The 57,671-nt window shown below is 45.2% G+C and carries 47 protein-coding genes and 1 other RNA gene (1 of these 48 running past the window's edge); 9 read left to right on the forward strand and 39 right to left on the reverse strand.

The window, feature by feature from the left end:
- Positions 1-105: 105 nt before the first annotated feature.
- The 21 genes from carB to rsmI all read right to left on the reverse strand — a co-directional run bounded on the left by carB (position 106) and on the right by rsmI (position 28,177).
- Entirely contained in the window at positions 106-3,336 is a 3,231-nt protein-coding gene (gene carB, locus NX845_RS16555; RefSeq protein WP_260257007.1) for a carbamoyl-phosphate synthase large subunit, read from the reverse strand.
- A 16-nt stretch (positions 3,337-3,352) separates the two neighbouring features.
- Positions 3,353-4,525 carry a glutamine-hydrolyzing carbamoyl-phosphate synthase small subunit gene (carA, locus tag NX845_RS16560; protein WP_017077691.1) on the reverse strand — a complete coding sequence of 391 codons (1,173 nt, stop codon included), beginning with the start codon at positions 4,523-4,525 and terminating at the stop codon, positions 3,353-3,355.
- A 503-nt stretch (positions 4,526-5,028) separates the two neighbouring features.
- Positions 5,029-5,853, reverse strand: a complete 825-nt coding sequence (gene dapB, locus NX845_RS16565) for a 4-hydroxy-tetrahydrodipicolinate reductase (RefSeq protein WP_004734972.1) — start codon at positions 5,851-5,853, stop codon at positions 5,029-5,031.
- A 92-nt stretch (positions 5,854-5,945) separates the two neighbouring features.
- The gene (gene mutT, locus NX845_RS16570; RefSeq protein ID WP_102510835.1) at positions 5,946-6,344 is read right to left on the reverse strand and encodes an 8-oxo-dGTP diphosphatase MutT; all 399 of its coding nucleotides are present in this window, start codon (positions 6,342-6,344) and stop codon (positions 5,946-5,948) included.
- Between the two features lie 358 nt (positions 6,345-6,702).
- Entirely contained in the window at positions 6,703-9,429 is a 2,727-nt protein-coding gene (secA, locus tag NX845_RS16575; protein WP_017077687.1) for a preprotein translocase subunit SecA, read from the reverse strand.
- Positions 9,430-9,817: 388 nt separating this feature from the next.
- Entirely contained in the window at positions 9,818-10,735 is a 918-nt protein-coding gene (lpxC, locus tag NX845_RS16580; protein WP_017080243.1) for a UDP-3-O-acyl-N-acetylglucosamine deacetylase, read from the reverse strand.
- Positions 10,736-10,831: 96 nt separating this feature from the next.
- The gene (ftsZ, locus tag NX845_RS16585; protein ID WP_017084771.1) at positions 10,832-12,061 is read right to left on the reverse strand and encodes a cell division protein FtsZ; all 1,230 of its coding nucleotides are present in this window, start codon (positions 12,059-12,061) and stop codon (positions 10,832-10,834) included.
- Between the two features lie 31 nt (positions 12,062-12,092).
- Positions 12,093-13,361 (reverse strand): cell division protein FtsA, encoded by a 1,269-nt coding sequence (gene ftsA, locus NX845_RS16590; RefSeq protein WP_004729844.1) that lies wholly within the window; start codon positions 13,359-13,361, stop codon positions 12,093-12,095.
- Entirely contained in the window at positions 13,354-14,046 is a 693-nt protein-coding gene (locus NX845_RS16595) for a cell division protein FtsQ/DivIB (protein ID WP_004729846.1), read from the reverse strand. The genes ftsA and NX845_RS16595 overlap by 8 nt, the downstream gene beginning before the upstream one ends.
- Before the next feature lie 278 nt (positions 14,047-14,324).
- A complete protein-coding gene (murC, locus tag NX845_RS16600; protein ID WP_017084769.1) occupies positions 14,325-15,785 on the reverse strand; it encodes a UDP-N-acetylmuramate--L-alanine ligase in 1,461 nt (486 codons plus the stop codon).
- Positions 15,786-15,798: 13 nt separating this feature from the next.
- Positions 15,799-16,860 (reverse strand): undecaprenyldiphospho-muramoylpentapeptide beta-N-acetylglucosaminyltransferase, encoded by a 1,062-nt coding sequence (murG, locus tag NX845_RS16605; protein WP_260257008.1) that lies wholly within the window; start codon positions 16,858-16,860, stop codon positions 15,799-15,801.
- 12 nt (positions 16,861-16,872) lie between these two features.
- Positions 16,873-18,069, reverse strand: a complete 1,197-nt coding sequence (ftsW, locus tag NX845_RS16610; protein WP_017091317.1) for a cell division protein FtsW — start codon at positions 18,067-18,069, stop codon at positions 16,873-16,875.
- Positions 18,070-18,091: 22 nt separating this feature from the next.
- The gene (gene murD, locus NX845_RS16615) at positions 18,092-19,408 is read right to left on the reverse strand and encodes a UDP-N-acetylmuramoyl-L-alanine--D-glutamate ligase (protein WP_017084767.1); all 1,317 of its coding nucleotides are present in this window, start codon (positions 19,406-19,408) and stop codon (positions 18,092-18,094) included.
- A gap of 57 nt (positions 19,409-19,465) precedes the next feature.
- On the reverse strand, positions 19,466-20,548 hold the full coding sequence (gene mraY, locus NX845_RS16620) for a phospho-N-acetylmuramoyl-pentapeptide-transferase (RefSeq protein WP_004735991.1): 1,083 nt from the start codon (positions 20,546-20,548) through the stop codon (positions 19,466-19,468).
- Positions 20,545-21,918, reverse strand: coding sequence for a UDP-N-acetylmuramoyl-tripeptide--D-alanyl-D-alanine ligase (gene murF / locus NX845_RS16625; protein ID WP_260257009.1), 1,374 nt, complete (start codon positions 21,916-21,918; stop codon positions 20,545-20,547). Before murF ends, mraY begins: the two co-directional genes overlap by 4 nt.
- Positions 21,918-23,402, reverse strand: a complete 1,485-nt coding sequence (murE, locus tag NX845_RS16630; protein ID WP_260257010.1) for a UDP-N-acetylmuramoyl-L-alanyl-D-glutamate--2,6-diaminopimelate ligase — start codon at positions 23,400-23,402, stop codon at positions 21,918-21,920. Before murE ends, murF begins: the two co-directional genes overlap by 1 nt.
- Positions 23,403-23,420: 18 nt before the next feature.
- The gene (locus tag NX845_RS16635) at positions 23,421-25,178 is read right to left on the reverse strand and encodes a peptidoglycan glycosyltransferase FtsI (RefSeq protein ID WP_004735994.1); all 1,758 of its coding nucleotides are present in this window, start codon (positions 25,176-25,178) and stop codon (positions 23,421-23,423) included.
- Positions 25,175-25,492, reverse strand: a complete 318-nt coding sequence (gene ftsL / locus NX845_RS16640; protein WP_004735995.1) for a cell division protein FtsL — start codon at positions 25,490-25,492, stop codon at positions 25,175-25,177. The genes NX845_RS16635 and ftsL overlap by 4 nt, the downstream gene beginning before the upstream one ends.
- Before the next feature lie 3 nt (positions 25,493-25,495).
- A complete protein-coding gene (rsmH, locus tag NX845_RS16645) occupies positions 25,496-26,446 on the reverse strand; it encodes a 16S rRNA (cytosine(1402)-N(4))-methyltransferase RsmH (protein WP_004735996.1) in 951 nt (316 codons plus the stop codon).
- 228 nt (positions 26,447-26,674) lie between these two features.
- An RNA gene (gene rnpB, locus NX845_RS16650) (RNase P RNA component class A) lies at positions 26,675-27,114 on the reverse strand.
- Between the two features lie 196 nt (positions 27,115-27,310).
- On the reverse strand, positions 27,311-28,177 hold the full coding sequence (rsmI, locus tag NX845_RS16655) for a 16S rRNA (cytidine(1402)-2'-O)-methyltransferase (protein ID WP_061024510.1): 867 nt from the start codon (positions 28,175-28,177) through the stop codon (positions 27,311-27,313).
- 61 nt (positions 28,178-28,238) lie between these two features.
- On the opposite strand from rsmI, the gene NX845_RS16660 reads away from it, so the two are divergent.
- Genes NX845_RS16660 through NX845_RS16675 form a run of 4 tightly spaced genes read left to right on the forward strand, consistent with a single transcriptional unit; the run spans position 28,239 to position 31,656 of the window.
- Complete coding sequence (locus NX845_RS16660; protein ID WP_260257011.1) at positions 28,239-30,056, forward strand: penicillin-binding protein activator; 1,818 nt, start codon at positions 28,239-28,241, stop codon at positions 30,054-30,056.
- Complete coding sequence (locus NX845_RS16665; protein WP_017084761.1) at positions 30,043-30,441, forward strand: YraN family protein; 399 nt, start codon at positions 30,043-30,045, stop codon at positions 30,439-30,441. Before NX845_RS16660 ends, NX845_RS16665 begins: the two co-directional genes overlap by 14 nt.
- 2 nt (positions 30,442-30,443) lie before the next feature.
- Positions 30,444-31,034: a phosphoheptose isomerase gene (locus tag NX845_RS16670; RefSeq protein ID WP_004729817.1), complete on the forward strand. Its 591-nt coding sequence runs from the start codon at positions 30,444-30,446 to the stop codon at positions 31,032-31,034.
- A 16-nt stretch (positions 31,035-31,050) separates the two neighbouring features.
- Positions 31,051-31,656: a BON domain-containing protein gene (locus tag NX845_RS16675; RefSeq protein ID WP_004729818.1), complete on the forward strand. Its 606-nt coding sequence runs from the start codon at positions 31,051-31,053 to the stop codon at positions 31,654-31,656.
- 91 nt (positions 31,657-31,747) lie between these two features.
- On the opposite strand, the gene sspB is transcribed toward NX845_RS16675, so the two are convergent.
- The 8 genes from sspB to zapE form a co-directional block, all read right to left on the reverse strand.
- A complete protein-coding gene (gene sspB, locus NX845_RS16680) occupies positions 31,748-32,242 on the reverse strand; it encodes a ClpXP protease specificity-enhancing factor (protein WP_017077675.1) in 495 nt (164 codons plus the stop codon).
- 6 nt (positions 32,243-32,248) lie between these two features.
- Positions 32,249-32,884 carry a stringent starvation protein SspA gene (sspA, locus tag NX845_RS16685; RefSeq protein WP_010434700.1) on the reverse strand — a complete coding sequence of 212 codons (636 nt, stop codon included), beginning with the start codon at positions 32,882-32,884 and terminating at the stop codon, positions 32,249-32,251.
- A 97-nt stretch (positions 32,885-32,981) separates the two neighbouring features.
- A complete protein-coding gene (locus NX845_RS16690) occupies positions 32,982-33,719 on the reverse strand; it encodes a cytochrome c1 (RefSeq protein WP_004729828.1) in 738 nt (245 codons plus the stop codon).
- Entirely contained in the window at positions 33,716-34,981 is a 1,266-nt protein-coding gene (locus NX845_RS16695) for a cytochrome bc complex cytochrome b subunit (RefSeq protein ID WP_004729830.1), read from the reverse strand. The genes NX845_RS16690 and NX845_RS16695 overlap by 4 nt, the downstream gene beginning before the upstream one ends.
- Entirely contained in the window at positions 34,981-35,571 is a 591-nt protein-coding gene (gene petA, locus NX845_RS16700) for a ubiquinol-cytochrome c reductase iron-sulfur subunit (RefSeq protein WP_017072804.1), read from the reverse strand. Before petA ends, NX845_RS16695 begins: the two co-directional genes overlap by 1 nt.
- A gap of 331 nt (positions 35,572-35,902) precedes the next feature.
- Complete coding sequence (rpsI, locus tag NX845_RS16705; protein ID WP_004740758.1) at positions 35,903-36,295, reverse strand: 30S ribosomal protein S9; 393 nt, start codon at positions 36,293-36,295, stop codon at positions 35,903-35,905.
- 15 nt (positions 36,296-36,310) lie between these two features.
- The gene (gene rplM, locus NX845_RS16710; RefSeq protein WP_010434689.1) at positions 36,311-36,739 is read right to left on the reverse strand and encodes a 50S ribosomal protein L13; all 429 of its coding nucleotides are present in this window, start codon (positions 36,737-36,739) and stop codon (positions 36,311-36,313) included.
- A 246-nt stretch (positions 36,740-36,985) separates the two neighbouring features.
- Entirely contained in the window at positions 36,986-38,089 is a 1,104-nt protein-coding gene (gene zapE, locus NX845_RS16715) for a cell division protein ZapE (RefSeq protein WP_017077674.1), read from the reverse strand.
- Between the two features lie 219 nt (positions 38,090-38,308).
- Between zapE and zapG the strand changes: the two genes are divergently transcribed.
- The 3 genes from zapG to degS all read left to right on the forward strand — a co-directional run bounded on the left by zapG (position 38,309) and on the right by degS (position 41,469).
- Positions 38,309-38,764, forward strand: a complete 456-nt coding sequence (gene zapG / locus NX845_RS16720; protein ID WP_004736002.1) for a Z-ring associated protein ZapG — start codon at positions 38,309-38,311, stop codon at positions 38,762-38,764.
- 126 nt (positions 38,765-38,890) lie between these two features.
- Positions 38,891-40,246, forward strand: coding sequence for a Do family serine endopeptidase (locus tag NX845_RS16725; RefSeq protein ID WP_004736003.1), 1,356 nt, complete (start codon positions 38,891-38,893; stop codon positions 40,244-40,246).
- 158 nt (positions 40,247-40,404) lie between these two features.
- Positions 40,405-41,469 carry an outer membrane-stress sensor serine endopeptidase DegS gene (gene degS / locus NX845_RS16730; protein ID WP_004736004.1) on the forward strand — a complete coding sequence of 355 codons (1,065 nt, stop codon included), beginning with the start codon at positions 40,405-40,407 and terminating at the stop codon, positions 41,467-41,469.
- 194 nt (positions 41,470-41,663) lie between these two features.
- Here the strand turns inward: degS and parC are convergent, their stop codons facing one another.
- The 6 genes from parC to nudF all read right to left on the reverse strand — a co-directional run bounded on the left by parC (position 41,664) and on the right by nudF (position 48,612).
- Positions 41,664-43,922: a DNA topoisomerase IV subunit A gene (gene parC, locus NX845_RS16735; protein ID WP_004736005.1), complete on the reverse strand. Its 2,259-nt coding sequence runs from the start codon at positions 43,920-43,922 to the stop codon at positions 41,664-41,666.
- 3 nt (positions 43,923-43,925) lie between these two features.
- The gene (parE, locus tag NX845_RS16740; RefSeq protein WP_108161698.1) at positions 43,926-45,806 is read right to left on the reverse strand and encodes a DNA topoisomerase IV subunit B; all 1,881 of its coding nucleotides are present in this window, start codon (positions 45,804-45,806) and stop codon (positions 43,926-43,928) included.
- A 239-nt stretch (positions 45,807-46,045) separates the two neighbouring features.
- On the reverse strand, positions 46,046-46,651 hold the full coding sequence (yqiA, locus tag NX845_RS16745; protein ID WP_102575664.1) for an esterase YqiA: 606 nt from the start codon (positions 46,649-46,651) through the stop codon (positions 46,046-46,048).
- A gap of 1 nt (position 46,652) precedes the next feature.
- Complete coding sequence (cpdA, locus tag NX845_RS16750; protein WP_017096021.1) at positions 46,653-47,477, reverse strand: 3',5'-cyclic-AMP phosphodiesterase; 825 nt, start codon at positions 47,475-47,477, stop codon at positions 46,653-46,655.
- Positions 47,478-47,537: 60 nt separating this feature from the next.
- Positions 47,538-47,978, reverse strand: coding sequence for a DUF1249 family protein (locus NX845_RS16755; protein ID WP_008222561.1), 441 nt, complete (start codon positions 47,976-47,978; stop codon positions 47,538-47,540).
- Positions 47,979-47,982: 4 nt separating this feature from the next.
- Positions 47,983-48,612, reverse strand: a complete 630-nt coding sequence (gene nudF, locus NX845_RS16760; RefSeq protein WP_017061425.1) for an ADP-ribose diphosphatase — start codon at positions 48,610-48,612, stop codon at positions 47,983-47,985.
- A 227-nt stretch (positions 48,613-48,839) separates the two neighbouring features.
- On the opposite strand from nudF, the gene tolC reads away from it, so the two are divergent.
- Positions 48,840-50,150: an outer membrane channel protein TolC gene (gene tolC, locus NX845_RS16765; protein ID WP_017067235.1), complete on the forward strand. Its 1,311-nt coding sequence runs from the start codon at positions 48,840-48,842 to the stop codon at positions 50,148-50,150.
- A gap of 129 nt (positions 50,151-50,279) precedes the next feature.
- Here tolC and hldE read toward each other — a convergent pair whose 3' ends face one another.
- From hldE to NX845_RS16780, 3 genes are all read right to left on the reverse strand, one after another.
- Positions 50,280-51,710, reverse strand: a complete 1,431-nt coding sequence (gene hldE / locus NX845_RS16770; protein WP_017087492.1) for a bifunctional D-glycero-beta-D-manno-heptose-7-phosphate kinase/D-glycero-beta-D-manno-heptose 1-phosphate adenylyltransferase HldE — start codon at positions 51,708-51,710, stop codon at positions 50,280-50,282.
- A gap of 121 nt (positions 51,711-51,831) precedes the next feature.
- Positions 51,832-54,681 (reverse strand): bifunctional [glutamate--ammonia ligase]-adenylyl-L-tyrosine phosphorylase/[glutamate--ammonia-ligase] adenylyltransferase, encoded by a 2,850-nt coding sequence (glnE, locus tag NX845_RS16775; RefSeq protein ID WP_102462716.1) that lies wholly within the window; start codon positions 54,679-54,681, stop codon positions 51,832-51,834.
- A 253-nt stretch (positions 54,682-54,934) separates the two neighbouring features.
- Complete coding sequence (locus NX845_RS16780; protein ID WP_102455863.1) at positions 54,935-56,191, reverse strand: methyl-accepting chemotaxis protein; 1,257 nt, start codon at positions 56,189-56,191, stop codon at positions 54,935-54,937.
- Between the two features lie 97 nt (positions 56,192-56,288).
- On the opposite strand from NX845_RS16780, the gene NX845_RS16785 reads away from it, so the two are divergent.
- The gene (locus NX845_RS16785; RefSeq protein WP_004735958.1) at positions 56,289-57,038 is read left to right on the forward strand and encodes a potassium channel family protein; all 750 of its coding nucleotides are present in this window, start codon (positions 56,289-56,291) and stop codon (positions 57,036-57,038) included.
- Between the two features lie 51 nt (positions 57,039-57,089).
- Here NX845_RS16785 and NX845_RS16790 read toward each other — a convergent pair whose 3' ends face one another.
- Positions 57,090-57,671, reverse strand: partial view of an inorganic triphosphatase gene (locus NX845_RS16790; RefSeq protein WP_065681786.1) — the final stretch only. The gene runs 936 nt beyond the window's last position; 582 of the gene's 1,518 nt are visible here — the last part of the coding sequence; its start codon lies beyond the right edge, outside the window; it ends in the stop codon at positions 57,090-57,092.

The following is a 57,671-nucleotide window of genomic DNA, read 5'->3' on the forward strand; positions in this document are numbered from 1 at the left end:
AAATAAGATGCATGAAAAAAGCCAGCAACTTGCGTTACTGGCTTACTAAAATCGTCAACGTATTTTAGGACGAGACACCGCTTAGCAGCGATACACGTTAGTCAATTAAGCTAGAGAAGCTTTAACCTGTGCGTGCAGTTCTTGAACTGAAGTTACTGACGTTTTCGCGTCTGCAGTGTGCGCCATACAAGTCGCAAATGCAGCATTTAGCGTAGTCGTGTAGTTCACTTTCTCAGCCAATGCGCCACGACGAAGAACTTTCGAATCTTCAATCGCTTGACGGCCAGCAGCAGTGTTCACGATGTACGTGTACTCGTTGTTCTTGATACGGTCAAGAATGTGAGGACGACCTTCGTGTACCTTGTTTACTAGACGTGGGTTGATACCCGCTTCACCAAGGATAACCGCAGTACCGTGTGTTGCGTCTAGCTGGTAACCAAGCTTAGATAGCTTAGATGCTAGGTCAACAACGCGCTCTTTGTCGCCTTCGCGAACAGAAAGAAGTGCACGGCCGCCTTCTGGGTAGATGTTGCCACAACCCAATTCAGCTTTAGAGTATGCTTCAGCAAACGTTGCACCAACACCCATAACCTCACCAGTAGAGCGCATTTCTGGGCCTAATAGTGGGTCAACACCAGGGAATTTGTTGAACGGAAGAACAACTTCTTTCACTGAGTAGTATGGTGGAATGATTTCTTTCGTAAAGCCTTGAGACTCTAGCGATTGACCTGTCATAACACGAGCTGCAATCTTAGCGACTGCTGCGCCTGTTGCCTTCGATACGAACGGTACTGTACGTGCTGCACGAGGGTTAACTTCGATTAGGTACACTTCGTTGTTCTTAACAGCAAACTGCGTATTCATTAGACCACGAACACCCAACTCGAACGCTAGCTTTTCAACTTGCTCACGCATTACGTCTTGGATTTCTTGGCTTAGCGTGTAAGCAGGAAGAGAACATGCTGAGTCACCAGAGTGAACACCCGCTTGTTCGATATGCTCCATGATACCCGCAATAACAACGCGCTCACCGTCACAAATCGCATCAACGTCGACTTCAATTGCATCATCTAGGAAGCTATCAAGTAGTACTGGAGATTCGTTTGAAACACTTACTGCTTCGTTGAAGTAGCGACGTAAGTCTTGCTCGTCGTATACGATTTCCATCGCACGACCACCAAGAACATAAGAAGGACGAACAACTAATGGGAAGCCGATTTCGCGAGATTTCTCTACCGCTTGCTCCATTGTTGTAACTGTCGCGTTTTCTGGTTGTAGAAGACCAAGACGGTCAACAGCAACTTGGAAACGCTCACGGTCTTCTGCACGGTCGATTGCGTCTGGGCTAGTACCAATGATTGGTACGCCAGCAGCTTCAAGCTCACGAGCCAGTTTCAGTGGTGTTTGACCACCGTACTGAACGATAACGCCTTTTGGCTTCTCAACACGAACGATTGCGAGTACGTCTTCCAGAGTTACTGGTTCAAAGTACAGACGGTCAGATGTATCGTAGTCTGTCGAAACTGTCTCAGGGTTACAGTTAACCATGATTGTTTCGTAGCCATCTTCACGTAGTGCTAGAGATGCATGTACACAACAGTAATCGAATTCAATACCTTGGCCGATACGGTTTGGACCGCCGCCTAAGATCATGATTTTCTCTTTGTCTGTTGGGTTCGATTCACATTCGTCATCGTAAGATGAGTACATGTAAGCCGTATCAGAAGAGAACTCAGCCGCACACGTATCTACGCGCTTGTAGACTGGGTGAATATCGTATTGGTCACGTAGACGACGAATTTCACTTTCAGCCACACCTAGAATCTTAGACAGGCGAGCATCAGCAAAACCTTTACGCTTAAGCTTCATTAGCTCGTCTTTATTCAGACCAGCAAAGCCTTTCGCTTTAAGTTCTTGCTCTAGTTTTACGATGTCTTCGATTTGAACTAGGAACCAGCGGTCAATTTGCGTTAGGTTGAATACACCATCAACTGACATACCAGCACGGAAAGCGTCTGCGATGTACCAAATACGGTCAGAACCAGCTTCTTTAAGCTCATGGCGAATCGTCGTTAGAGCGTCAGGTGCATCTAGGTCAACCATTTCGTCAAAACCAGTTGCGCCAACTTCTAGACCGCGAAGTGCTTTCTGTAGAGATTCTTGTTGGTTACGGCCGATAGCCATAACTTCACCAACCGACTTCATTTGCGTCGTTAGACGGTCGTTAGCACCTGCAAATTTCTCGAAGTTAAAACGAGGAATCTTAGTTACTACGTAGTCGATTGTTGGTTCGAATGATGCTGGTGTTGCGCCGCCAGTGATGTCATTCATTAGCTCGTCTAGCGTAAAGCCAACAGCCAGTTTCGCTGCAATCTTAGCGATTGGGAAACCTGTTGCTTTAGAAGCAAGTGCAGAAGAACGAGATACACGTGGGTTCATCTCGATGATAACCATACGGCCATCTTTCGGGTTGATACCAAACTGTACGTTTGAACCACCTGTTTCAACACCAATCTCACGCAGTACCGCTAGAGAAGCGTTACGCATTAGTTGGTATTCTTTGTCTGTCAGCGTTTGAGCCGGAGCCACTGTGATCGAGTCACCAGTGTGAATGCCCATTGGGTCAAAGTTTTCAATCGCACATACGATGATGCAGTTGTCGTTCTTGTCGCGAACCACTTCCATCTCGTACTCTTTCCAACCGATAAGTGATTCATCGATAAGAAGTTCGTTGGTTGGAGATAGGTCCAAACCACGACGACAGATTTCTTCAAATTCTTCTTTGTTATAAGCGATACCACCGCCTGTACCACCCATCGTAAACGATGGACGAATGATACAAGGGAAACCAACCATTTCTTGAACTTTGTAAGCTTCTTCCATCGTTTTCGCTGTATCAGCCGTTGGACACTCAAGACCAATCGATTTCATTGCTTTATCAAAACGAGAGCGGTCTTCAGCTTTATCGATAGCGTCAGCAGTTGCGCCAATCATCTCTACGCCGAATTCTTCAAGTACGCCGTATTTTTCTAAATCTAACGCACAGTTAAGTGCAGTTTGGCCGCCCATTGTCGGTAGAACTGCATCTGGCTTCTCTTTAGCGATGATGTTACGAACCACTTCCCATTGGATAGGTTCGATGTAAGTCGCATCAGCCATGTCTGGGTCAGTCATGATTGTCGCTGGGTTCGAGTTTACAAGAATAACTCGGTAACCTTCTTCGCGAAGTGCTTTACAAGCTTGAGCACCAGAGTAATCAAACTCACATGCTTGACCGATAACAATCGGACCAGCACCTAGAATTAGAACACTTTTAATGTCAGTACGTTTTGGCATTATCTACTACTCCGGATTACGCTTTGTCTTGTTTGTTTGCAACAGACTGGTTAATTAATTCAATGAAGTGGTCGAATAGCGGTGCCGCATCTTCTGGACCTGGGCTTGCTTCTGGGTGACCTTGGAAGCTAAATGCTGGCTTATCTGTACGGTGGATACCTTGTAGAGAACCATCAAATAGAGACTTATGAGTCGCTCGTAATGTCTCTGGAAGCGTATCTTCGTCAGCAGCAAAGCCGTGGTTTTGTGAAGTAATCATCACAACATCACGATCTAAATCTTTAACCGGGTGGTTTGCACCGTGGTGACCAAACTTCATTTTCACTGTCTTAGCGCCTGACGCAAGAGCAAGAATCTGGTGACCTAGACAGATACCAAAGATTGGTAAACCTTTTTCTAGGAACACTTTTGTTGCTTCAATTGCGTAAGTACATGGTTCTGGGTCACCAGGGCCATTTGAAAGGAAAACACCATCAGGGTTCAGAGCGAGTACTTCTTCTGCTGAAGTTTCAGCAGGAACAACCGTTAGGCGGCAGCCGCGGTCAACAAGCATTCGTAAGATGTTTCGTTTTGCGCCGAAGTCATAAGCAACAACGTGGTATGGCAATTCAGAGTCTGCTTTCGCTTCAGGAAGTCCACCCGTAAGCGTCCACGAACCTTGTTTCCATTGATACGCTTCTTTTGTTGTAACTTCTTTCGCAAGGTCCATACCTTTCAGGCCAGGGAATTCTTTTGCTTTAGCTAGAGCCAAAGCTTCGTCTAAATTTCCGTCGTTTACTGAAGAGCCCGCTACGATACAACCGTTTTGAGCACCTTTTTCACGAAGAATACGCGTCAGCTTACGAGTATCGATATCAGCGATACCAACAACGTTTTGCGACTTAAGGTAATCAGAAAGGGATTGTTCATTACGGAAATTAGAAGCGATTAGAGGGAGATCGCGAATCACAAGGCCTTGAGCATGGATTGAAGAAGATTCTTCATCTTCGGAATTGGTTCCGGTATTGCCAATGTGAGGGTAAGTAAGGGTAACGATTTGCTGAGAATAGGAAGGATCAGTGAGGATTTCTTGGTACCCCGTCATCGAGGTATTAAAAACGACTTCACCAACTGCAGAACCTACAGCGCCAATGGCTTCACCGTGAAATACTGTCCCATCTTCTAGGACGAGTAGTGCTGACTTCTTCAAGACAACCTCCAGAAATAAAAATGCATTAAAATTGATTTAATTTGCAAATCTACCTTCCTGCAACACCAAAAACTGCGTGTTTATGGAAATTAGACAAATTGGCGGTATTCTAGTGATCTGCGTGATACGTGTCAACATTTAACGCAAAAGAAATTAAACATTTGTAAGAACTAATTCAATTTCCTTTACCAAAGCTTCAAAAGTTCAACTTTCATACTCAATTAATAGGAATATTACGATTTTCTAATTTTCACCCGTCATTTTAGCTAACCATAGAGTGCCAAAAATATCAGCAACAAAACGCAATCGATAAATACCAAGAGAAAACATGATAATTTAAAGATCTAAAACAAAAAACACACTAAAGCCTGCATAAATAGCATAAAAATAGAGGGCAAATGGCGATAAGAAGAAAGTAGAAGGAAGATCATAGAAGAGGGATTATTAAGGAAAAGCCACCAAATAAAAAAAGCGCCGGCAATTGCCAGCGCATAAATATCTATTTACAGGTCATTCAAACCAAGGACATCCGTCATGGTATAAAAGCCTGCTGGCTTGTCATTTAGCCAAACAGCTGCCTTTATCGCACCATTAGCAAAGGTCATTCTATCCGTTGCTTTATGGGTAATTTCAACGCGCTCACCAATATCAGCAAACATTGCGGTATGCTCGCCAATGATGTCACCGGCACGAATCGTCGCAAAGCCGATCTCATCTTTGGTACGCTCGCCAGTAATACCTTCACGTGACCATACAGCGACATCGTTTAGATCATTGCCCATCGCACCAGCAATAGCTTCGCCCATACCAATCGCAGTGCCTGACGGCGCATCGACTTTATGGCGATGGTGAGCCTCAACGATCTCAACATCACAATAATCGCCCATCACTTTAGCGGCCTTTTCTAGCAGCTTGAACACTAGGTTTACACCAACGCTGTAGTTAGGAGCCATTACGATAGGCATCTCTTTTGACGCCGCATCAATCACCTGTTTCTCTTCTTCAGAGAAACCTGTCGTACCGATAATTAGCTTCTTTCCGTGACGTTTACAAAGTTCAATATTCGCTAATGTGCTCACAGGTGCGGTAAAGTCGACGATCACGTCAAACTCTTCAATCGCTTTCGAAAGGTCATCGACTAGAGCTACATCAAAACGGCCTTCACCGCATAACTCGCCAACATCAACACCGACCAAAGATGACTCTGGGCGCTCTGAACCAGCGCCAACGCTTGCTTCTGAATTTTGGTGAGCGGCTTTCACCAAGTTACGACCCATACGGCCAGCTGCTCCTGCAATTGCAATTCTTACCACTGCGAATATCTCCATTGTTTTGGTTACCGTCACTGCTCATCTGTCGCAGCAACGTTCATTCGATTAATCTCTTTAAACTAACAACAATCTCAAACTCAGGCTAGCAATTACGAAAACTCTTTTATTACTCGCTCTAAAATGGGCACATTCGCTTCAGGGAATGCGTATTGGTTCAATGATTCAAGATCGACCCATTCACCTTGTTGCCCTTCTTTACCATAAGGCTGTTGCTCGAAATCAGTCACAAGAATGAAATCAAACTTAAGCGACTTGTCGCTGTAATCAAATTCAAGGTGCTCAAACAGAGACTGATCTGTCACCTTAATGCCAATCTCTTCATCAAGTTCACGAGCCATCGCCTGCTCAATGGTTTCGCCCGCTTCTACTTTACCACCAGGGAATTCCCAGAAACCGCCTTTGTGCTTGTCGTCTGGGCGTTTAGTGATAAAGACCTGTGACTTATCTTGGTTGAAGATAATACCTGCGACAATATGGATTCTTTTCATATGATGATGTTCCTTAATAAAACGCTTCGCTCAAGCAGCCCCTGAATACGCCATCCTCAAGAAGGAGCAACGACTGAGTTGGGAAGCTAATACAACAACCTTAAGCCAAACTATCAAACAAGATTCCCTACTGCGCTCGTTCCTCGCTATAGGGAATGACGACTTTCCTTTCGACAAAAAGATAAGTCATGAAATTTACATACAAAAAGAGCCGCCTAAGCGACTCTTTTTAATAGCAGTAAGTTTTTATGAAGCTAAGTTGTAACGTGTTAAGTGCAAGGAGGAGACACGGAGCTTACGTTAGTAAGTGAGTACCTCCGACACTGCAATTATCCGTTACAGCGAAGATTCACCAAACTTAGTCAATTTTACCGTGACACTGTTTGTATTTTTTACCACTTCCACATGGACATGGTTCGTTACGACCCACTTTACGCTCATCACGTACTACCGTTTGTGGAGATGCTGCATCCGCTTCATCGTCAGCTAGCTGGTTTTCAGCCGTTGCGTGTTGTGCTTGTGCACGACGCGCCGCTTGTTCAGCTTGAGCTTGACGTTGAGCTTCCATCTTTTCAACTTCTTCTTGTTGCTGAACGCGAACTTTAGAAAGGATGGTTACAACATCTGTTTTCAGTACATCGAGTAGGCCTTCAAACAGTTCAAACGACTCGCGCTTGTACTCTTGTTTCGGGTTCTTCTGAGCATAACCACGTAAGTGGATACCTTGGCGAAGGTGATCCATCGCAGCCAAGTGCTCTTTCCAAAGACCGTCTAGCGTTTGTAGCATCACAGACTTCTCGAAGTTACGCAGTACTTGAGCACCAACCACTTCTTCTTTCTGTTTGTACGAATCTACCGCCATACCAAGAATACGCTCACGCAATGCTTCTTCATAAAGCTTGTCGTCTTCGTCTAACCAACCTTGAATATCAAAGTCTAGGTCGAAGTCATTCTTCAGACGATCTTGCAGACCCGCGATATCCCACATGTCTTCAAGAGATTGAGGAGCGATGTATTCATCAATGACTGACGCAAGTACATCTTCGCGGTTGTGTTCGATCATCTCGCTGATGTCATCAGAACTCATCAGTTCATCACGTAGCTCATAAACAACCTTACGTTGGTCATTGGCTACGTCATCGTACTCAAGAAGCTGCTTACGGATGTCGAAGTTGCGACCTTCCACTTTACGTTGAGCTTTTTCAATTGAGCGAGATAACATCTTAGATTCAATCGCTTCGCCTTCGTCCATACCACTTTGGATAAGACCAGCCATACGATCAGATGTAAAGATACGTAGTAGAGAGTCTTCCATTGATAGGTAGAAACGAGAAGAACCTGCATCACCTTGACGACCAGAACGACCACGTAGCTGGTTATCGATACGGCGAGATTCATGACGCTCAGTACCAATGATGTGCAGACCACCTGACTCAAGAACTGTATCGTGGACAACTCTCCAGTCAGCTTTGATCTTGTCGATCTGCTCTTTCGTTGGATTATCTAGCTTCTCAATTTGTGCCTGCCAGCTACCACCTAACACGATATCGGTACCACGACCTGCCATGTTAGTTGCGATAGTTACCGCACTCGGCATACCAGCTTGCGCAACGATCTCAGCTTCCATCTCGTGGAACTTAGCATTTAGTACGTTGTGCTTAATTTTTGCTTTTTTCAGTGCGTTAGACAGCAGTTCAGATTTCTCGATAGAAACCGTACCAACCAGTGATGGCTGACCAGCCGCAACACGGTCTTTGATGTCTTCAATGATCGCATTGAACTTGTCTTCTTCAGTACGATAAACCACATCTGGCATATCGTTACGAACCATAGGCTTGTTGGTTGGGATAACCACCGTTTCTAGGCCGTAGATAGACTGGAATTCGAAAGCTTCAGTATCAGCAGTACCTGTCATGCCTGACAGTTTTTCGTACAATCGGAAGAAGTTCTGGAATGTAATCGATGCTAGCGTTTGGTTTTCATTTTGAATCTTCACACCTTCTTTAGCTTCAACAGCTTGGTGTAAACCTTCAGACCAACGACGACCTGGCATAGTACGACCAGTATGTTCATCAACGATAACCACTTCGCCTTCTTCAGTAACGATGTAGTCGACGTTTTTCTCAAACAATACGTGTGCACGAAGCGCAGCATTCACATGGTGCAATAGGCTGATATTGGTTGGAGAATAAAGTGTGTCACCCTCTTCCATCAAGCCGTTTTTGACCATTAGTTCTTCTACAAATTCTTGACCGTTTTCAGTCAGGTGAACCTGTTTTGATTTTTCGTCCATGGTGTAGTGACCTTCACCACGGTACTCTTCTGAATCTTCTTTATCTTGACGCTCTAGAGAAGGAATTAGAGTGTTAATGCGCGTATAAAGGTCAGAACTATCTTCAGCTGGGCCAGAGATAATTAACGGAGTACGAGCTTCATCAATTAAGATTGAGTCAACCTCATCGACTACAGCAAAGAAGCGCTCACGTTGAACTCGGTCTTCAGCACGGAAAGCCATGTTGTCACGCAGGTAATCAAAACCAAACTCGTTGTTTGTTCCGTATAGGATGTCAGCTTGGTACGCTTCTTTTTTCTCTGGCGGAGCCATGTTTGCCACATTCACGCCAACAGTCATGCCAAGGAATTCAAATAATGGACGGTTTGTTTCCGCATCACGCTTCGCTAGGTAATCGTTCACCGTTATTACGTGAACACCTTTGCTTGGTAACGCGTTTAGATAAGCTGGTAGGGTTGCGGTAAGTGTCTTACCTTCACCAGTACGCATCTCTGCAATTTGGCCAGCATTTAGAACCATGCCACCAATCATTTGCACGTCAAAGTGACGCATGCCGTAAACACGCTTCGACGCTTCACGTACCGTAGCGAATGCTTCAGGTAGAAGTTGATCTAACGATTCACCTTTATCTAAGCGCTCACGAAACTCAACCGTTTTTGCTTTTAGCTCTTCATCAGAAAGTGCTTCAAACGTTGGTTCGTAGTTATTAATTTCTTTTACAATTTTTCTAAGGCGGCGCAGTGTTCTGTCATTGCGACTGCCAATTACCTTTGTCAGCAGCTTAGTAATCATGTGCTTGGAATCTCTTCGTTCTCAGATCGTCCGCGATCTATTTTAAATGCCGTCAGTCTCTACTAGCTATGAACTAGTCTTCAGTTACTAACCAAGGATACTGAGATAAATCTAGTATCTTTGATATTGTACTTGAGAGTAGAGTTTTCAAGGCTTGAGTTAAAATTAATGCCCTTTAGTGTAAGTAATTTTCACACTAACGACCATTTAGAACACCATTTGTTTGATGTGCTTGGAACTTTTCTTTCTAATTGCTGATGGATTAAGCAGACTGTAGCCCATTGGCCAGCAATTTCCGGAGGTTAACGACACTGTATCTGGAAAATAGATACAAAAAAACCAGGCCGATGGCCTGGTTTTTGAAATCTTATATTGTTGTAAACAACAATTACGCTAGAACCATACCCGGTTCTGCGAAAGCAACTGGAGAGCCAGCTTCTTCTTCGAATGTTGCCCACTCCCAAGCTTCTGCGTCAGCAAGAACTGCGCGTAAAAGTTGGTTATTTAGGCCGTGACCTGATTTGTATGCACGGAACTCACCAATAATAGCGTGTCCACACATGTAAAGGTCACCAATCGCATCCAATACTTTATGAGTGACAAACTCATTGTCGAAACGAAGGCCTTCTTCATTAAGAATTCGGTATTCGTCCAGTACGATAGCATTATCAAAGCTACCGCCAAGTACTAGGTTTTGAGACTGAAGGTACTCAATATCGCGCATGAAACCGAAAGTACGAGCGCGAGAAATCTGCTTCACAAAACCTTGTGATGAGAAATCAAACAACAAACGTTGCTCATCGGATTCAATTGCAGGGTGGTTAAAGTCGATCTCAAAGTCCATACGGAAGCCGTTAAATGGAACAAACTCTGCCCACTTATCGCCATCTTCAAAACGGATAGGCTTTTTGATTCGAATAAAACGTTTCGCTGCATTCAGTGTTTCTACACCCGCTTGCTGTAGCAAGTATACGAATGGGCTTGCGCTACCATCCATAATTGGAATTTCTGGAGCATCGACTTCAACAATAATGTTGTCGATACCCATTCCAGCTAGAGCTGCGTTAAGGTGTTCCACTGTAGAGATACGTATGCCTTCGTCATTAACAAGAGCAGTACATAACATAGTGTCACGAACTGATGCTGGATCAGCTGGGAAATCTACAGGTGGATTGACATCTGTACGACGATAAACAATACCTGTATTTGCAGCTGCCGGACGAAGAGTAAGTGTGACTTTACGACCAGAGTGGAGACCCACACCAGTTGTTTTCACAATTTCTTTCAGAGTACGTTGTCTGATCATCTGCTTGCCTCGTTATCAGTGCTACAAATCACGGTCAGTATTTACCAACCGCGAATTTTACCATTAATTCGACGATAGTCAAATTTTGGGTATTTGTTAATCAGCCTGACGTCGTAAAAATGCTGGAATATCTAAATATCCGCTCTCTTTCTCAGCTTTAGGTGCTGCACTTTGGCTAGCGCCTGTACCCGAAGAAACAGGTGACGTTGTTGGCTGTGGTTTAACTTGAGGTTTTACCTCAGTTTTTTCCTGCAATGGCTGTGCCACTTTCTCTTCCACTTTTGCTGCCGTTTGAACAGCAACTTGAGGTTGAGGCGTTGGCGCTACTTTTGCTTTACCACCAGCAACTAAAGTAATGTCTGGTTTTTTCTCTGTGCCGATACCTGTTGCAACAACAGTTACACGGATTTCATCCGTCATATCAGGGTCTAGAGAGGTACCAATAACAACCGTTGCGTTATCAGAAGCGAATGCCTTAACTGTATTACCCACAGTTTCGAATTCATCTAAACGCATATCTAGGCCTGCAGTGATGTTCACAAGAACGCCACGCGCGCCAGCTAGGTCGATGTCTTCTAGTAATGGGCTAGAAATTGCCGTTTCAGCAGCTTCTTCAGCACGGTCTTCACCTTTTGCGATACCGCTACCCATCATTGCATGACCCATTTCCGACATCACAGTGCGAACATCCGCGAAATCGACGTTAATCATACCAGGGCGAGTAATTAGCTCAGCGATACCTTGTACAGCGTTTTTAAGTACATCATTTGCACTTGCGAAAGCTTCTAGCAGTGTTACGCCACGGCCAAGTACTTTAAGTAGCTTTTCATTTGGAATCGTAATTAAAGAATCCACATGTTTAGAAAGCTCTTCGATACCTTGCTCAGCAAACGCTAAACGCTTTTTGCCTTCAAAGCTAAATGGCTTAGTTACAACAGCAACCGTTAGCACACCCAGCTCTTTCGCAACTTCAGCAATAACTGGAGCAGCACCTGTACCTGTACCACCGCCCATACCAGCTGCGATAAATACCATATCGGCGCCAGTTAGAACTTCTTTAATTCTTTCTCGATCTTCGAGAGCTGCATCACGGCCTACTTGTGGATTTGCACCAGCGCCCAAACCTTTAGTGATATCACCACCAATTTGGATCACGCTGCTCACGCTCGTTTTACGAAGGGCTTGTGCATCAGTATTAACACTGATGAACTCTACGCCTTCGATCGATTCACGTACCATGTGCTCAACAGCATTACCGCCACCGCCACCAACTCCAACGACTTTAATTACTGCATCGTCAGACATTTCCATCATCGGTTCAAACATGTGTTATCTCCGTTTTTTCCTGCAACTCAGGTTAAAACTCTTTTTGTATCCAATTACGCAATTTACCAAACAAGCCTGACATAGAAGGTGCTGAACGCTTAGGTTCGCTGTAATCACCCTCATCACTTATCTGACAATCTCTTGCGTAATGAAGTAAACCAACCGCCGTAGAATGATACGGCTCTTTAACATAGTCAGTTAAGCCACTAACTTCTAACGGCTTACCAACTCGAACTTGATTGCGGAAAACACGTTCCGCACACTCTACCAATCCGTCAATTTGTGCCGCTCCACCAGTGAGAACGACGCCAGCTGCAAGGTGGTGTTTAATACCTTCATCTCGTAGCTGTAATTGAACCGTATCAATAGTTTGGTTAACGAGACCCATAAGTTCAGTGTAACGTGGTTCAATCACTTCCGACAAAGTTTGTCTTTGCAAACTTCTCGATGGACGGCCACCTACACTAGGGACGTTAACAGAATCATCCTTGCTTACGAGTTCACTCAGAGCGCAACCGTGGTTTACTTTTATCTCTTCAGCATCGCTCACTGGCGTGCCGAAAGCGAAGGCAATATCACTGGTTACTGCATTTCCTGCGTAGGAAAAGACTTCTGTGTGTCGCAATGCGCCGCCAGTCCAAATGGAAATATCCATCGTACCAGCACCAATATCAACAACACATACTCCAAGCTCTCTCTCGTCGTCAGTAATTACCGCATTGCTTGAGGCAAGTCCTGAAAACACGATTTGTTCTACAGTGAGACCACATCGTTCAACAGCTTTAATAATGTTTCTCGCCATGTCGCTGTGGCAAGAAATTAGATGAACACTGACTTCCATTCGAACACCAGATAAACCAAGTGGATTCTTGATCCCCTCTTGATAATCGATGGTAAATTCTTGTGGAATCACGTGCAGAATTCTCTGCTCATCACCTATTTTAATTGATTTCGCGGTATGGATCGCTCGATCCATATCGTCTTGAGACACCTCTTCATCAGAAATAGTGCCCATGCCTTTTTCAATTCGGCTTGCGATATGTTTGCCCGATAGCGAGATAAACACATTGCTGATTTGGCATTCCGCCATCAACTCTGCTTGATCAATGGCTCGCTGAACTGACTTCACTACCGACTCTAGGTCGTTTACACCACCTTTATCCATACCTCTGGATGGGCTTTGCCCTGAACCAATGATATTGATTTGACCATCAGGCAATATTTCACCAACTAGAGCTGATATGGTCGCAGTGCCTATATCAAGACCAACGATTATGTTGTCATCTGCGGTCTTAGTCATCTGTGCTCTCTTCTAACTCTTGCTCTGGAAACCAGCCTACAGCGGCTCCCGTATCATACCTGAGGTCGATGTAGCTCACTTGATTCGCTTTACTACCAAGTTCGTTGTAAAGCGAAATGAAGCGTTCAACACGCTCATCTAAAGAATCTTTACCTAGTTCTAAACGGATACCGTTATCTAGGATTATTTGCCAAGCGCGACGCTCATTGAGAACGAGCGAGGTAACGGTTAACCCTAGATTGTTAATCAAAGGAGTTATTTGTCGCCACTTTTCTATCACTTTTTGGCTGGTGCCGTCTGGGCCGTAAAGCTTGACTCGATCGCCCTTCAAAAGACCGATATCACCATTAAACACCTGACCATTATCATTCAACAGCATGTTACCGTTCCAGATTGCTGCTGCATGATACTCAGTCAAAAATACTTTTATTGTGTCTGGCCACTGCTTACGAATGGACACCACTGAAACCCAAGGTAACGCTTCTAAACTGTCTTGCAACACACCGATGTCTTGCGACATGAACGTTCCAATATGCTCTAGCTCGCCAAAGGCATGTTGAACATCACCAGCAGTTACGTAAGTTAAGTCGCCTTGAAGTACTATTTTGGAGAGAGGCAATCGCTGATCGTCCCACATCCAAGTCAGTGTGGTATAGAAAAGAAATCCAATGAATAGCAGTACCATGACAAAAAAAGACCCGCCTACAGCGTGTTTCTTTAGCGATGGTAAACTGAATAGGTGGCGGTTTTCGCTAAAAGTACTTTCTACCAAAGCCCGCATTCCCTGTCGTTGGTTCGCAATTCTATTCCCTATCTTCGTAATAGAGGTAAAAGCACTTACTTTAACCTATGAATTATACTGAGCAAAATCAAACTATCAAACGTTGATAATAAGATTTTTGGTCAATTTTAGGTCAATCGCAAGAAGTGAGCGATCAACCACAGTCTGTATACAGTATTCTGTTACGCGTTTTGCATCTTATTAATGTCTAATTGTAGCGATTCAAGTTGCTTCGCTACACGACCAACATCACCAGCACCCTGTGTTAAAACAAGGTCTCCGCCTTGAATAACGTTGGCTAAAACCGACGGCAGCGTGTTGATATCAGCAACAAAGATGGGATCAATCTTACCACGCCCACGAATAGTTCGACTTAACGAGCGTCCGTCAGCCCCTGCAATAGGTTTCTCACCGGCAGAATAAACATCTAACAGAATAAGCACATCAACCTGCTCAAGAACGTTCGCGAAGTCATCATACAGATCGCGAGTGCGGCTATAACGGTGCGGTTGGAAGATCATCACAAGACGTTTATCAGTCCAACCACTTCGTGCAGCTTGAATGGTGACATCAACTTCGGTTGGGTGATGGCCGTAATCATCGACCAGCATTGCAACACCCTTACCCGTTTCATATTCACCAAGGTGATCGAAACGACGGCCAGTGCCTTCCGTTCCAGCCATCGCTTTTAGAATCGCTTCATCGCTGATGTCATCTTCTGTCGCAACGGCGATCGCTGCAGAAGCATTCAGGGCGTTATGGCGACCGGGAATGTTCAACGTAATATCGAGATTGGCTTTACCTTTGCGAACAACCGTAAACTTGCCTTGCTGACCCTGTTGTACATAGTTTTCAATGCGGATATCAGCGTCTTCTGAGAAGCCGTAGGTAATCACTTGACGACTAACTTGAGGGATAAGCTCACGCACTACCGGATCATCAACACACATTACAGCCTGACCATAGAATGGCAGGTTGTGTAAGAAATCAATAAACGTCTGCTTTAGCGTTTCGAAATCGCCACCGTAGGTATCCATATGATCCGCTTCAATGTTAGTCACAATACTAACCATTGGTTGCAGGTGTAAGAATGACGCGTCACTTTCATCGGCTTCAGCGATAAGAATACGACTCGAACCTAGGCGAGCATTGGTACCAACACTTTTTACCAAACCACCGTTTACGAAAGTTGGATCTAAACCCGCTTCCGAATATATTTGTGTCACTAGCGCGGTCGTAGTGGTTTTACCGTGCGTACCTGCCACAGCAATGCCATGACGAAAACGCATCAGCTCAGCCAGCATTTCTGCACGACGAACGATAGGTGTACGCGCTTCACGAGCAGCAATAATCTCTGGGTTTTCTTCGTTGATAGCGGTTGAAACCACCACCACACTTGCATCAGCAACGTTACTTGCTTGGTGGCCGATGTAAACGGTAGCACCCTTGCTAACTAAACGATCGGTCACTGGGTTTTGAGCAATATCAGAACCCGTGATCTGGTAGCCTTCATTAAGCAAGACTTCAGCAATCCCGCTCATTCCTGCGCCACCAATACCGATGAAGTGGATAGATTTAACACGGCGCATCTCTGGCACCATTGCACGGATTTGCGCTAAGTCTTGGGTATGTTCAATCGTCATCAATTCAATCTCATTATTTTGCTAAAGCTTTAATCGCTTCAGCGACGGTCACATCAGCATCAAGCTTGGCTGCTTGACGAGCTTTTGTTGCCATCATTTTTAATTCATTTCTATCAAGCTGAGCAATCGTGTTCGCTAGCTTATCAGCCGTCAATTGAGGCTGTTCAATCATTAACGCTGCGCCACATTCAACTAGGTGATCGGCATTCAACGCTTGCTGTCTGTCTTTATGCATAAACGGAACGAAGATAGAACCCACACCGGCTGCAGACACTTCTGATACGGTTAATGCACCTGAGCGACACACTAATAGATCTGCCCACTCATAAGCTTGCGCCACATCATCAATAAATTCAGTCACTTGAACATTATCAACAGAATGTGATTTGTATTGTTCAATCACTTGCTGTTGATTGTTTTTACCGGCTTGGTGCATCACAGTAAAACCAACGCCTAACTGAGCCAATGTTACAGGCAGAGTATCGTTAAGAATTTTAGCACCTTGGCTGCCACCCATAACTAGGATTCGAATATCGCCGTCACGCTCTGCCATGCGTTGCTCGGGTTCTGCTAAGGCAACAACATCTTCACGTACTGGGTTCCCCACAACTTCTGCGGCAGGGAAAGCACCAGGAAAGGCTTGGAATACCTTTTTCGCAATTTTAGATAGCCATTGGTTGGTTAAACCCGCCACGGCATTTTGTTCATGAAGAACCACGGGAATACCGGATAGCCATGCCGCAATGCCACCGGGGCCACTCACGTAACCACCCATTCCAAGCACCACATCTGGTTGCCATGCTTTGATGTGCTGTCTTGCTTGAAGTATGGCATTAATAATCTGGAATGGCGCTTTAATTAGCTTGCTAATGCCTTGACCACGCAGGCCTTTCACCTTAATGAAGTCGATCTCAATACCATGCTTTGGCACTAAATCCGCTTCCATTCTGTCTGCGGTTCCTAACCAGCGAATTTCCCAACCTTGTTGCTGAAGCTTTTTCGCCACCGCTAACCCTGGGAAAACGTGACCACCAGTTCCACCAGCCATCACTAAAAGTTTTTTGTTTTGTTTCATCACGTTAGATTCTTATTCTACTAATTCGTTTTGATTGTCGGCTTGTTCTTTTTGTTGCATTCGGCATTCGTGATCGATACGCAGCAGCATAGAAACCGCTACTGACATCACGATAAGGCTTGAACCACCGTAACTGATAAGCGGCAGGGTTAGACCTTTGGTCGGAACAATACCCGATGCAGCACCTACGTTAACAAGCGTCTGAAAAGCAAACCAAATACCAATACCAAAGGCAAGATAACCACTGAATAACTGGTCGTTCTCGAAGGCTTTTTTGCCAATTAAAATGGCTTTAAGCACCAAACTAAAAATAAGGACCAGCACTAAGGTCACGCCAACAAAACCCAACTCTTCAGCCAATACCGCAAACACAAAATCGGTATGTGCTTCTGGTAAATATTCTAACTTCTGAACCGAGTTTCCAAGGCCTTGCCCCATCCAATCACCACGACCAAATGCCATTAGCGATTGAGTTAACTGGTAGCCACTGCCAAACGGGTCATTCCACGGTTCCCAAAATGAGGTAACACGTCGAACACGATAGGGCTCAATAACAATCAAGCCGACGACTGCGGCAATACCCGCCACCATCAAGGCAATAAACTGTGAAAGCTTGGCTCCTGCGATAAATAACATTCCGAACAAGGTCACCAGCATTACAACTACTGTACCTAAATCGGGCTGTCCAAGTAGTAACACAGCAAAAGCACCGAATACCATGATCGGTTTACCAAAGCCACCGAAGAAGGTTTTTCTCACTTCGTCTTGTTTACGAACTAAATAACCCGCCATAAAGATAAACAGCGACAACTTAGCGACTTCAGCGGGTTGTAAGTTAAATAATCCAAGAGGGATCCAGCGCGATGCACCGTTAACCGACTTACCGACAGCCAATACCACGACCAGCAAAAAGAAGGATAAACCCAATAAGTACATACTGTATTGAAACCAACGTTTCATTGGAATTTGCAATATGACGCTGGATACGATTAACGCCAACACAAGGAAAATGGCATGGCGGAACATAAAGTGAAACGGCTGATCAGTTAAACGAGCACTGATTGGGAACGAAGCCGACGTTACCATTACCAAGCCCGTCAGCATCAGTCCAAGAGCAATCCATACCAACTGACGATCGTAGAGCGCCTCTGGTGTGGCACGGTTTAGCCATTGCCAAATGGATTGATTAATCTCTTTCACTCTTTGCACTGAATGTTAGTCCTTCAACACGTTAGGCATACTCATGGGCAAGGTCAGTGAACGCATCACCTCTCGCCATGAAGTTATTAAATTGATCGAAGCTCGCACACGCTGGAGACAACATCACCATATCACCGGCAACTAACTGCTTCGAAACACTCTCGATAATGTCACGCATGGTATCAAACGTCTTAGCCGATGGATGCAATGGCATAAATTGCGCGGCATCTTCACCGAAGCAACACAGTTGAACACGCTCTAACTGTGACAACACAGGTTCAAGCTCACTAAAATCCGCGCCCTTACCTACACCACCCACCAGAAGATACAAGGTGCCTTGATATTCTAAGCCCGACAGAGCCGCTAATGTACTGGCTACGTTGGTTGCTTTCGAGTCGTTAACCCACTTAATAGAACGCTTATCAGCCACCACTTGGCAACGATGCGTTAAACCGTTGTAGGCCTTCAGAGCTTCAAGGCTTTTGCTGTAATCAATACCGACTTGTTTAAGCAGTGCTAGCGAGACTAGCGCATTTGCCACATTGTGACGTCCAACCAATGTTAAATCTTGAGTAGGAAGTACTGGCTTGCTGTTATCCACTAGCCATTCAGTACCATCAATCGTCGCCACACCAAACTCTTGGTCGTCGAGTCCGAATGTCACTAATGGCATGCTGTGGTCAGGATAAGTCTCTTTGTCTTCGCGGTTTACAATCGCGTACTGAGCGTTGTTAAAAATTCTTAATTTGGCGTCACGGTAATCGGCCATGCCTTGATAGCGATCCATATGATCTTCTGACAAGTTCAAAAAGGCCGCCGCTGCAAGGTTTAGACTGGATGTTGTCTCTAGCTGAAAGCTTGAAAGCTCAAGGACATATAAATCAGCATCAAGCTCAAGAAGGTCTAAGGCAGGAATACCGATGTTGCCACCAACACCAACGTTAAGACCAGCAGCCTTTGCAAGTACACCCGTTAGATCGGTCACTGTGCTCTTGCCATTGGAACCTGTGATAGCCACAACAGGTTTGTCTACCGCCCAGCCAAACAGTTCAATATCGCCAACAACCGGAGTTCCCGCTTGAATAACATCTTGTATTTCAGGCGTCGCTAAGGCGATACCTGGGTTAGCAATCACCAAATCAGCTTCCGCTAACCATTGGCTATTCCAACTTCCAGAATGCAGTTCTACCGATTCAGGTAAAGATTCCTTTCCTGGTGGTAGCTCTCGAGTATCAATGACCTTCACATGAGTATGAGGCTGATATTTTACGAGATGTTTAACGACAGAGAGCCCGGTAATACCGAGCCCCACAACCACTACATTTTGAATATTTTGCCAACGTTCCATTTAAACAAGATGCTCTTAATAGTTTTAAAGAGCCCCTACTCAGAGGCTCACATAGGATTAACGAACTTTCAGTGTCGCTAGACCAACCAGTACTAATACCATAGAGATGATCCAAAAGCGCACGATTACACGCGGCTCTGGCCAACCTTTAAGTTCATAGTGGTGGTGAATCGGTGCCATGCGGAAAATACGCTGACCACGTAATTTGTAAGAGCCCACCTGCAGAATCACTGACAGAGTCTCCATTACAAACACACCGCCCATGATAACCAGTACCAACTCTTGGCGAACTAACACCGCGATCACACCCAGTGCACCACCAAGCGCTAGTGAGCCAACATCGCCCATGAATACTTGCGCTGGGTAAGTGTTGAACCATAGGAAGCCAAGTCCGGCACCGACGATAGCAGTACATACCACAACCAGTTCAGATGTGTATGGAATGTATGGAATGTGTAGATATGCTGCAAAGTTAACGTTACCTGTTGCCCAAGCAATCACAGCAAAACCAGCAGCAACCATAACCGTTGGCATAATGGCCAAGCCGTCTAGGCCGTCTGTTAAGTTCACAGCGTTACTGGTACCCACAATAACAAAATAAGTCAGTACGATGTACAATAAACCTAATTGTGGCATCACATCTTTAAAGAAAGGAACCACCAATTGAGTTGCTGCAGTATCGTGCCCGTGAGCATACAGAGCAAATGCCACAACCAATGCAATAGCCGATTGCCAGAAGTACTTCCAGCGAGCAATCAAGCCATCGGTGTTCTTACGAACCACTTTACGGTAGTCATCAACAAAACCGACCGCGCCATAACCAGCAAGTACAACTAATACAGCCCATACATAAGGATTGGAAAGATCAGCCCACATCAATACCGTAATAATGATCGCAGCTAGGATCATCACGCCACCCATGGTTGGTGTACCACGTTTGCTAAAGTGAGATTCAGGGCCGTCATTACGAACAACTTGGCCAATTTGTAGCATTTGCAGACGCTCAATTAAACGAGGTCCCATCCACAGCGACAGACATAAAGCCGTCAAAATACTCGCGATTGCACGAAACGATAGGTATTCGAACAAACGGAAAAAAGAAAGGTGTGGCTGTAGTAGCTCTGCAAGCCAAATTATCATGAAAAGTTCTCCTTTAAAGCAGCGGCTATTTTACTCATTCCTGCACTATTCGCGCCTTTTACCAACAAGGTATGTGACGCGTTTTCTGGCAAGCGTAAGTGCTGCTCTATGTGCGCTATCATCGCTTGATGCGTTGCAAAGTGGGTACCGTTACAGACCTCACTAATCACCTTGGTATCATCACCGTAAGTGAGTACATGCTCAAAAGCGAATGGGGCAGCATATTCACCGACTTGACGGTGAAGTGCAAGACTTTCGTCGCCTAATTCAGCCATATTGCCTAAAATCAACCAACGTTGACCTTTGAAGCTCGACAGCAGTTTGGCTGCCGCCTTCATCGCGGGTACGCTGGCGTTATAACTGTCATCTATCAGCTTGATATTCTGACTTAATTGTTGAACCTCAACTCGTCCTTTAACCGAGATAAGATTCGCTAAACCACTTTTTATTTCATCAAGCGTTGCGCCAAATTGAATGCTCAACGCTGCAGCCGCCAACGCGTTCGCCACGTTATGCTGACCAATAATACCAAGTTCAACAGCCGTAGCACCTTGTGGTGTTTGCATATCAAAGCAAGCTTCGCCTTGGTCGTTAATTTTGATATTTTCAGCAAAATAATCGGCTTCACGACTACCTTCAGAAAATGTCAGCACCGCTTTATCCGCAAGTACTTCATTCCAAAAATCACCACCGTTGCTCTCTAAATTAACAATAGCAGTATCACCAGCAGCAAGCCCCTGAAAAATTTCACCTTTCGCTTGTTTCACACCATCAATCGAACCAAAGCCTTCTAAATGAGCCGCGGCTACATTATTAACTAAGGCAACTTGTGGCTTCACTAGCTGAGTGGTATAGGCAATTTCACCAATATGGTTAGCGCCCAGTTCGATCACAGCATAGTCATCATTGGGTTCACTGCGTAACAAGGTCAAAGGCACACCAATATCATTATTGAAGTTACCCGCCGTAAACAGCACCTTGCCACGTTGCTGTAAAATGCTCGCCACCATCTCTTTAACGGTCGTTTTGCCACAGCTGCCTGTAATCGCCATCGTTGGCACATCACATTGTTTGTGAATCCAAGCACTTAGTTCACCTAAAGCAAGTTTAGTGTCTTCGACAACAACTTGAGTAATATTTAGGTCAAGTTTTCGTTCGACTAACAACGCGCTCGCGTTTGCTTCAACGGCTTGATGGCAAAAGTCATGCGCGTCGAAACGCTCTCCAACAATAGCGACAAACAAGGCGCCTTCTTCAACGGTACGAGTATCCGTTGAAACTGCATTGATTACGTTATTGTTCGAGTTGTCCGCTTTAATCAGCTCACCACTGACCACGGAGCAGATTTGCTCAAGTGATACATCAATCATTATGAAATACCTAAAAGTTGAAGCGCAGACTCTCGGTCTGAGTAATGTACCGTTTTGTCTTTCAATACTTGGTAATCCTCATGGCCTTTACCAGCCAGAAGAATAATGTCATCGCTGCCTGCCTGCTCAAGCGCAAACTTAACGGCTTGATAGCGTTCGTGTTCGACAAACGCGGCTTCAGGTTTACTTAAGCCAGCCAGCATGTCTTTGACTATCAGTGCCGGTTCTTCGCTGCGAGGGTTATCATCTGAAATAATGATTTTATCGGCGAACTGCTCTGCGGTTGCTGCCATCATTGGGCGCTTACCAGTGTCGCGATCTCCACCACAACCAAAGATTGCCCACAGTTTACCGGAGCAATGCACGCGCAGTGCTGTCAATGCTTTCTCTAGCGCATCGGGCGTATGAGCATAATCGACAACCACCTTGGCTTTGCTCGGAACTTGGAAAAGCTCCATTCGGCCAATCACAGGTTGAAGCTGAGGCGCAGTGTCGACCAAGATTTGCTTTTCGATACCCAAAGAAAGCAAAGTAGCAAAAGCAACCAGTACGTTTGATGCGTTGAACTGACCAATCAGTGGAACAGAAAGCTTCCCTTGCCCCCAGCTACCATCGAAAGAGAGCTTGATACCGGTTTCTGCATAAGCGACATCAGATGCCCACACCGACTGTTGATAGCCCGTTAGCGGTAACAGTGACACTGCAATAGCATTGGATAAATCCGGCATCCAAGCTTTACCCACTTCGTCATCCACATTGATCACTGCGTGCTTGCATTTGTGTTGAGTAAACAGGCTCTTCTTAGCCAATGCGTACTCTTCCATCGTGCCGTGGTAATCAAGATGATCACGACTCAAGTTAGTAAATACACCTACCTCAAAGTCCAAAGCCTTTACTCGACCTTGCACCAAACCGTGAGAAGAGATTTCCATTGCCGTGTAGATAGCTTTTTCTGCAGCTAACTCACTCAGTGTGCGCTGTATTTCGATGGCACTGCCTGTAGTGTTCGCTGCGGTTTTTAGATTGTCTAAGAAACCATTACCTGTCGTGCCCATTACCGCTGAGCGTTGACCGACGAGATCAAGCCATTGAGCAATCAATTGGGTGATGGTGGTTTTGCCATTGGTGCCGGTAACACCAATCAACTTAGTCGCTTGGGACGAGTAAACACGACCAGCTAACTCAGATAGCACCAAGTTAAGGTTGTTAATGTAAATAACAGGGACAGTATCCAACCATTCAATCAGACCATGAGGCTTTTCAGCATCGGCCTGTGCAATAACAGCATGAGCTCCCAGTGCGACCGCTTTGTCGATAAAACGACGGCCATCAACAGCATGTCCGACTACGGCAACAAAAATATCACCTTCCTTGATGGCTCGGCTATCTAGCTCCAATTGCTCAACAGCAATCGACTCCAGTTCAGGTGAACTAAAGTCTCCCCAAGGAGAAAGTAAAGATGACAGCGTGAGGCTATTACTCATATTGAATCCTGATTAACTCTATTCTTGAAACTTATTTTCATCAGCGGGGACGTTCATTATTTGCAGTGCGCCCTTCATGATTTCAGAAAAGACGGGGGCTGCGACTGAACCACCATAGTAAAGGTCGCCTTGAGGCTCGTTGACCACAACAACCAATGCCACTCTTGGATCACTAACTGGAGCAAAGCCTGCGGTAACCGCGATGTATTCATCACTGTAGCCGCCAGCTTCAGCCTTACGAGAGGTACCCGTTTTGGCTGCAACGCGGTAACCCGGAACGGCAGCTCTTGTCGCCGTACCACCTTTTTGAGTCACCCCTTCTAGCATATTCAAAACCAGTTCAGCGTTCTCGCGCTTGATGATTTGCTTAGAAAAATCTTGGTCGTTACTCTTAATAATATGAATCGGCTCATACAAACCTTTGTTAGCTAACGTCGCATAGGCATGTGCCAACTGCATCGGCGTAACAGACAAGCCATAACCGAACGCTAAGGTGGCAATTTCAAACTTTGACCAACGACGGCGATTCGGGAAAATACCGCTCGTTTCACCAACCAAATTCAGCCCAGACATCTCGCCTAGACCAACCGAACTGTACATCCCAAGCAAGGCTTCAAGTGGCATGTTAAGCGCCAATTTAGCAACACCGATGTTACTCGACTTCTTGAGGATCAGCGCTAAGTCAGCCTTACCGACTTTAGAAGAATCTCGTACACGACTACCACCGATCTGCATAATGCCATTGCCAGTATCAATCACGATATCTGGGTCTGCAGTGCCGTTCTCCAGCGCCGCCAAAACCACAAAAGGTTTCACGGTCGAGCCAGGTTCCATTGCATCAGTCAGAACGCGGTTACGCATCTTAAAGCTTTGTAAGTCAGCTCGGTTATTCGGATTATAAGAAGGGGCATTAACCATGGCTAACACGGCACCCGTTTTCACATCGAGTAATACCGCAGAGCCTGAAGTCGCCTTGTGATCGGCCACGGCCTGCTTAATCGCTCGATAAGCAATGGCTTGTAATCGTTGATCGATCGTTAATTCGAGTGGTTTGCCTTCTTCACGCTCTTCTAAAGCAATGTTTTCAACAACGCGTCCATAGCGATCTTTACGAATCGTCCGCTTACCTGCTTCACCCGTGAGCCATTTGTCATAGCTGCGTTCAACGCCTTCTAAACCGTGCCCGTCAATTCCGGTAACACCGATAAGGTGTGCACTGACTTCGCCTGCGGGGTAGTAACGTCGAGATTCCGCTTTCAGGCCAACACCCACCAGCTTTAGTTCACGAATATACTTAGCCATCGCTGGGCTAACTTGTCTTTGTAGGTAAACAAATCGGCGGGATTTGTTGCTAGAGATCTTGTCGATCATCGATTGTCGTTCTAAGCCAAGTACATCAGCTAACGCATACCAACGATCAATCTGGGCCATACCATTTTTATCGAAAATCGTTTTCGGGTCGGCCCATACCGCCTCAACTGGAACACTCACAGCAAGCGGTTCGCCATTGCGGTCTGAGATAATGCCGCGGGCAGAAGGAATAGCCTTAACACGTACCGAGCGAAGATCGCCCTGACGGATTAAGTTATCTGGTTCAATAATTTGGATGTAAGCCACACGACCAACGAGTGCAGCAAAGGCAAGAAACACGAAAGCAATAACGACGTTGAAACGCCATTTAATAAGAATTGGATCCGAATCCTTTTCGCTCTTCACTCGCTCTTTCGTTGATTTCTTAACGGGTTTGGCGGGTGATTTTTCCTTTTTACCGGTCATTTCAGTGTGATCACAACTTCTTTGTCAGAGTCTGGACGTTTCATGTCGAGCTCTCGTTTTGCCGATGCTTGAACGCGGCTATGTTCAGCCAAAGCCGTCTCTTCAAGCATTAAATTTCGCCACTCATCATCAAGCTGTTCTCGTTCCACTAATGCCATGTCTTTTTTCGTGATCGCCTGACGTGAATTATGTGTCGTAAGAACGACCCCCATCGCACTCGCAAAGATACAGATAAGAAGTACCAATGGAACCTTGCCCACGGATATCAAATCAAAAAATATTATCTTGGCTAAGTTAGGCTTGGAGGTCTTCATTGACTATAGCTTTTCTGCGATTCGTAGTACTGAGCTACGCGAACGAGTATTCTCATCCACTTCATCTTTAGAAGGCTTGATCGCTTTACCAATTGGTTTTAGATCGGCACTGCCTAAAGCTTTAATTTGATCTTCTGTTAGCGGTAAACCGTGAGGAACCTGTGGCCCTTGGCTCTCTTTACGGATAAAGCGCTTCACCATGCGGTCTTCAAGCGAGTGGAAGCTGATAACAGAAATACGACCTTGAGGAGCAAGAATGCTTGCTGCGCCTTTCAGTGCGGTATCAATCTCTTCAAGTTCGCTGTTGATGTAAATACGGAATGCTTGGAAAGCACGTGTCGCTGGGTGCTTTTTCTCTTTGAAGCTCTTTGGAGCGACATCAGAGATAAGCTTAGCCAGTTGACCAGTACGCGTTAGCGGTTCGTTCTCTTCATTCTCTTGATAAGCGATGATGCCTTTCGCGATACGACGAGCGTGTTTGTCTTCACCGAACTCACGAATAACCCATGTAATGTCATCAAGATCCGCTTCAACTAACCACTGAGAGACAGGAACACCTGTTGTTGGGTCCATGCGCATATCCAGCGGACCATCTTTCATAAAGCTAAAGCCACGTTCAGCATCATCCAACTGTGGTGAAGAAACACCCAAATCCAGCAATACGCCATCCACTTGACCGACTAAGTCATAACGCTCTGCATATTCAGCCATACCCGAAAATGGACCATGGATAATCGTAAAACGAGGATCATCAATCTTCTGAGCTTCAGCAATCGCTTGTGGATCGCGGTCGATACTAAAGAGTCGTCCATTCTCGCCCAGTTTAGACAGGATTGTACGGCTGTGACCACCACGGCCAAAAGTACCATCAATGTAGGTACCGTCAGGTTTGATCGCAAGTCCGTCAATAGATTCGTTAAGCAATACTGAAATATGTTTGAATGCTTCTGTCATAGTCTTCTCAGTGAGTGGATTGAGCCATTAGTTCGGCAATAATTTGTTCTATTAACGTTTTAGTGTACTGATTTCACGCCGTATCTCCACCATATTGTGTATAGGCTTTGGGAAATTTTGACCCAAGCTCATATCAGGGTGAAGGATTCTAAGGAAATCTAAATCATTTACGTCAATATAAAGCAAAAAACCCATCACTACCGTTAAGTAATGATGGGTTCTTTATATAGGTGGAGTTGACACATACGCCGGGTTCTGTTCCGCTTGCGCGGCGGTAACCATTCGTCTAGGCCTGCAATCGCTCACAGGCTCAAGCAATCTACCCGCCCCCATACGCGAGCAGCGCAATGCGAGGGCCTATTTGATCTTGCTCCGGGTGGAGTTTACCTTGCTACGAACTGTTGCCAGTCGCACGGTGCGCTCTTACCGCACCCTTTCAGCCTTACCTGTGCCTCTTCCGAAGAAATGAGGCCATCGGCGGTCTTCTCTCTGCTGCACTTGTCGTGGGCTCGCGCCCCCCAGACGTTATCTGGCACCCTGCTCTATGGAGCCCGGACGTTCCTCCCCTCTACCAGTCTCCCGAAGGACTTCAACGTCAGTTTCCCGAAGGACCTCAACGTCAGTCTCCCGAAGGACATCAGCAAAGCAGCGATTACCCGTTCAACTCCGAGGGCGGATTGTATAGAGATTAGTGCGCAGTGTCTAGCGAGATCACAAATATGCTGCAAACCTCTAAGCAACTGCGTGAATTTCACACAATTCAGACAAAAAAAGAGGAATAACGGTAATACCATCATTCCTCAGAAGCTTTTTCAATAAAGGTTATCTACTCTATAAATAGGTATCTAGCCTATAAAGAGTTCTCTAGTTGTCTAGATGCTCTAAGCCCCATTTGTATAAAGCGTTCTTTTTCAGATTGTAAATTTCTGCTGTCATCGCCGCCGCTTTTTTAAGGGGTAGCTCTTTGGTTAGAATGCTTAGTGTGCGAGTTGCTTCGTCTGGCAGATCGGTGCTCGCTTCTTCACGGTGACCATGGATCAGTAACACCATCTCACCACGTTTGCGGTTCGAGTCTTCTTCTATCCATTCAATCAACTCACCTAATGGTAATCCTTGAATGGTTTCGAATGTCTTGGTTAGCTCACGAGCCAACACGACCTCACGGTCGGGTCCTAAGATCTCTAACATGTCCTGCAGAGAATCCGTAATACGGTGCGGTGATTCGTAGAAAATACATGTGCGCTCTGCTTTTGCAATCTCTAAGAACTTGTCTTTACGACCCTTACTCTTTGGTGGTAAGAAGCCTTCAAAGCTGAAACGATCTGACGGTAAACCTGACGCACTGAGTGCGGTAATCACAGCACAAGCACCAGGAAGTGGCACAACTCTCACACCCGCTTGACGACATTGTGAGACAAGATGGTAACCTGGATCACTGATTAAAGGAGTACCCGCATCAGAGACTAATGCGATAGACTGACCTTCTAATAACCTTTCGACTAGAACTTGCGCTTTAGTTTGTTCATTATGATCATGTAAAGCGAACGTTCTGGTGGATATATTGAAGTGAGCAAGCAGCTTACCCGTGTGGCGTGTGTCTTCGGCTGCAATAACATCGACACTTGATAAAATTTCAATTGCTCTTTGAGTGATATCTCCCAAATTTCCGATTGGGGTTGGCACAATGTAGAGAGTTGGGCTCTCTGTGAGCAAGGTTTTGTTATCTGTCATTTGTTTACCATCACTTCAACGATTAATATAGATACAAATTTATACGGAATTTAAAGAACTCATGGCAACGATGAACCATAAGAGACTCAGTGTACCACGCTTACTAACTCCAATTGCATTAGCAATTACATTGGCGGCTTGTTCTTCAGGTCCTCAAGCACCAACGCGTGTTGATATTACACTAGATCCAGCGCAATCAACTGAAAGTTACATGATGCAGGCGGATAGTAGCAAAGGAAGTCTACAAAACGACTGGTTAATCATGGCACTTAAGGCTTCTGTGCAAGCTGGAAAAACCGATCAAGCAACTCTGCTTATCAAGCGCTTAGCCAAACAAGAGCTGAGTGAAGTTCAACAAGCAGAATGGCAATTAGCTCGCGCTCAACTGCTGGTGAATAACTCGCAACCACAGCAAGCGTACAGCCAGCTGAACTTTCAGCCTTGGTGGAAGCTTCCGAACGAGCAGTGGAAAGATTATCACGAGCTACGCGCTAACATTTCTGAAATGCAAAGCGAGTATTTCGAAGCAAGCCGTGAGTTAGTCCTTTATTCAGAATACGTAGACGCTGATGACGAAAGCCAACAGATAACTGCCGACCGTATTTGGCAGAACCTGAATAGCTACTCTCAATATGAGATTCTAGAACTTAAGACTTCTCCGACAGAAGACGTTCTAGCAGGTTGGTTACAGCTGGCTATTTATATGAAGACGCTGAACTCTAACCTTCCAGACCTACAGAAAACTCTGTCTGATTGGCTGGCTGAGAACTCTCGTCACCCTGCAGCAACATACACACCTCAGGCGATCACTGACATATTGGCGCTAGAGATCAGCAAACCAACCAGCACTGCGCTATTACTGCCGCTCACGGGTAAGTACGGCAAGCAAGCACAGCTTGTGCGTGATGGTTTCATCTTTGCGATGATGAATGACAAAGAGCGCGAAGAAAACGCAACGCTAACGGTTATGGACACCAACGTACAAAGTGCTGCTGAAATTAAAGCGACACTGGAAGAGAATAAGGTAGATTTCATCGTTGGCCCGCTGATTAAGAGCAATATTACCAAGCTTCAGCAAGCGCAGAAAAACCACGAAAATTCGATTCCAGCTTTAGCTCTAAATATTCCGACGCAGCTAGAACCTGATACCAATATTTGCTATCTCGCTCTATCGCCAGAGCAAGAAGTCGCTCAGGCAGCGAAACACCTTTTTGCTCAAGGCTACAAGTACCCGCTTATTCTTGCGCCAAAAGGGCGTTTAGGTGACCGCGTTAAGCAAGCGTTTGAGAAAGAGTGGAAAAAATACAGCAACAACGAAGTCGCGATTACCTTATTCTCTGACAAGCGCCAACTTCAGCGCAATGTGAATCAGGTATTCGGCTTACAAGAGAGCCAACAACGTATCGCTCAAATGGACGGGCTACTTAACCTAGACCTAGAAACTGAACCGCGCAGCCGTCGTGATATCGACTCTGTTTACATTGTGGCGAAGAACTCAGAGCTTACGTTGATTAAGCCTTTCATTGAAGTCGCGATTAACCCAGATGCTGACCAACCAGCCTTGTTCTCAAACTCACGCAGCAACAGCGGTGACAAGCAGTACGAAGATCTAACGGGTGTGTTCTACAGTGACATCCCACTATTGGTTGAGAGCAAGAACGAGCTTAACAAAGAGCTAAACGACCTATGGCCTGCACATTCAAACGGCCAAAAACGTCTGCAAGCACTGGGGATGGATGCCTACTACCTAATGGATGCATTGCCACAGATGAAAGCCATACAGGGTTACAGCATTCCAGGTGAAACCGGCGTGTTAACCATCGACAACAACTGTGTTGTTCAACGTGAAATCAGCTGGGCAGAGCATGGGGCTTTTTAGCCGAAAGTTCCTGTCCAAACCAACAATCACCCACAAACAAGTGGGTGATAAATACGAGACCGTGGCTAAAAATTATTTAGTTGGCCACGGGTTATCGTTAATTCAAGAAAACTTCATAGCTAAATGTGGCGAGATTGATCTTATAATGCGCCATAACAATACGGTTGTGTTTGCTGAGGTAAAATACCGCAAGCAAACCCGCTACGGACATGCCGCCGAAATGGTGACAGCAAAGAAGTCACAGAAGCTGCTCAAAACAGCCAATGTTTGGCTTATGCAGCAAGGCTTGTCGGTGCACTCTACAGATTTCAGGTTTGATATCGTTGCCATAGAAGGGCCGAATGACAATATCGACTGGATTCAAAACGCGATTACCCAAGGATAAACATGCTAGACAGCATTAAAGAAAGTTTTACAGAAAGTATTCAGATCCAAATTGCGGCTGCAGAAGCACTGCCAGACGCAATCACGCATGCCGCTCAAGCAATGGTTGCGACCTTGCTTAACGGAAACAAAATTCTTTGTTGTGGTAATGGTGGTTCGGCGTCGAATGCTCAGCAATTTGTATCGTGCCTACTTAATCGCTTTGAAACCGAGCGCCCTAGCCTCCCAGCAATGGCTCTCACAGCAGACAACACCACGCTAACGGCAGTAGCCAACGACTATCACTACGAAGAGATCTTCTCTAAGCAGGTACGTGCGTTTGGTCAAACTGGCGATATTTTACTGGCTATCTCTACTAGCGGTAACAGCAAAAACATCATCAAAGCGATGGAAGCAGCGGTAACACGTGACATGACGATCATCGCCTTTACGGGTAAAGATGGTGGTGAAATGGCAGGCTTACTGGGCGAACACGATGTAGAAATTCGTATCCCTTCACACCGTACAGCACGCATTCATGAAGTACACATGGTGACACTGCATTGCTTATGTGACCTAATCGATCAAGTACTCTTCCCTGCTCACGAAGAGTGATATACGGAGCATCACAATGAAATCATTAACCTCTATGAGGCTGTTTAAGCTGATTAGTGTTTCGCTACTTACACTGTCCCTGTCTGGTTGTGCTGGCATTTTCATTGCTGGTGCTGCAACCACAGCGAACTTAGTCACTGACACACGAACCACCAAACAAATCTGGAACGATAACAATATCGAATTTGAAGTCGCAGCCATCACCAACAAGCAGCCATATCGTGGCAACGTTCGTATCACAGCGAGCTCTTACCGAGGTTCGGTTGTATTGATGGGGCAAGCGACCACTGACTCAGAGCGTCGCGCGTTTGAAAACCAAGCCAAAGAAGTGGCAGGCGTAGAAAGCATCCATAATCAGGTGCGAGTAAAAGAGCCATTGACCATCAGTGCTATTAGTAACGACAGCTGGATTACTACCAAGGTGAAATCAGCCCTTCTAGCAAACGCTGATCTCAACGGCATCAAGGTTAAAGTCATCACTGAAGATTCAGAGGTGTTTTTACTTGGGTTAGTATCTCGAGAGCATGCTGATATCGCGACAGAAGTTGCGCGTAATGTTTCAGGCGTAAAGCAGGTGATTCGAGCGTTTGAATATGGCGAAGAAGAGACGGCCGTTAACTAGCCTTAAGCAAGCCAATTAAATGCTATTTAGCAGAAAAGAAAAAGCAGCGACGAGTCGCTGCTTTTTTATTTGAGTCGTTATTTAGCTAACGTTATTTGATAACACGAAGGCTTGGGCGACCTTTTGCTGGACGAGGAGGCTCAGGATCTGAGTCAGGCTCTTCAGCATCTAAGTCTGCCGTTGCTACGCTCAAAGATGGGCCTTTCTCTTGTTCTTCAAAAGGACTTTCTTCAATCCCTTCTTCAAAAGATTCCATGTAAGCCTCTTCAGGTTCAAACATGGTACCAGCACCATTCTCACGAGCATAAATCGCTTGTACTGCGTAAAGCGGCACGATCACAGAGTGTGGGCGACCACTAAAGCGAGCACTAAACGTCACAGCTTCGTTACCCAGTTCAAGTTGTCCAACCGCACGAGGCGCGATGTTCAGAATGATCTGACCATCTTGAACAAACTCTTCTGGAACTCTTACACCCGGCAATGTTGCTTCAACAACAAGGTGTGGAGTTAATTCGTTATCAACCAGCCATTCATAAAATGCACGAAGCATATATGGTCGGCGTGGAGTCATATTTGAAATATCCATAAACGCTTAGCGAACGAGTCGCATCTCACGCTCAGCTTCAGTTAGAGAAGCTAGGAATGAATCACGTTCGAATACGCGGTTCATGTAAATCTTAAGCTCTTTAGAACCAGGGCCAATTAATTCGATACCAAGCTCAGGTAAACGCCATAGTAGCGGAGCTAGGTAACAATCAATTAGGCTAAATTCTTCGCTCATGAAGTATTCATACTCAGCGAAGATAGGAGCAAGAGTCAGTAGGTCGTTGCGCAGTTTAACGCGAGCAGCTTCAGATTCTTCAGCATTGCCTTTAACGATCTTCTCTGCAACTGAATACCAGTTACGCTCAATGCGGTACATCATTAGACGACTATTACCACGAGCAACCGGGTATACAGGCATCAACGGTGGATGAGGGAAACGCTCATCTAAGTACTCCATAATGATCTTTGAGTCATATAAAGCAAGCTCACGATCAATAAGAGTAGGTACTGATTTGTACGGGTTCAGTTCAACAAGCTCTGCTGGTAGATTTTTTTCATCAACCAACTCAACTTCAACACTTACGCCTTTTTCAGCAAGAACAATGCGCACCTGATGGCTATACATATCAGAAGCACTTGAGAAAAGAGTCATTACAGAACGTTTATTGGCAGCTACAGCCATGGAGCCCTCCAGTACACTTTAAATAAAAACAATGGAGGCCTAAAGCCTCCATTGAACATTAACATAATTTGGGAATTAGCACGGTATTATAGCACAATTAGTGCACATCACGCCAATACTCTTTCTTCAGCAAAATCACGATGATAGTGAAGATTACTAAGAAGGCCATTACCCACCAACCCATTGCATGACGCTCAAGTTGAACTGGGTCGCCCGAGTAAACCAAAAAGTTAACAAGGTCACGAACGGCTTCGTCGTATTCACCAGCACTTAATTCGCCAGAACCGTCAGTTTCAGTGCCAACAACAGTTGTCACTTCCTCGCCATCTACCATATGAGTATCGTAGATTGGTGTTGGAATACCTTGCAGCTCTTCAAGAACGTGCGGCATACCAACACTTGGGAAAACAATGTTGTTCACGCCAAACGGACGAGATGGGTCTTCATAGAAGGTACGAAGGTACGTGTATAGCCAATCTGCGCCACGAACACGAGCAACCAAAGTTAGATCTGGCGGCGGAGCACCAAACCAACTTGCCGCTTGATCAGAGGGCATAGCATTAACCATCAAGCTACCGATTTTCGCTTCAGGGTCGAAAATCAGGTTTTCCTTCATTAGATCTACAGGGATCTCTAAATCATTCGCAACACGTTCATAACGCTGGTACTGCGTTGAGTGACAAGCAAAACAGTAGTTCATGAACATCTTAGCGCCATTTTGCAATGAGGCTTTATCTGTTAAATCATTGTTTGCTTTGTCTAATGGTACGCCTGCACCCGCTGCCATCGCCAGTGACGGCAACATAGCAAATAAAATTACAATCCACTTTTTCATTTGAATGTCACCCTTTCTGGTAATGGTTTCGTCGCTTCATTTTTACTGTAGAACCACAGTAGAACGAAGAACATGAAATAACCTAAGCTAAAGATCTGAGCCAGTAGCGTATACGTTGGCGTTGCTGGAAGCGCACCAAGTACACCAAGCGCAATAAAGCTTATTGTGAATTGGATGATGTTAATCAAATGCAGTTTGCTACGGTAACGGTAAGAACGCACTTTACAACGGTCGAACCATGGCAGTAGGAATAGCACAACAATAGATGCACCCATTGCAACTACACCTATCAGCTTATCAGGAACAGCACGAAGTACAGCGTAGAACGGCGTGAAGTACCAAACTGGAGCAATATGCTCAGGTGTTTTCAGTGGGTTAGCAGCTTCGAAGTTAGGCGGCTCAAGGAAGTATCCACCCATCTCTGGGTTAAAGAACAACACGTAACAGAACAAGAATAGGAAACCAGCAACACCGACCATATCTTTCACCGTCCCGTATGGGTGGAAAGGAACAGAGTCAATGATGTCGTATTTCTTAGTGTAATCCTTGTGGAATGGGAACTGAGTTTTGTAGTCGTCGCCCATTGTGCCTTTAGGAAGCTTAGTCTCGATACCGTCTGGGTTGTTCGAACCCACTTCGTGCAGTGCTAGTACGTGAAGTACGATAAGCAGCAGAAGTACGATTGGTAGAGCGATAACGTGCAGTGCGAAGAAACGGTTCAGCGTTGCACCAGAGATGATGTAATCACCACGGATCCAAAGCGTTAGGTCATCACCAATAACAGGAATCGCACCAAACAGAGAAATGATTACCTGAGCACCCCAGTAAGACATTTGCCCCCATGGTAGTAAGTAACCCATGAAAGCCTCAGCCATAAGCACTAAGAAGATCAGCATACCGAAGAGCCAAAGTAGCTCACGAGGCTTTTGGTAAGAACCGTAGATTAGACCACGGAACATATGCAGGTAGATAACCACGAAGAATGCCGAAGCACCTGTCGAGTGCATGTAACGCAGTAACCAGCCGTATTCCACATCACGCATGATGTATTCAACAGATGCAAACGCGCCATCACCAGACGGAACGTAGTTCATTGTTAGCCAAATACCTGTAAGGATTTGGTTAACCAGTACCAACATTGCCAAAGAACCGAAAAGGTACCAAAAGTTAAAGTTCTTAGGCATTGGGTATTCAGATAAATGCTTTTTATAAGCATTCATTGCGGGTAGACGTTTTTCTACCCAATCAAGCAATCCTTGCATTATGCGTCTCCCTCGTCCACACCGATCATGATCTTAGTGTCACTCAAATACATATGCTTTGGCACTACAAGGTTCAATGGAGCTGGTACGCCTTGGAATACTCGACCTGCCATATCAAACTTTGAACCATGACAAGGACAGAAGAAACCAGACTTAACGCCCTGAACTTGTTCTGCAAAAGAATCTGGCAGGTAAGTTGGAGAACAACCTAAGTGCGTACAGAAACCAACAGCAATGAAGAACTCCGGCTTAATAGAACGAAACTCGTTCTGTGCGTAGTCTGGTTGTTGTTCAGTTTCAGATTGAGGGTCACGAAGTTGACCACCGATCGCTTTTAGGTTCTCTAGTACCGACTCAGCACGGCGTACAACCCATACAGGTTTACCTTGCCACTCGACACGAACCATTTGTCCCGGTTCTAACTTACTGACTTCCACTTCCACCGGCGCGCCCGCAGCTTTCGCTTTGGCACTCGGGTTCCATGATTTAATAAAAGGCACGGCTACAGCAGCTGCTCCCAAACCACCAACAACGGCTGTTGTTGCGGTTAAGAAACGCCTGCGACCGTTATTTAAAGGCGCGTTGCTCATCCAAACATTCTCCCATTTGCTCCTTATGGATTGAAATAATTCCGATTAAAGAGCATGGCTAACAAAATATGTATTTAGTTCTATTTATTGACGGCAAATGATAAATAAAACCCTACTTTTTGACAAGATAAAGCTACCTTTTTGTAACAATCATGAGGCAAAGCGCACATTGGGTTACAAAAGCTTTCAAAATATAAGAATTTAGGAATAAAACGAGGAGGGGGAAGCGTTTAGCGGGGGCCAGAAAGACAAAAAGCCCGGCATATAGCCGAGCTTTGAACCACAATTCCAGTAATAAAACTGGTCGCGTGTATTTTTCGGTAAGGAAAAATTAACGCTTAGAGAATTGAGGTTTACGACGTGCTTTACGTAGACCAACTTTCTTACGTTCAACGCAACGAGCGTCACGCGTAACATAGCCAGCTGCACGTAGAGCAGGACGTAGAGTTTCATCGTATTCCATAAGAGCACGAGTGATACCGTGGCGGATTGCGCCAGCTTGACCTGAAATACCACCACCAGAAACAGTGATGTAAAGGTCAAGTTTCTCAGTTAGTTCAACTAGCTCAAGAGGTTGCTTAACAACCATACGAGAAGTTGGACGACCGAAGTAAACATCAAGGCTACGCTTGTTGATTACGATCTCACCAGAGCCTGGTTTGATGAAAACACGAGCTGCTGAGCTTTTGCGACGACCAGTGCCGTAGTATTGATTCTCTGCCATTGTCTTAATCCCCAATTAGATGTCTAGTACTTGTGGTTGTTGAGCAACATGGTTGTGCTCAGTACCAGCGTATACTTTAAGCTTACGGTACATCGCGCGGCCTAGAGGACCACGTGGAAGCATACCTTTAACTGCTAGTTCAAGAACCATTTCTGGTTTCTTAGCAATTAGCTTTTCAAAAGTGATAGTCTTAAGACCACCTGGGAACTCAGAGTGACGGTAGTAAACCTTACCCTTAGCTTTGTTACCAGTCACAGCTACTTTCTCAGCGTTAACAACGATGATGTAATCACCAGTGTCTACGTGAGGAGTGTATTCTGCTTTGTGCTTGCCGCGTAGGCGAGAAGCGATTTCACTTGCTAGACGGCCAAGAGTTTTGCCTTCAGCGTCTACAACATACCAGTCGCGTTTTACAGTTTCTGGTTTAGCAACGAAAGTTTTCATGCTAATAATTACCTATTTAAAAAATTTACACTTAAGGAATACTCGCGTATTCCCACTGTCTAAGAGTTACCATCATCACCCCTTCGAGTGTTGGAAAACTCTTGGCATAACGTGATTTTACTCATCGCTAGAGGCCCGCAGTAACGGTAGGTCGCAGGATTATAGAGAAGAGCGAAGAAAAAATCACCTCTTTTTGAACAAAATCACGATTTTTTTAATTCTCTTTCTTATTCGAGATAATCAAAGCTAACTTAAGTGTTCTTTTGCCAAATATTCATGGCTCTGCATTTCGATCAAACGCGACTGACAACGTTTAAACTCAAATTCTAACTGACCATGGGTATATAGCTTTTCTAGCTCCACTTCCGCTGAAATAATCAATTTCACGTTACGCTCATAGAACTCATCAACTAACGCAATGAAGCGTCTTGCTGCGTCATCTGAAGTCGCACCCATTTGCAACACATCAGCCAGCAGAACCGTGTGATAAACCCTAGACAGCTCAATATAGTCATTCTGGCTGCGAGCCGACTGACAAAGCTGAGCAAACGTACCATGTAGCACACCATCGCTTGCTTCGACTACATCCAGTTGACGGTGATTGACCTCAATCTGTTTGAGTTTCTCTTTATCTTCACCAACTAGCTGCGCGTAATATGTTTCGAGGTTGATGTTCGCTTGGCTATCCAGCGGGTAATGATAGATCTCAGCCTGCTCTAACGTACGAAGACGATAATCGATTCCGCTATCGACATTAAGAATATGGCAATTGCCTTGAATAAGCTTAATAGCGGGTAAGAAGCGAGCTCGCTGCAACCCATTACGATACAAATCCGCAGGTGGAATATTAGAGGTCGCGACTAAGATAACGTTGCGAGCGAATAACTCTTGGAACAAAGTTCCTAAGATCATGGCATCCGTGATGTCTGAAACAAAGAATTCATCAAAACAGATAATATCCGCTTCTTCTTTCAACTTATCTGCGACTAAAGGCAACGGGTCGCTAACATTACCTAGCGCCCTTAGCTCATCATGGACTCGATACATAAAGCGGTGAAAGTGAACACGCATTTTTTTTGTGGTCGGTAAGGCATCGTAGAACGTATCCATTAAGTACGTTTTACCGCGCCCGACGCCACCCCAAAAATAGAGGCCTTTTGGTGGCTCTGGCAGTTCTGGCTTTTTGCCCATTAATTTCTGGAATCGAGTCAGTTGAGGAATAGGCGTATTCATGTAATCTTGGAATTGATGAAAGAGTTCATCTAAAGATTTAACGGCTTGCTCTTGCGCTGGATCTCTTTGAAATCCATGTTCTTTTATATCTTGTTCGTATTTTTTAATGGGATTCATGACGACATTTCCACAATGAAAGCAATATCAGACAGCAAATAAAAATGAGCCCAAACAGTATGAGATATGTCGCTATGCGGTGAATAATGCAGCATCAAACTGCTAACTAGCGCACACGCATTTCTCTTTATACTGCGGCTTTCTCATAGTACCATGGAGCCGTATCACGTGTAACTAAGCAGTAACAAACATGTTAAAAAACAATAATAAGGAGCTGTTATGCCTTGGATGTATGCCGTTGCCGGTTTACTAGTCGGAGTTATTTTAGGGGTCGCTATTTCTCGTCTCATGACACCTGAATACAAAAAACAAAAGAACGTACAGAAAGAATTAGATAGCGCAAAGTTTGCCCTTGAACAGCAGCGACAAGAGCTAGCTGACCACTTTGCGAAATCAGCAGAAATGTTGGACACCTTAGGTAAGGACTACACAAAACTGTACCAACACATGGAAAAAACAAGCTCAGAGCTGATCCCTAATCTGCCAGAGCAAGATAATCCATTTGTGAAAACAGCCGCAGCCCATTCGGATAAACCACAAGACAAGCCTTCAGTTAAAGAGGCGACACTTGAAGAACAACCGAAAGATTACGCTAATGGCGCAACCGGTTTATTTACAGAGCAGAAGAAAGAAATCATGGATGCTCCCGATGTCGTTACAGCAAAAGCATCGTAAACATTTAACACTTCTGTGAACTTTACAAAGGTTTTTGAGTCATAACTTTCACTCAGGTCATTTGAAACCTCTCATATTTTTCATAAATATGAGAGAGGCAAGACCTTAACTAGAGAGGAGTTTATGATGAAAAAACCTTTGCTTGCTTTATCGGTACTGACTTTAAGCTTAAGTTCAATCATCACCCCCATTCAAGCAACGGCCGCACTGCCATTAAGTGTGGGTAATGAACAATTACCAAGCCTTGCACCTATGCTTGAACAAGTGACCCCCGCTGTGGTTAGTATTGCCGTAGAAGGCAAACAGGTACAACGTCAGCAAATCCCTGAACAATTTCAATTCTTTTTTGGTCCAGAACAGACACGAGAACGCCCATTCCGCGGGCTAGGTTCTGGTGTGATCATTGATGCCAAGAAAGGCCATATTGTCACCAATTACCATGTCATCAATGGTGCCGACGATATCAAAGTAAAACTTCATGATGGTCGAGAGTACGATGCCGAGCTGATCGGCGGCGACCAGATGTCGGATATCGCGCTATTAAAACTCGAAACAGCCAAGAACCTTACCCAGATAAAAGTTGCAGACTCCGACAAGTTAAGAGTCGGTGATTTCAGTGTCGCTATCGGCAACCCATTTGGACTCGGTCAAACCGTGACATCCGGGATCGTTTCTGCACTCGGTCGTAGCGGCCTAAATCTAGAGAACTTTGAAAACTTCATTCAAACCGATGCCGCTATCAACAGTGGTAACTCTGGAGGTGCGTTAGTGAATCTCAACGGTGAGCTGATTGGTATCAACACGGCTATCCTTGGCCCTAACGGAGGCAATGTCGGTATCGGCTTTGCAATCCCATCCAATATGATGAAAAACCTGACAGAACAAATTCTCGATTTCGGTGAAGTAAAACGCGGTATGCTGGGTGTTCAAGGCGGAGAGGTCACCTCTGAATTGGCGGAAGCGCTTGGTTATGAGTCCAGCAAAGGTGCCTTTGTCAGCCAAATTGTACCCGACAGTGCTGCGGACAAAGCCGGACTGAAAGCGGGCGATGTCATTGTCTCTATTAATGGTAAGCGTATTGATACTTTTAGCGAGTTAAGAGCCAAAGTCGCAACCCTCGGCGCAGGTAAACAGATCGAACTTGGTGTAGTTCGTGACGGAAAGAATATGACCTTTGATGTGACTCTGGGTGAATCCACCAATAGTAAGACACAAGCTGAAAAGCTCCATGAAGGACTTGCCGGTGCAGAGCTCACCAACACAACCGACAGCGACTCAACGACAGGCGTCAAGGTATCAAGTGTCGCTCAAGGTTCGCCAGCAGAAGCCTATCAACTTCTTAAAGATGACATCATCATCGGGGTAAACCGCCAACCCGTTAAGAACCTTGCTGAATTTAGAAAGATTCTTGAAAAACAACCTGGCGTGTTGGCGCTTAATATCCAAAGAGGCGACAGGACTATCTATCTAGTTATTCGATAGTCATACGTCAGCGCAATTACAGGGAGGCTCAGTAAGTTTGCTTTAAACTTACTCAGTCTCCCTTTTCTTTAGATCAATCAAAATGCTATGCTTCACTCGTAATCAAGTCAGTCATCCATTGACGGATGCTCCATACCTTACTTGTTGAAGAGGGAAACATGCTGTCCTTTCTATTTCGTTCTATTTCCCTTGGACTCGTTTCAGCGGCACTTATTCTTCTCGCCTTTCCGAGCTTAAGGCCAGCTATAGTTTCAGATGTCACTAGTCCTCAAGTCGATAATATTGGCTCTCTTCAGATCTCATTTAACCAAGCGGTGCGACGTGCTGCACCCGCTGTGGTCAATATTTATAGTCGTAAATACGCAGAAAGCGATCGCAATAAGCTACTGACTCAAGGTTTGGGTTCAGGGGTCATTGTTAGCGAAAAAGGCTACATCATTACCAACTTTCACGTTGTTGCTCAAGCCGACCAAATAGTTGTGGCACTTCAAGACGGACGAGTAGCCGCCGCACAGCTTGTCGGTTCAGACAAGCGCACCGATATCGCGATACTCAGAGTCAGCGGTGACAACTTACCAGTGATTCCACTGAACCAAGATTACACTGCAAATGTCGGAGATGTGGTTCTCGCTATAGGTAACCCGTATAACCTAGGTCAAACCACAACCTTTGGTATTATCTCGGCAACCGGTCGCTCTTCAATCAGTGCAGATGGTCATCAAGCCTTTATCCAGACCGATGCGGCAATCAATGAAGGTAACTCCGGTGGTGCACTTGTCAATTCACAAGGTGAGTTAGTCGGTATCAATACCGCGTCTTTCCAACAAGCTACCGACATGGAAACCTACGGGATTTCATTTGCTATCCCCTACCCACTAGCGAATAAAATCATGCAAAAAATCATCGCTGATGGTCGTGTGATTCGTGGTTATATTGGCATAGACGGACAAGACATCAACTCGGTGACGTCACGCTTACTCGGCAATAAGAATATCGGCGGTATTGTGGTACTAGGGATAGACCCGAACGGCCCTGCGGCTGATGCAGGCTTTGAAGCACAAGATATTATTGTCAGCATCAATAATACCCAGATTAGCGGACGACAGAGCGTAATGGACATTGTTACTGACCTGCGCCCAGGTACTGTCATTGATGTTGGTGTATTACGCAAAGGTGAAAACAAGACCCTCAAGGTGACTATCGCTGAAGATACACGCCTGTAGCCTATATACGTATGTTGATTGCTAGCATGAAGTTAACGACCCCACACTGTTAAACCTCCAGACACAAAAAACCCAGCTCTTAAGCTGGGTTTTCTTTTATCAATCAAGCGAATTATAAACTCAATGAAAACTAACTATATAACTAAGCGTCATAGCTAAGTGTCATAGCTAAGTGTCATAGCTAAGTGTCATAGCTAAGCGTCGCTAGGTTCATCGATATCAATGCGCGTCACTCGTTGTAGTCCTCTAGGTAGTAAACCACCACGACGACCACGTTCACCACGGAAATTTTCAAGATCCGCAGGTTTCAAGCCAAGTTTGCGTTTACCCGCATAAATTGTCAGCGTCGCATTCTCTGGGATAGCCATTAGATGCGAGACAAACTCTTCACGCTCTTTTGCTTTCGCAGAAGGAATGTTGATGATCTTGTTACCCTTACCTTTGCTCAACTGAGGTAGGTCTTTAATCGGGAACAACAACATACGACCTTGGTTAGTAATCGCCAGAATCTGGTTAGAGTCCAAGTCAGCAATCGGGCTTGGCAACATCACTTCAGAAGCTTGTGGCAAGTTAACCAGCGCTTTACCGCTCTTGTTCTTAGACAGCAGATCGCTACCTTTACAAACAAAACCATAACCCGCATCAGAACCGACTAACCATAGCTGTTCATTCTCTCCCATCACCACTTGGCGAATAGAAGTACCAGGGCTGACGTTCAAGCGGCCTGTAATTGGCTCACCTTGGCTTCGTGCCGATGGCAGTGAGTGAGATTCAAGGGAGTAGCTTCGGCCATCACTGCCGAGGAACACCGCTTGTTGGTTACTCTTACCCTTAGTGCTTGCTAAGAATTTATCACCTGATTTGTAGTTCAAGCCTTCAGCGTCAACTTCATGCCCTTTAGCATGACGAATCCAACCTTTCTCAGACAACACAACCGTAATTGGTTCGCTTGGTACTAAGTCACGTTCTGTTAGCGCTTTCGCTTCAGCACGCTCAATCAACGGTGAGCGACGATCATCGCCGTATTTATCTGCATCTGCTTGGATTTCTTTTTTGATCAGGGTATTCAAGCGACGCTCTGAACCGAGTAGCTTTTCAAGCTTTTCACGTTCAGCTTCAAGCTCTTCTTGCTCAGCTCGAATTTTAAATTCTTCTAACTTAGCTAAGTTACGAAGTTTAATATCGAGTATCGCATTGGCTTGAATTTCAGAAATGTTGAAACGGTTCATCAAAACAGGACACGGCTCGTCTTCTGTTCGAATGATCTCAATCACCTCATCGATGTTGAGGTAAGCAGCAAGTAAGCCTTCTAAGATGTGCAAACGAGCCAGTACTTTATCTAAACGGTACTGTAAACGACGACGAACGGTCGTACGACGGAACTCAATCCACTCTTTCAGAATTTGAACTAAGCCTTTAACTTGAGGACGGTTATCTAAACCAATCATGTTCAAGTTAACGCGGAAGTTTTTCTCTAAATCCGTCGACGCGAATAAGTGACTCATCAGTTGGTCACAGTCGATACGGTTTGAACGAGGAACCACGACGATACGCGTTGGATTCTCGTGATCTGATTCATCACGCAGATCGTCAACCATAGGCAGCTTCTTAGCTCGCATCTGGTTAGCGATTTGCTCAAGTAACTTCGCACCTGACACTTGATGAGGTAAAGACGTGATAACGATATCAGAGCCTTCCTTGTGCCATACCGCGCGCATCTTGATGCTGCCACGGCCTGTACGGTAGATCTTTTCGATGTCCGACTTCGGCGAAATAATTTCAGCTTCTGTCGGGTAATCTGGACCTTGAATGAAACCCATCACATCTGGAAGTTCAGCTTTAGGCGTATCAATCAAATGAATCGCCGCGTTCGCCACTTCACGTACATTGTGAGGCGGGATGTCGGTCGCCATACCAACCGCAATACCTGTGATGCCGTTAAGCAAGATATGAGGAAGGCGTGCAGGCAACATCTGAGGCTCTTTCATTGTGCCATCAAAGTTGGGTTGCCAATCAACGGTTCCCTGACCTAATTCACCAAGTAGGACTTCCGCAAACTTCGACAGTTTTGCTTCGGTATAACGCATCGCAGCGAACGATTTCGGGTCATCCGGTGCACCCCAGTTACCTTGACCATCCACCAATGGGTAGCGGTAAGAGAAGGGTTGCGCCATCAGTACCATCGCTTCGTAACAAGCAGAATCACCGTGTGGGTGATATTTACCTAACACGTCACCAACGGTACGAGCTGATTTTTTATATTTCGATGCAGCGGATAGGCCTAGCTCAGACATCGCATAGATAATACGACGCTGTACTGGCTTCAAGCCATCACCGATATACGGCAATGCACGATCCATGATCACGTACATTGAGTAATTTAAGTAGGCATCTTCGGTGAACTTGCGCATTGGCAACTGTTCAACGCCATCATATGTAATTTCGTTAGACATCCATTATACCTCGGCCATATCACCGTTAGTCTGTAGCCATGTACGGCGATCATCTGCACGTTTTTTACCAAGCAGCATGTCCATCATCTCGTTGGTCGCTTCGTTGTCATCAATCGTTAATTGAACAAGACGACGAGTGTTCGGATCCATGGTGGTTTCACGTAACTGAAGTGGGTTCATTTCACCCAGACCTTTAAATCGTTGCACGTTGATTTTGGCTTTCTTCTGCGATAGTCGCTCAAGCACACCATCTTTCTCTGAGTCATCGAGTGCGTAGAACACTTCTTTACCGCAATCGATACGATACAGAGGAGGCATTGCCACATAAATATGACCCGCTTCAACCAAAGCATGGAAATGGCGAGTAAATAGCGCACATAGCAGTGTCGCGATATGAAGACCATCCGAGTCCGCATCAGCAAGAATACAGATCTTACCGTAACGCAGGCCTGACAAGTCATCGTTATCTGGGTCGATACCCAGAGCAACTGAAATATCATGTACTTCTTGTGAAGCCAATACTTGGTCTGCTGACACTTCCCACGTATTTAGGATCTTACCGCGAAGTGGCATAACCGCTTGGAACTCACGATCACGTGCTTGTTTAGCAGAACCACCCGCCGAGTCCCCTTCCACGAAGAAGATTTCGGTACGGCTTAAATCTTGAACCGAACAGTCGGTTAGCTTACCCGGCAGTGCTGGACCAGAAGCAATCTTTTTACGTACAACCTTTTTGCTTGCGCGCATACGACGATGTGCGTTAGCAATACAAGCTTCTGCAAGTAATTCTGCTAGTTGAGGCTTTTCATTCAGCCACAAGCTGAAAGCATCCTTTACTACACCAGACACAAACGCAGCAGTTTGACGAGAAGATAAGCGCTCTTTGGTTTGACCCGCAAATTGTGGATCTTGCATCTTCACAGATAGAACGTAAGAACAACGGTCAAAGATGTCATCACCAGTCAACTTAACACCACGAGGGAGAAGATTACGGAATTCACAGAACTCACGCATTGCATCAAGCAGACCTTGTCGAAGACCGTTTACGTGTGTACCACCTTGCTTAGTTGGTACTAAGTTCACGTAACTTTCGGTGATCATATCACCGCCTTCTGGCTGCCAAATGATCGCCCAGTTCGCCATTTCCGTTTCAGCAACGAATTCGCCAACATAAGGTTCTTCAGGCAGTAAGGTGTAACCTTTCACACCTTCGGCAAGGTAGTCTTTTAGACCATCTTCATAGAACCATTTATGTTCTTCACCGCCAACCTTGTCGATAAAGGTGATTTCTAAACCTGGGCAAAGTACGGCTTTAGCTCGCAGGTTATTAATAAGGCGTAAAACAGAGAACTTAGAGCTATCGAAGTATTTTGGATCTGGCCAGAAATGCACGGTAGTACCGGTATTACGGTGACCACAAGTGCCCGTAACAGTAAGGTCGGTTACGGCATGACCACCCTCAAGGGCGATTTCATGTACCTGACCGTCACGACGAACCGTTACTTCAACACGTTTTGACAGCGCGTTTACCACCGAGATACCTACCCCGTGCAAACCACCTGAAAACTTATAGTTGTTGTTTGAGAATTTACCGCCGGAATGGAGCTTAGTTAAAATCAGCTCAACACCCGAGATGCCTTTTTCAGGGTGGATATCAACCGGCATACCACGGCCGTCATCGGTAACTTCTAACGATTGGTCAGCATGAAGCACAACTTTTATTTTTTTAGCGTGTCCCGCGAGTGCTTCATCGACCGAGTTATCAATGACTTCTTGGGCAAGGTGGTTTGGTCTTTCTGTCTCAGTATACATTCCCGGGCGGTGTCGCACGGGATCGAGACCTTCAAGTACCTCGAGGTCTTTTGCATTATATTGTTCAGTCATAATACGGAGTTTACTCAAAAAGTTTGCGTCTGTTCGCTGGCTCTAGTTTCACTAAAGCAGAATCATTACTATGAACCTTCATAGTAGAGCGAACGAGCGAAGTATTGGGGAATATAGTCTGGAAGCTGAGTAATGATGTCAAGCTAGTTCAAAAACTAAGACATCAAACTATGATATTTCACCATTGATAGATGAAATAACAGGCAAACAAGAGAAAATCACTCTGTTGATGAAACAGATTAGAGGTTTAGAAAAGTGACGATTTGTTGTGGGTAACGTTCAAAATCAACAAAGCTATGATCCCCGCCCTCTTCTACTGTCTGTGTCGCACCTTGGTACTTCTCTACCGCTTGTCGGTAATCCAGAACTTCGTCTTCCGTTTGCTGAAGTAACCAGAAGTCACTCGGCTTAGCGATAGCCGGAACCTCTAACGCCTTCAGTTCATCGATATGCTTTGTTTCCAGTACATATCGTTCATCTGTGTATGGGTTTACTTGCTCACCTAAATAATAAGCCAGAAGCTCATACGGCTTCACGGCTGGGTTTACAACCACCGCCTTGAAACCATAATGACTATTTAACCATGTTGAAAGATAGCCACCCAACGAACTACCGACTAACGCGATCTGATATTGATCTTTATATTGCTCCACCAGCTGCTGTAAATGCAGAGCTGCTTGCAGAGGGAAGCTCGGTAGTTGAGGCGTTACGACTTTAATATCAGCGCGATGCTCCGCACAGTAATCAGACATTACGTTCGCTTTATGAGAACGTGACGAACTGTTAAAACCGTGAATATAGAGAAGCAGCGATGGTTTAACGGTTTGCTGATTAAGGTCCGGCATATTAGTAACCACCTGCATCAAAGTCTGGCGAAAACTGCCCACTAGGCAAACGGCGAACCTGCGTAGTTACCGTTCCATCTTGGTGCAATTCAATCTCTCGCCAGCCTGGAGATAAAGTATCAACCGCAAAGTCGTTCGAGTTTGGTTTGAATTGAACACAAGTCGATGGGGTTGCCATGACTTGTACACCATGATGATTGCGATTCATATCTTGATGAACGTGACCACAAAGTATCGCTTTCACATTGGTGTGCTGTTGAACCACATCCCAAAACTGCTCAGCATCTTTCAGGTTATGTTGATCAAGCCACGCACTACCGACCAGTAAAGGGTGGTGGTGCAGCAAAACCAAGGTGTTACGATCAGGGAATTCAGTCAGCTTTTGTTCTAGTAGATCAAGTTGTTGATCACTAAGGCGCCCGTGAGGTACACCCACCACTTGCGAGTCCAGCATAACCATCTGCCAGTCATCGCCAAGCAAGACATGCTCAACACACTGTATTTGTGGTGATGGTAAAACACTGCCCATATTAGGCTTGAAGTCATGATTCCCGGGTAGCCAGTAACATGGCTTTTCCAAAGGCTCTATCCCTGACTCAAATTTCTGGTACGACTCAGCACTGTGATCTTGAGAGATATCACCAGTTGCTAGAATCGCTTGATAGTCAAAGCCCTGACTAACGATGCCATCGACTACAGCACGAAAGCTATCTTGAGTGTTGATGCTTAATAAGCTGCCATTGCTCGGCGCAAATAAATGCGTGTCCGTTAGCTGCACAAGCTTAATAGTGCTCTCATCAAATTTTGAAGTGTGTGATAATTCCAAAATAACAAATCCAGATACGTTACTGTTTAGACTTTAAAAGTGTTGTTTAAGTAGGTTCAATTAAAAGGCAATTGGGGTTCGGCTGATACCCGTTTTTAAACAAAACGTTAACCATTCCCCAAGAAATTTATTCAATTGAAATTTCTCGTCCTTTTGCAAAAGCTTAGTGTTGGGGTAGTCATATTTCGCTTTAACTCGCGAAAAATCCCCGCTAGCGCACACTTCTGCAACTCGAGCGTCGTGATATAGCCTGACAGACATTTTTGGCAAAGGAAACACTGGCATCGCGTCACTCTGACATATATCTATTAAAGTGGTGTATTTTGTGACCTCATTCACTGTCAATTGATACACCATATTAACGGCTTGGTAACAGCGAACGTCACCAACCTCATGCCCAACCGGTAACAGAGCGTTAAGTTTGGCATAGTTAGTCTCGTAAACTCGCATCAATTCAGCAAGATCAACATGATACGGTTTTTTGACTGCTATATTTGGCATGACGTTAATCTATCCACTCTGACTGTAATTCTTGGTAGTTCAATTGTAGCCACTGTAGCGCAATGATCGTGGCACCATTTTCAAACACACCGTCTTTTACCAACTGATAAGCCGCTTCACGACTCATCACTTGCACACGAATGTCTTCACCTTCGTAGTCCAATCCGTGTACCCCTTTGGCTGTCGTTGCATCAACACAGCCAACAAAGACATCGAGCTTTTCTGAGCAACCGCCAGATGAAGGGTAATACGAAGTAATCGGCAATACAGATCCGACTTCGACTCCAGCTTCTTCCATTGCTTCACGACGAGCGACATCTTGCGGTGATTCATCGGTATCAATGATCCCAGCAACAATTTCGTATTGCCATGGGTTCTCATGCTCTAGAGCACCGACACGAATCTGCTCGACGATCACTACTTCGTCACGCACAGGATCGTAAGGTAGCAAAGCGGCAGCATGTCCACGCTCAAACATCTCTCGTTCTATTGGTTGGCTCCAGCCGCCCTCAAACAGTCTATGTTTAAATGTGTACTTAACCATTTTGAAAAAACCACGAAACAGCGTCTCTTTTGAGACTATTTCCACATCTTGCGGAGTAAACTCATGTCGTTGATTGTCATACTGTTGCATTTGGTACCTCACTAAGTGATCTTTATAGTTTACTCATTGTCCGAGTTAACTACCAAGGATAAGGTTCAACTTTTTATATAAAATTTATAATTAAAGTTAAGTTTTAAAAAATAAATATTGCACAAGTGGACAGTTAACTGTAAAAAAGTGCAAAGTTTCGAGTAAATTACCACCAAACTGGGTTAAACTCTTTTGAAGAAAATTCCATTAAAGGCAGGAATAGGAAAATGAAAAAACTGCTTCCACTATTTATCAGTGCAGCAATCGGCAGCCTGAGTTCGTCAGCTTTTGCTGATACGCTAGCTGAAGTTTACGACCAAGCAAAACAGAACGATCCACAACTTCTTCGTTCCGCAGCGCAGCGCGATGCCGCTTTTGAAGCAGTAACGTCAAGCCGTAGTGATTTGCTACCACAAATTGATTTAAGAGCTAACTACGATATCAACCGTGGTGATTTAAGCGATAAAAACAATGACAATAACCAATGGGGAGCTGGGATTTACTTTTCTCAAGAGCTCTACCAACGCTCTTCATGGATCACGCTAGACACGGCAGAGAAAACTGCTCGTCAATCTGATTCCGCGTACGCGGCAGAGCAACAAGCCTTGATCCTACGTGTAGCAACGGCATACTTTGAAGTACTTCGAGCTCAAGATAACCTAGAATTTGTTCGTGCAGAGAAAGCCGCAGTTGCTCGTCAACTAGAACAAACAAAGCAACGTTTTGAAGTCGGTCTTTCAGCAATCACCGATGTACATGATGCGCAAGCTCAGTACGATGGCGTATTGGCTGACGAAGTGTTAGCAGAGAACACTCTGATTAATAACTACGAAGGTCTACGTGAGATTACAGGTCAGGAACACTCTAACCTAAGCATCCTAGACACTGATCGTTTCTCAGCAAGCAAATCTTCTGAATCTGCTGCTGCACTGGTTGAGCAAGCAGAGCAAAAGAACCTGAGCCTTTTAGCATCTCGTATTTCTCAAGATGTAGCAAAAGACAACATCACACTAGCAAGTTCTGGTCACCTACCAAGCTTAACGTTAGATGGTAGCTACTCTCTTGCAGATCAATCAAACAGCTCAAATGATTACGACCAAGACAACCTAAACCTAGGTTTGAACTTAGTTGTGCCTCTATATACAGGTGGTAACACGACTTCTTTGACTAAACAGGCAGAATACAACTACGTTGCTGCAAGTGAAGATCTAGAAGCAACTTACCGTAGCGTTGTAAAAGACGTACGTGCATTCAACAACAACATCACAGCTTCGATCGGCGCTCTACGTGCTTACGAACAGTCTGTTGTTTCTGCTCAGTCAGCTCTAGAAGCAACAGAAGCAGGTTTTGATGTAGGTACTCGTACTATCGTTGACGTACTAGACTCAACTCGTCGTCTATACGATGCGAACAAAAACCTTTCAGATGCTCGTTACAACTACATCCTAAGTGTACTTCAGCTTCGTCAAGCCGTCGGTACGCTAAGCGAACAAGACATTGTTGATGTAAACGCAGGTCTAAAAGTAGCAAGTAAGTAATTAAGAATTACTCAGTTACCGTTACAAAAATGCCACTCATTGAGCGGCATTTTTATTATCTATTGAAAGCTAATTCTCAGCCTAACTCAAAGGTTAAGCCTTGAGACTAGAAAACGAGAAGGCTAAGAGTTAACCTCGACCACCTTTAATCGCTTTAATGATTTCAGTCGTAGAGCAACCATCTTCAAAGTTAAGAACTTTCACTTCACCACCAGCCGCAATCACTTCTTCACCACCAGCAATCTCTTCAGGTTTATAATCACCACCTTTCACTAGAATGCTAGGTAGAACCTCAGAGATCAAACGTTGAGGTGTATCTTCAGAAAACGGAACCACCCAATCAACCGCGCCTAAGCCAGCCAATACCGCCATACGACGATCAGTTGGGTTCACAGGGCGACCAGGACCTTTCAAACGTTTGACTGATTCATCAGTATTCACTGCAACGATCAAACGATCACCCAGCTCAGCCGCGTGGTTCATGTAAGAAACATGGCCGGCATGCAGAATATCAAAGCAACCATTAGTCATAACTACTTTCTCGCCTTTCGCACGAGCTCGTTTCACCGCTTCAACCAGTGCCGCTTCAGAGATCACGCCGTAGTCAGTGTCTTGGCTACCATGAATCGCTTCCGCTAACTCAATCGTAGACAACGTAGATGTACCAAGTTTGCCAACTACCACACCTGCAGCAGCGTTCGCTAATGCACACGCTTCATCTAGTGGCTTACCAGCAGCAACAGAAGCCGCGAGTACCGAGATAACCGTATCACCCGCACCTGTCACGTCATACACTTCTTTCGCTTGAGTCGGCAAGTGGAATGGCTCCAAACCTTTGCGAAGCAAAGTCATACCATGTTCGCTGCGCGTTACCAACAAAGCCTCGAAATCAAACTCTTCGATTAACGCGAGTCCTTTTTCGATCATTTCTTCTTCAGATTTTACTTTGCCCGCAACCAGTTCGAACTCAGCCATATTAGGCGTAAGCAAAGTCGCACCACGGTAACGTTCAAAGTCTGCGCCTTTCGGGTCAATGAATACCGGAACCTTTGCCGCACGTGCTTTTTGAATAAAACTTTGCACATGCTCCAAGGCACCTTTTGCGTAATCAGATAGGATCACCGAACGTACATTAGGAAGCGCTTGCTCCATGCGAGACAAAACAAGCTCGGGATCCGTGTTCTCAAATTTGTCTTCAAAATCAAGGCGGATTAGCTGTTGTCCTCGGCTCATCACTCGCAATTTAGTAATAGTTGGATAGTCTTCTAACTCAACGAAATCACATTTAACTTTTAGTGCACCTAGGGTGTTTTTTAACACCTCAGCAGGCTCATCTTTTCCAGTCAAACCAACGATATGAGCATGCCCACCAAGAGAGGCAATATTCATTGCTACGTTGGCAGCACCACCAGGACGCTCTTCGTTATTTTCTACTTTCACAACGGGTACAGGTGCTTCTGGTGAAATACGGCCAGTTGGGCCATACCAGTAACGGTCAAGCATTACGTCACCGACAACAAGAACGCCTGATTGGCTGTAGTCAGGTAGAATTGGTTTCATTATGGATCTCCAAAAATCGAATCTGGCTAGAGTCTAGCACACTGATTACAGTGGCTAAACTATAGATAAATGAGTAAAAGCCTATCAAGATAGACACATCAGTCACTACGTTATGACTTGGTTAAGCTTCCATCCATTGCTTCCATGCTTGAACAACATGTTCTCTTTCCATCTCAAACTTCTCAATCGCCACATCCGCATCAAGGTTGAGTAGATTACGATGATGGATTTCATCTCTTAACGTCGTATAGACATTGGTTAATGCCATGCCTTGCTGCTCGTCCATAATCCCCTGTGACAACAAGCTTTCAAAGATTCGTACATTGTCACACCAACGGGTGAGCTTAGGTTTTTCGTTGCTGTATCTCAGCACTAAATATTGCGCCAAGAACTCAATATCAGTAATACCGCCCGCATCTTGTTTCAGCATGAACCGATCGGCTTTTTTACCGCCTAAATGACCGCGCATTTTTTCACGCATATCCACAACGGACTTTTTGAGTGTTGCCTCATCACGAGCCAAGCACAGAACCTCATGGCGAGTTTTGTTGAATGCCGAAGCCAATAAGTCATCGCCGTAAATCATGCGAGCACGAGTTAGAGCTTGGTGCTCCCAAGTCCACGCATCATTGTGCTGATACTCGTCAAAGGCATCCGTTGGACTAACCAATAGACCAGAGGCACCTGAAGGGCGCAGACGAGTATCGACCTCATACAAAATACCGGAAGCGGTTCTAGTTGAGAAAATATGAATAATTCGCTGTGCCAATCTTAGATAAAACTGGCGTCCATCAATCTCTTTCTTACCATCAGTATAGATGTGTACCGGACAGTCGTGCATGAAGACAATATCAAGGTCTGAGTTATACCCCAGCTCCCAGCCGCCAACTTTGCCATAACCGACAACCGCAAAACCACGACCTTCACGATCTTTTACATGAGTCGGTTCACCAAACTTGGCCGATACTTGTAACCAAGCTTGGTTAATACCCGCCTCAACAATCGCTTCGGCTAAATAGGTCAGGTGATCACTGACCTTCATGACAGGCAGAGCACCTGCAATATCCGCGGCTGCAATCCTCAAGATACAAGTCTGCTTAAACTGACGCAGACCTTCCATCTGTTGCTCCATATCATCTTCAGGAATACGAGCTAGGTAATCTCGCAGCTCAGTCTTGTAAGACTCTAAAGGTACGGGATTATAAAGTTGCTGAGGGTCAATAAGTTCATCTAATAGAATAGGATAACGGCCAAGCTGCTCCGAAATCATCGGGCTCGCAGTACATAAACGAACTAACTGAGTTAACGCGGCTGGGTGTTCATCCAATAGCTCAAGGTAAGTGGTGCGCGTGACTATTTTATGGAGAAGGTGCAACACTCGAGATAAACCAAACTCTGCATCCTTGGCGGTGTACAACGCTTGGAACACTTTAGGCATCAAGCGATTTAAAACCTCCCGTCCACGTGGGCCAAGGGTTTTCTTCGCTAAATCCGCTTTAAATTGGATAATGGTTTTCGCCGCTTCCAGCGGGTTAGCAATCGCGATATCATGCTCAAGAACCTGCTCAATCACGTCTTGTTTATGGGCCATATCCCACAGTTCACTAAAGTGACTCGCGATTGGATTGGCGTCCTCTTCATCGACACCAATCAGATCTTCGAAAACAGTATGTACATTCGCCATATGAACACGAGTTGCCGTAATCAAACTATCCCAATCAGCAAATTGCATTGCGACAGCGAGCTGCAGTTGCTCGAACTCACCATCTGGTAAGGTTTGAGTTTGCTTGTCAGACATCGCTTGCAATAGGTTTTCAAGGCGACGTAAAAACAGGTAGGCCTCACGTAAATGACCGACTTCTTTGGTCTCTAATAAATTGAGAGACTCAATAGCACTTAACGTTTCTAGTAACCCTCGACCACGCAGGCTAGGCTCGCGCCCGCCACGAATCAATTGAAAAACTTGCGCAATAAATTCAACTTCACGAATACCACCAGAACCAAGCTTGATGTTATTGGAGAGGCCACGACGGCGAACTTCACTGCTGATCATCGACTTCATTCGACGCAGAGATTGAATGGCACTGAAATCGATATAACGACGAAACACAAACGGGCGCAACATCTGGCGAAGCTCTTGATATTCAGGGTACATTTCACTACCCATCACTCGCGCCTTAACCATCGCGTAGCGTTCCCAATCTCGGCCTTGTTCTTGATAATAATCTTCTAGCGCAGCGTAACTCATGACCAGTGGACCACTCTCACCGAATGGACGCAGACGCATGTCTACTCGATAACAGAATCCATCAAAGGTTTGCTGATCAAGCGCTTTGATAATCCGTTGCCCTAAACGCGTGAAAAATTGGGCGTTGGCGATACTTCGTCGTGCACCTTGTGTTTCACCATTCTCAGGGTAAGTAAAAATCAGATCGATATCAGAAGAGAAATTAAGCTCACCGCCACCAAGCTTGCCCATACCGATGATCAACATCGGCTGCGCTTCACCCAGATCATTACAAGGTGTGCCCCACTCTTTACAGCAAATATCGTACTGCCACTGATAGGTCTCGAAGATCATCGCCTCTGCCAACATCGATAGATGGCTTAAGCTCTGCTCTAGCTCCCACACACCCAAAAAATCACGCCAAGCAATGTAGGTCATTTCTCGATTACGGAATTGACGCAGCACACGCTGGCCACTCATTTCATCGGCACAACTTGAAAGTAACTCGGCTAATCGCTGACGATACCCTTCAGCACGCTCTTCACATGCCAGCATATCAGGTAGGGAGTTGGATAAAACCGTATCACGCTGTAAGCAATCAGCAACAAAACAACTTAAACCGAGTACACGTTTAAGATCTTCAATCATTGGCTCTGGCCAAGCATTGATGGCTTCACTTTGATGATCTAATAATTGCTCAAAAGCAGACTGGGAATGCGTGGTGAGTTGAGAAGGCAATGGCATGTTTCTTCCTTGTGTAAGCTGCGCGCCGAACAATTGGTTCTGTTCTTTAGTAAATAGTTTTAACAGGCAAGTTTAACAACGAGCTTTGAGAACCCGTTTTAATATCTAAGGATAAGTTATACCAAAGTTACGCCAATAAAAAACGCCCACATTAGCAATGTGGGCGTTTTATCGGTTAACTTATCGAATCGGGCCTTTCCTAGCTATCGAATACTAGAAGTACTTCTGAGGAGTAAAGACCAAGACCCCATGATTAAACCTTAAATTGTTTAATCTTACCGTCCAGTTCTTGCGCGTTGGTTTCCATGAGCTGAGAAGTCTCTAACAGTTCACCAACGACCACGACAGAAGCTTCGACAAGCTCACGAACATTCGTTAGGTTGACACTCATCTCTTCAGCAACACTGCTCTGTTGGCCTGCAGCGGTCGCGATCTGGAAGTTCATATCATTGATTTGGTTGACTTGGCTTACTATTCCATCCAACTCTGAGCCAGCATTGGTTACCAGTTCAACGCCTTCAGCCGCTTCTACAACACTCTTCTCCATCAACTCTACGGCTGAATTAGCGCTGCTTTGTAGGTGACTGATCATATCTTGAATCTCAACTGTCGCTTGTTGAGTACGCTGCGCAAGGTTACGAACCTCATCGGCAACAACCGCAAAACCACGTCCCGCTTCACCTGCACGTGCGGCTTCAATCGCTGCGTTCAGTGCTAACAGGTTCGTTTGCTCTGAAATTCCTTGGATAGTACCCACAACGCTGCCAATCGAATCAACGCGTTCTTCTACTTGGTTTACCGCTGCTGCAGATGCTGCGATATCTGAAGATAGCTCACTCATCTTAGAAACTGAGCCTTGAACGAACTTCTGACCGGTCAATGCTTGGCCTGATGCCTGTTCAGTCAATGAAGACGCACTTTGCGCATGCTCAGCGACAGTTTGTACGGTCGAAGTCATTTCACTCATAGCTGTCGCTAGCTGATCGATCTCGTCGAACTCTTCTTGAGCCGAATCTTTGGTTTCTGACATGCTAATGGTCATCACTTCTGTCAGAGCAAATAACTCGTCTGAAGAGGCCACTTGAGTTTTGATCATGTCGTTCAGTTGGACGCGAGTTTTTTCAAGTTCGCGTGCCACATCGCCGTATTCATCTTTACAGTCCATTTCAATCGGCACTGATAGATTCTTATCGGCCATGATTTTAATGGCGTCATTAAGGTACTGAGTTTGGCGAAGCATAACGCGCGCCGCCGCTAATAGAAGAACCACAAACACAATGATCATCAAGGCTGTTTGCCAAGCCACTTGAACTAGGTAAGTCTCGTAATGCTGCTGTGCAACTTGCGCATTATTGGTTACAGCAAGCAATGAATCGTAAAACGTACTTGCGTCCCATAACTGCTTCGAAATGATCAAGATAGTGCTGAATATCATCAGCATGACCATTTTTGGAACGAGACGAACGTCAGAGATTATCCTTTCCCACGGCTTGAATGACAGTTTAGTCATTGTCAGTTCTCCATTAATTCTTATATATTGATGGCTTCTATATCCGCGAGGTGGCTATGTCAGTCAAAGTTCGCGATTTATTTTGAGCCTCGTATGAATGTTGAATAATACCAAAGACGCCACCAAGCCGATGAGCTTATTGTCACTGATTCTCTCTTTCTTAGCGTTATTTGTGATCTCAGGCTTATTGTTCGTTCCGATTGATAAAGAATCAAAACAAGTTCTTATCGGCCTCGATTTTATAATCTGTAGTGTTTTTCTTTTTCAGCTCACGATTGATCTATTGAGATCACAAAACAAGAAAGAATATCTAAAAGTACACTGGATCGATTTCTTAGCAAGCATCCCAATGATCGAACCACTTCGTTTCGCTCGCATTTTTCAGATCCTGCGTGTCATTCTTGTGCTCCGCTCGGGTAAACGTGTTTTCAGAGAGCTGTTTCGTAATCGCAAAGAAACCACGCTCGCCTCGATTATTCTGCTGCTGGTTATTCTCCTAACCATAGGAGCTGGAACAATACTTCTGTTAGAACACAAAGATCCCAATGCCAACATTACCACTGGCCAAGATGCTTTGTGGTGGGCTTTCGTTACCATCAGTACCGTAGGGTACGGCGATCATTACCCCGTGACGAACTCAGGGAAATTAGTCGCCTCTCTGGTGATCATTTGTGGTGTGGGTGTTTTTGGTATGATTTCAGGCTTGATTACTTCTCTGATCACCTCCCCAACTCACCATGAGAATCAACGAGCAGAAAACAAAGAGAAGCATCTTGAAAAGATCATTGAGCAACAACAGAAAATCCTAGAGCGACTCGAGAAGCTCGAGCAACAAACAAAAAAATAGGGCCGAAGCCCTATTTTCAAATTCATACTTATACTGATGCCGGTATTGAGTTTAGTCTTGCCAGTATGGCTCAACCTCAACACTGATTTGGCGCGTCTGTTCCATCGCATGCAGAATAGACACTTCTTGGCGAGCCAACCAACGCTCTAGCTGAACCTTCTCATCGCCTTCCAATTTCTCAGTCAAAGGCTCTAACGTTTTAAGTGCCAGCAAGTCATCAATGCCTTGCACCATATCGGCCCATGGCAAACGGAAGCTGTTTCGTTCATCGTCATCATACAAACTCGCGAAACCAACGCCAGAATACAGATTACGCATCAAACGGTATTGCTGATCAATATACGCTTGGCTGGTCATCACTCGCTCTGGCGGGAAAGCTTCCATCAAATCGGCCCATGTGCGATCGAGTTGCTGCACGGAAAACCATTCGATACCACGAGCCATTTGCTCACGTGCCTTTTCATCTAAGAAAGGTTGCCAGCCACGAGACAAGATCCAACGGCTCAGATCTAATAATAACCCAGTGTATCGAGCAGAACTCAATAAGGTCAGCAGGTCTTCACGATCTGGCAGTTGCTCTTGCATCTCTTTAAGCTCAGCGACCAAGAACTTACGTGCATCTAGCTTACGCAG

Origin of the sequence: Vibrio sp. NC2 (assembly GCF_025195005.1) — a bacterium.
GTDB lineage: Bacteria > Pseudomonadota > Gammaproteobacteria > Enterobacterales > Vibrionaceae > Vibrio > Vibrio splendidus.

Bases quoted from the DNA above. Each gene is read 5' to 3' on its own strand.
- carB (WP_260257007.1), bottom strand. From the start codon at position 3,336: ATGCCAAAACGTACTGACATTAAAAGTGTTCTAATTCTAGGTGCTGGT.
- dapB (WP_004734972.1), bottom strand. From the start codon at position 5,853: ATGGAGATATTCGCAGTGGTAAGAATTGCAATTGCAGGAGCAGCTGGC.
- mutT (WP_102510835.1), bottom strand. From the start codon at position 6,344: ATGAAAAGAATCCATATTGTCGCAGGTATTATCTTCAACCAAGATAAG.
- secA (WP_017077687.1), bottom strand. From the start codon at position 9,429: ATGATTACTAAGCTGCTGACAAAGGTAATTGGCAGTCGCAATGACAGA.
- lpxC (WP_017080243.1), bottom strand. From the start codon at position 10,735: ATGATCAGACAACGTACTCTGAAAGAAATTGTGAAAACAACTGGTGTG.
- ftsZ (WP_017084771.1), bottom strand. From the start codon at position 12,061: ATGTTTGAACCGATGATGGAAATGTCTGACGATGCAGTAATTAAAGTC.
- ftsA (WP_004729844.1), bottom strand. From the start codon at position 13,361: ATGACTAAGACCGCAGATGACAACATAATCGTTGGTCTTGATATAGGC.
- NX845_RS16595 (WP_004729846.1), bottom strand. From the start codon at position 14,046: ATGGTACTGCTATTCATTGGATTTCTTTTCTATACCACACTGACTTGG.
- murC (WP_017084769.1), bottom strand. From the start codon at position 15,785: ATGACGATTGAACATACCCAAGACTTAGCGCAAATCCGTGCAATGGTG.
- murG (WP_260257008.1), bottom strand. From the start codon at position 16,860: ATGAAACAAAACAAAAAACTTTTAGTGATGGCTGGTGGAACTGGTGGT.
- murD (WP_017084767.1), bottom strand. From the start codon at position 19,408: ATGGAACGTTGGCAAAATATTCAAAATGTAGTGGTTGTGGGGCTCGGT.
- mraY (WP_004735991.1), bottom strand. From the start codon at position 20,548: ATGATAATTTGGCTTGCAGAGCTACTACAGCCACACCTTTCTTTTTTC.
- murF (WP_260257009.1), bottom strand. From the start codon at position 21,918: ATGATTGATGTATCACTTGAGCAAATCTGCTCCGTGGTCAGTGGTGAG.
- murE (WP_260257010.1), bottom strand. From the start codon at position 23,402: ATGAGTAATAGCCTCACGCTGTCATCTTTACTTTCTCCTTGGGGAGAC.
- NX845_RS16635 (WP_004735994.1), bottom strand. From the start codon at position 25,178: ATGACCGGTAAAAAGGAAAAATCACCCGCCAAACCCGTTAAGAAATCA.
- ftsL (WP_004735995.1), bottom strand. From the start codon at position 25,492: ATGAAGACCTCCAAGCCTAACTTAGCCAAGATAATATTTTTTGATTTG.
- rsmH (WP_004735996.1), bottom strand. From the start codon at position 26,446: ATGACAGAAGCATTCAAACATATTTCAGTATTGCTTAACGAATCTATT.
- rsmI (WP_061024510.1), bottom strand. From the start codon at position 28,177: ATGACAGATAACAAAACCTTGCTCACAGAGAGCCCAACTCTCTACATT.
- NX845_RS16660 (WP_260257011.1), top strand. From the start codon at position 28,239: ATGGCAACGATGAACCATAAGAGACTCAGTGTACCACGCTTACTAACT.
- NX845_RS16665 (WP_017084761.1), top strand. From the start codon at position 30,043: ATGGGGCTTTTTAGCCGAAAGTTCCTGTCCAAACCAACAATCACCCAC.
- NX845_RS16670 (WP_004729817.1), top strand. From the start codon at position 30,444: ATGCTAGACAGCATTAAAGAAAGTTTTACAGAAAGTATTCAGATCCAA.
- NX845_RS16675 (WP_004729818.1), top strand. From the start codon at position 31,051: ATGAAATCATTAACCTCTATGAGGCTGTTTAAGCTGATTAGTGTTTCG.
- sspB (WP_017077675.1), bottom strand. From the start codon at position 32,242: ATGGATATTTCAAATATGACTCCACGCCGACCATATATGCTTCGTGCA.
- sspA (WP_010434700.1), bottom strand. From the start codon at position 32,884: ATGGCTGTAGCTGCCAATAAACGTTCTGTAATGACTCTTTTCTCAAGT.
- NX845_RS16690 (WP_004729828.1), bottom strand. From the start codon at position 33,719: ATGAAAAAGTGGATTGTAATTTTATTTGCTATGTTGCCGTCACTGGCG.
- NX845_RS16695 (WP_004729830.1), bottom strand. From the start codon at position 34,981: ATGCAAGGATTGCTTGATTGGGTAGAAAAACGTCTACCCGCAATGAAT.
- petA (WP_017072804.1), bottom strand. From the start codon at position 35,571: ATGAGCAACGCGCCTTTAAATAACGGTCGCAGGCGTTTCTTAACCGCA.
- rpsI (WP_004740758.1), bottom strand. From the start codon at position 36,295: ATGGCAGAGAATCAATACTACGGCACTGGTCGTCGCAAAAGCTCAGCA.
- rplM (WP_010434689.1), bottom strand. From the start codon at position 36,739: ATGAAAACTTTCGTTGCTAAACCAGAAACTGTAAAACGCGACTGGTAT.
- zapE (WP_017077674.1), bottom strand. From the start codon at position 38,089: ATGAATCCCATTAAAAAATACGAACAAGATATAAAAGAACATGGATTT.
- zapG (WP_004736002.1), top strand. From the start codon at position 38,309: ATGCCTTGGATGTATGCCGTTGCCGGTTTACTAGTCGGAGTTATTTTA.
- NX845_RS16725 (WP_004736003.1), top strand. From the start codon at position 38,891: ATGAAAAAACCTTTGCTTGCTTTATCGGTACTGACTTTAAGCTTAAGT.
- degS (WP_004736004.1), top strand. From the start codon at position 40,405: ATGCTGTCCTTTCTATTTCGTTCTATTTCCCTTGGACTCGTTTCAGCG.
- parC (WP_004736005.1), bottom strand. From the start codon at position 43,922: ATGTCTAACGAAATTACATATGATGGCGTTGAACAGTTGCCAATGCGC.
- parE (WP_108161698.1), bottom strand. From the start codon at position 45,806: ATGACTGAACAATATAATGCAAAAGACCTCGAGGTACTTGAAGGTCTC.
- yqiA (WP_102575664.1), bottom strand. From the start codon at position 46,651: ATGCCGGACCTTAATCAGCAAACCGTTAAACCATCGCTGCTTCTCTAT.
- NX845_RS16755 (WP_008222561.1), bottom strand. From the start codon at position 47,978: ATGCCAAATATAGCAGTCAAAAAACCGTATCATGTTGATCTTGCTGAA.
- nudF (WP_017061425.1), bottom strand. From the start codon at position 48,612: ATGCAACAGTATGACAATCAACGACATGAGTTTACTCCGCAAGATGTG.
- tolC (WP_017067235.1), top strand. From the start codon at position 48,840: ATGAAAAAACTGCTTCCACTATTTATCAGTGCAGCAATCGGCAGCCTG.
- hldE (WP_017087492.1), bottom strand. From the start codon at position 51,710: ATGAAACCAATTCTACCTGACTACAGCCAATCAGGCGTTCTTGTTGTC.
- glnE (WP_102462716.1), bottom strand. From the start codon at position 54,681: ATGCCATTGCCTTCTCAACTCACCACGCATTCCCAGTCTGCTTTTGAG.
- NX845_RS16780 (WP_102455863.1), bottom strand. From the start codon at position 56,191: ATGACTAAACTGTCATTCAAGCCGTGGGAAAGGATAATCTCTGACGTT.
- NX845_RS16785 (WP_004735958.1), top strand. From the start codon at position 56,289: ATGTTGAATAATACCAAAGACGCCACCAAGCCGATGAGCTTATTGTCA.